At 66.3% G+C, this 47,193-nt stretch carries 43 protein-coding genes (1 of these 43 only partly in view); 15 read left to right on the top strand and 28 right to left on the bottom strand.

From position 1 onward, the window contains the following. Positions 1 to 85: 85 nt before the first annotated feature. From WS95_RS11950 to WS95_RS11920, 7 genes are all read right to left on the bottom strand, one after another. Positions 86 to 754, bottom strand: a complete 669-nt coding sequence (locus tag WS95_RS11950) for a hypothetical protein (RefSeq protein WP_179950191.1) — start codon at positions 752 to 754, stop codon at positions 86 to 88. A 68-nt stretch (positions 755 to 822) separates the two neighbouring features. After that, positions 823 to 2,685: a methyl-accepting chemotaxis protein gene (locus tag WS95_RS11945; protein ID WP_059823991.1), complete on the bottom strand. Its 1,863-nt coding sequence runs from the start codon at positions 2,683 to 2,685 to the stop codon at positions 823 to 825. Between the two features lie 133 nt (positions 2,686 to 2,818). Then, a complete protein-coding gene (locus WS95_RS11940; RefSeq protein ID WP_059823989.1) occupies positions 2,819 to 3,790 on the bottom strand; it encodes a hypothetical protein in 972 nt (323 codons plus the stop codon). Positions 3,791 to 3,838: 48 nt separating this feature from the next. Further along, complete coding sequence (locus tag WS95_RS11935) at positions 3,839 to 4,507, bottom strand: OmpA/MotB family protein (protein ID WP_059823987.1); 669 nt, start codon at positions 4,505 to 4,507, stop codon at positions 3,839 to 3,841. Between the two features lie 68 nt (positions 4,508 to 4,575). Then, positions 4,576 to 5,340, bottom strand: a complete 765-nt coding sequence (locus tag WS95_RS11930) for a flagellar motor protein (protein WP_059823986.1) — start codon at positions 5,338 to 5,340, stop codon at positions 4,576 to 4,578. Positions 5,341 to 5,353: 13 nt separating this feature from the next. Beyond that, the gene (locus WS95_RS11925) at positions 5,354 to 6,604 is read right to left on the bottom strand and encodes a Crp/Fnr family transcriptional regulator (protein WP_059823984.1); all 1,251 of its coding nucleotides are present in this window, start codon (positions 6,602 to 6,604) and stop codon (positions 5,354 to 5,356) included. Positions 6,605 to 6,845: 241 nt separating this feature from the next. Beyond that, the gene (locus tag WS95_RS11920) at positions 6,846 to 7,508 is read right to left on the bottom strand and encodes a glutathione S-transferase family protein (RefSeq protein WP_059823983.1); all 663 of its coding nucleotides are present in this window, start codon (positions 7,506 to 7,508) and stop codon (positions 6,846 to 6,848) included. Between the two features lie 285 nt (positions 7,509 to 7,793). Between WS95_RS11920 and WS95_RS11915 the strand changes: the two genes are divergently transcribed. Further along, positions 7,794 to 9,149: a polyhydroxyalkanoate depolymerase gene (locus WS95_RS11915; RefSeq protein ID WP_059784280.1), complete on the top strand. Its 1,356-nt coding sequence runs from the start codon at positions 7,794 to 7,796 to the stop codon at positions 9,147 to 9,149. 105 nt (positions 9,150 to 9,254) lie between these two features. Here the strand turns inward: WS95_RS11915 and WS95_RS11910 are convergent, their stop codons facing one another. The 8 genes from WS95_RS11910 to WS95_RS11880 form a co-directional block, all read right to left on the bottom strand. Next, positions 9,255 to 9,716 (bottom strand): DUF3761 domain-containing protein, encoded by a 462-nt coding sequence (locus WS95_RS11910; protein ID WP_059784282.1) that lies wholly within the window; start codon positions 9,714 to 9,716, stop codon positions 9,255 to 9,257. Between the two features lie 62 nt (positions 9,717 to 9,778). Then, complete coding sequence (locus WS95_RS35330) at positions 9,779 to 9,916, bottom strand: HHHH-motif protein (protein WP_175883728.1); 138 nt, start codon at positions 9,914 to 9,916, stop codon at positions 9,779 to 9,781. Positions 9,917 to 10,224: 308 nt separating this feature from the next. After that, on the bottom strand, positions 10,225 to 10,659 hold the full coding sequence (locus WS95_RS11905; protein WP_059784284.1) for a cupin domain-containing protein: 435 nt from the start codon (positions 10,657 to 10,659) through the stop codon (positions 10,225 to 10,227). A 79-nt stretch (positions 10,660 to 10,738) separates the two neighbouring features. Then, positions 10,739 to 11,734: an ABC transporter permease gene (locus WS95_RS11900; RefSeq protein WP_059823981.1), complete on the bottom strand. Its 996-nt coding sequence runs from the start codon at positions 11,732 to 11,734 to the stop codon at positions 10,739 to 10,741. Position 11,735: 1 nt separating this feature from the next. After that, positions 11,736 to 12,713, bottom strand: coding sequence for an ABC transporter permease (locus WS95_RS11895; protein ID WP_082746906.1), 978 nt, complete (start codon positions 12,711 to 12,713; stop codon positions 11,736 to 11,738). 33 nt (positions 12,714 to 12,746) lie between these two features. Continuing rightward, complete coding sequence (locus WS95_RS11890) at positions 12,747 to 14,303, bottom strand: sugar ABC transporter ATP-binding protein (protein WP_059823979.1); 1,557 nt, start codon at positions 14,301 to 14,303, stop codon at positions 12,747 to 12,749. 58 nt (positions 14,304 to 14,361) lie between these two features. Further along, on the bottom strand, positions 14,362 to 15,390 hold the full coding sequence (locus WS95_RS11885; RefSeq protein WP_080747718.1) for an ABC transporter substrate-binding protein: 1,029 nt from the start codon (positions 15,388 to 15,390) through the stop codon (positions 14,362 to 14,364). Positions 15,391 to 15,523: 133 nt separating this feature from the next. Continuing rightward, positions 15,524 to 16,441: an aldose 1-epimerase gene (locus WS95_RS11880; protein ID WP_059823977.1), complete on the bottom strand. Its 918-nt coding sequence runs from the start codon at positions 16,439 to 16,441 to the stop codon at positions 15,524 to 15,526. Between the two features lie 314 nt (positions 16,442 to 16,755). Between WS95_RS11880 and WS95_RS11875 the strand changes: the two genes are divergently transcribed. Together WS95_RS11875 and WS95_RS11870 are read left to right on the top strand one after the other, a co-directional pair. Beyond that, entirely contained in the window at positions 16,756 to 17,796 is a 1,041-nt protein-coding gene (locus WS95_RS11875) for a LacI family DNA-binding transcriptional regulator (protein ID WP_059823975.1), read from the top strand. A 380-nt stretch (positions 17,797 to 18,176) separates the two neighbouring features. Beyond that, a complete protein-coding gene (locus tag WS95_RS11870) occupies positions 18,177 to 20,495 on the top strand; it encodes a PA14 domain-containing protein (protein WP_059823974.1) in 2,319 nt (772 codons plus the stop codon). Between the two features lie 149 nt (positions 20,496 to 20,644). On the opposite strand, the gene WS95_RS11865 is transcribed toward WS95_RS11870, so the two are convergent. Together WS95_RS11865 and WS95_RS11860 are read right to left on the bottom strand one after the other, a co-directional pair. Next, complete coding sequence (locus tag WS95_RS11865) at positions 20,645 to 21,478, bottom strand: glycine betaine ABC transporter substrate-binding protein (RefSeq protein ID WP_059823972.1); 834 nt, start codon at positions 21,476 to 21,478, stop codon at positions 20,645 to 20,647. A 316-nt stretch (positions 21,479 to 21,794) separates the two neighbouring features. Further along, positions 21,795 to 22,712, bottom strand: a complete 918-nt coding sequence (locus tag WS95_RS11860; protein WP_059823970.1) for a LysR substrate-binding domain-containing protein — start codon at positions 22,710 to 22,712, stop codon at positions 21,795 to 21,797. 218 nt (positions 22,713 to 22,930) lie between these two features. Between WS95_RS11860 and WS95_RS11855 the strand changes: the two genes are divergently transcribed. Continuing rightward, positions 22,931 to 23,719 (top strand): HalD/BesD family halogenase, encoded by a 789-nt coding sequence (locus WS95_RS11855; protein WP_218921596.1) that lies wholly within the window; start codon positions 22,931 to 22,933, stop codon positions 23,717 to 23,719. Between the two features lie 81 nt (positions 23,720 to 23,800). Continuing rightward, positions 23,801 to 25,021 (top strand): M24 family metallopeptidase, encoded by a 1,221-nt coding sequence (locus WS95_RS11850; RefSeq protein ID WP_218921595.1) that lies wholly within the window; start codon positions 23,801 to 23,803, stop codon positions 25,019 to 25,021. A 45-nt stretch (positions 25,022 to 25,066) separates the two neighbouring features. Here WS95_RS11850 and WS95_RS11845 read toward each other — a convergent pair whose 3' ends face one another. The 4 genes from WS95_RS11845 to WS95_RS11830 all read right to left on the bottom strand — a co-directional run bounded on the left by WS95_RS11845 (position 25,067) and on the right by WS95_RS11830 (position 28,214). Continuing rightward, positions 25,067 to 25,834, bottom strand: coding sequence for an ABC transporter ATP-binding protein (locus WS95_RS11845; protein WP_034205361.1), 768 nt, complete (start codon positions 25,832 to 25,834; stop codon positions 25,067 to 25,069). A gap of 33 nt (positions 25,835 to 25,867) precedes the next feature. Then, a complete protein-coding gene (locus tag WS95_RS11840; RefSeq protein ID WP_059823965.1) occupies positions 25,868 to 26,581 on the bottom strand; it encodes an ABC transporter permease in 714 nt (237 codons plus the stop codon). After that, a complete protein-coding gene (locus WS95_RS11835; RefSeq protein WP_034205363.1) occupies positions 26,578 to 27,267 on the bottom strand; it encodes an ABC transporter permease in 690 nt (229 codons plus the stop codon). The genes WS95_RS11840 and WS95_RS11835 overlap by 4 nt, the downstream gene beginning before the upstream one ends. A 173-nt stretch (positions 27,268 to 27,440) precedes the next feature. Further along, on the bottom strand, positions 27,441 to 28,214 hold the full coding sequence (locus WS95_RS11830; RefSeq protein ID WP_034205364.1) for an ABC transporter substrate-binding protein: 774 nt from the start codon (positions 28,212 to 28,214) through the stop codon (positions 27,441 to 27,443). Between the two features lie 684 nt (positions 28,215 to 28,898). Between WS95_RS11830 and WS95_RS11825 the strand changes: the two genes are divergently transcribed. Together WS95_RS11825 and hutC are read left to right on the top strand one after the other, a co-directional pair. Beyond that, positions 28,899 to 29,309 (top strand): hypothetical protein, encoded by a 411-nt coding sequence (locus tag WS95_RS11825; protein WP_059823963.1) that lies wholly within the window; start codon positions 28,899 to 28,901, stop codon positions 29,307 to 29,309. Continuing rightward, a complete protein-coding gene (gene hutC, locus WS95_RS11820; protein WP_059823961.1) occupies positions 29,306 to 30,001 on the top strand; it encodes a histidine utilization repressor in 696 nt (231 codons plus the stop codon). Before WS95_RS11825 ends, hutC begins: the two co-directional genes overlap by 4 nt. A gap of 15 nt (positions 30,002 to 30,016) precedes the next feature. On the opposite strand, the gene WS95_RS11815 is transcribed toward hutC, so the two are convergent. After that, on the bottom strand, positions 30,017 to 31,258 hold the full coding sequence (locus WS95_RS11815) for a glycosyltransferase (protein ID WP_059823959.1): 1,242 nt from the start codon (positions 31,256 to 31,258) through the stop codon (positions 30,017 to 30,019). A gap of 95 nt (positions 31,259 to 31,353) precedes the next feature. On the opposite strand from WS95_RS11815, the gene WS95_RS11810 reads away from it, so the two are divergent. Continuing rightward, positions 31,354 to 31,974, top strand: a complete 621-nt coding sequence (locus tag WS95_RS11810; RefSeq protein WP_034205368.1) for a TetR/AcrR family transcriptional regulator — start codon at positions 31,354 to 31,356, stop codon at positions 31,972 to 31,974. 114 nt (positions 31,975 to 32,088) lie between these two features. On the opposite strand, the gene WS95_RS11805 is transcribed toward WS95_RS11810, so the two are convergent. Beyond that, positions 32,089 to 32,703 carry a TetR family transcriptional regulator gene (locus tag WS95_RS11805; protein ID WP_059823957.1) on the bottom strand — a complete coding sequence of 205 codons (615 nt, stop codon included), beginning with the start codon at positions 32,701 to 32,703 and terminating at the stop codon, positions 32,089 to 32,091. Between the two features lie 387 nt (positions 32,704 to 33,090). Here WS95_RS11805 and WS95_RS11800 point away from each other — a divergent pair, with 387 nt between their 5' ends. From WS95_RS11800 to WS95_RS11790, 3 genes are all read left to right on the top strand, one after another. Continuing rightward, a complete protein-coding gene (locus tag WS95_RS11800) occupies positions 33,091 to 33,753 on the top strand; it encodes a DUF3313 domain-containing protein (RefSeq protein ID WP_059824001.1) in 663 nt (220 codons plus the stop codon). Beyond that, the gene (locus tag WS95_RS11795) at positions 33,728 to 35,380 is read left to right on the top strand and encodes a PqiB family protein (protein WP_082746905.1); all 1,653 of its coding nucleotides are present in this window, start codon (positions 33,728 to 33,730) and stop codon (positions 35,378 to 35,380) included. Before WS95_RS11800 ends, WS95_RS11795 begins: the two co-directional genes overlap by 26 nt. Before the next feature lie 177 nt (positions 35,381 to 35,557). Next, complete coding sequence (locus tag WS95_RS11790; RefSeq protein ID WP_034205371.1) at positions 35,558 to 35,911, top strand: hypothetical protein; 354 nt, start codon at positions 35,558 to 35,560, stop codon at positions 35,909 to 35,911. Positions 35,912 to 35,951: 40 nt separating this feature from the next. Here WS95_RS11790 and WS95_RS11785 read toward each other — a convergent pair whose 3' ends face one another. The 4 genes from WS95_RS11785 to WS95_RS11770 all read right to left on the bottom strand — a co-directional run bounded on the left by WS95_RS11785 (position 35,952) and on the right by WS95_RS11770 (position 40,046). After that, the gene (locus tag WS95_RS11785; RefSeq protein ID WP_059823955.1) at positions 35,952 to 36,809 is read right to left on the bottom strand and encodes an alpha/beta fold hydrolase; all 858 of its coding nucleotides are present in this window, start codon (positions 36,807 to 36,809) and stop codon (positions 35,952 to 35,954) included. A 109-nt stretch (positions 36,810 to 36,918) separates the two neighbouring features. After that, positions 36,919 to 37,836, bottom strand: a complete 918-nt coding sequence (locus WS95_RS11780) for a LysR family transcriptional regulator (protein ID WP_059823953.1) — start codon at positions 37,834 to 37,836, stop codon at positions 36,919 to 36,921. Positions 37,837 to 38,003: 167 nt separating this feature from the next. Next, positions 38,004 to 38,249, bottom strand: coding sequence for a DUF3717 domain-containing protein (locus WS95_RS11775; protein ID WP_059823951.1), 246 nt, complete (start codon positions 38,247 to 38,249; stop codon positions 38,004 to 38,006). Positions 38,250 to 38,510: 261 nt separating this feature from the next. Next, a complete protein-coding gene (locus tag WS95_RS11770) occupies positions 38,511 to 40,046 on the bottom strand; it encodes an amino acid permease (protein ID WP_059823949.1) in 1,536 nt (511 codons plus the stop codon). Between the two features lie 586 nt (positions 40,047 to 40,632). Here WS95_RS11770 and WS95_RS11765 point away from each other — a divergent pair. The 4 genes from WS95_RS11765 (at position 40,633) to WS95_RS11750 (ending at position 45,824) form a co-directional block, all read left to right on the top strand. Next, positions 40,633 to 42,165, top strand: coding sequence for a sensor domain-containing diguanylate cyclase (locus WS95_RS11765; RefSeq protein ID WP_059823947.1), 1,533 nt, complete (start codon positions 40,633 to 40,635; stop codon positions 42,163 to 42,165). A gap of 193 nt (positions 42,166 to 42,358) precedes the next feature. Next, positions 42,359 to 43,441: an FUSC family protein gene (locus WS95_RS11760; protein ID WP_059823945.1), complete on the top strand. Its 1,083-nt coding sequence runs from the start codon at positions 42,359 to 42,361 to the stop codon at positions 43,439 to 43,441. Positions 43,442 to 43,761: 320 nt separating this feature from the next. Further along, positions 43,762 to 45,099 carry an argininosuccinate synthase gene (argG, locus tag WS95_RS11755; RefSeq protein WP_006496064.1) on the top strand — a complete coding sequence of 446 codons (1,338 nt, stop codon included), beginning with the start codon at positions 43,762 to 43,764 and terminating at the stop codon, positions 45,097 to 45,099. A 227-nt stretch (positions 45,100 to 45,326) separates the two neighbouring features. After that, positions 45,327 to 45,824, top strand: coding sequence for a hypothetical protein (locus WS95_RS11750; RefSeq protein WP_059823943.1), 498 nt, complete (start codon positions 45,327 to 45,329; stop codon positions 45,822 to 45,824). A gap of 162 nt (positions 45,825 to 45,986) precedes the next feature. Here WS95_RS11750 and WS95_RS11745 read toward each other — a convergent pair whose 3' ends face one another. Then, on the bottom strand, positions 45,987 to 47,193 hold the 3' portion of the coding sequence (locus tag WS95_RS11745; protein ID WP_034205378.1) for an MFS transporter. It continues 104 nt past the right edge of the window; the window shows 1,207 of its 1,311 coding nt (coding positions 105-1,311); its start codon lies off the right edge, out of view — the gene reads right to left on this strand; its stop codon occupies positions 45,987 to 45,989.

Here is a 47,193-nt window from a genome sequence, read left to right as displayed (position 1 = left end):
TGCTCTACGACGAGTCGTATCGCTTCTTCTTTGAATTCCTCGGAAAACGCACGCCTGACCATGATTTGGCCCTCCAGACGACACGTTACCTCCTTTTCGAACTGTCCAAGGGCATTGAACCACTACAAGCCAACGTATTCGCCCCTTCCGGCACTCCATCCCGGCTTTCCCCGAGTAGCAACGCCTTCACCACCGCTTCGGCCGACTTCCGCTTCACCAGCAACTCGGCAAACCGGCACGCCGCCGCGTCATCAGCGAACACATCCGTATAAGAAGTCCCGCTATCAAAGATAACGGCAACACCATCCTTTGACTTGAGCCCCTTATTCGCCCTCTTGGCCCAAACCTTCAAAAGGGGAACCGTCGTAACAAGCAGATGGGCCTTCCCGTCCGACTTCAAGAACAACCCATCTGGCCCGGGCGTCATCCCGTCATCGACGAGAACGCTTTGCACGTTACTCCCCGCCTTCGCAGAAACCCCTTTCACCTTGACCATCCCGACAAGCTTAACCGGCCGTGCATTCACCTCGACCGCATATATCTTGTCCAAATCCGCCTGATCTTCCATCGTGGCCGCACCTACCTCCGCCGCAACCTTCTCCCAATAAGCCAGATAAGAATCCGCCAAAGGCCCAACGACCTTAGCCCCATCGCTGCAATGACGGCGACAAGCGCCGCCGTCCTGGCCCGCCCCTTCAATCCGGAAATGCGCTTCATTTCTATAAACACCGCCAAATTCGGTGCCAACAAACAAAAACGGCTGCCGTGACCCCACTGCAGCCGTCCTCACAAACGTCTCAAATCTAAAACCCGAACCAGCCCTTACTCACCCACCTTAAAAGCCGAAACCAACCTAGTCAATTCCGCCGCCTGCTGCCTCAAACTCTCCGCCGCAGCCGCACTTTCCTCGACCAGCGCCGCATTCTGCTGCGTCATCTGATCGAGCGACTGCACTGCGTCCCCGATCTGATCGATCCCGGCACTCTGCTCCAGGCTAGCCTCTGCAATCTCGCTCATCATCGCGCTAACGCCTTGAACCTGCGACACAACATCGCTCATCACCTTCCCCGCCTCACTCACGAGCCGCGACCCGGCGCCCACCGTCCCCGCGCTATGCTCGATCAGCGACTTAATCTCCTTCGCCGCCTGCGCACTGCGCTGCGCCAGATTCCGCACCTCCGAAGCCACAACAGCAAACCCCCGCCCCTGCTCCCCCGCCCGCGCCGCCTCCACCGCAGCATTCAACGCCAGAATATTCGTCTGAAACGAGATACTGTCGATCATCACGATGATCTCGGAAATCCTTTGCGAAGCGTCACTGATCTGCTCCATCGTCGTCACGACCTCGCCCACCACCTGCCCGCCGCGCGCCGCAGTATCCGCCGCGCCGTTGATCATCTTCGCGGCCGTCGTCGCCGTTTCGGTGTTGTTGCGCACCACGGCCGTGATCTCTTCCATCGACGACGCCGTCCGCTCCAGATTGCTCGACTGCCCTTCGGTGCGCTCGCTGAGATCCGCATTCCCCGAAGCAATCTGCGCCGACCCGGTCGCGATCGAAGCCGAAGCCGCCCGAATCCGATGAACGAGCGTCGACAGCGACGACACGAACCGGTTGAACGCATCCGACAACTGCCCGATCTCGTCCTCGCTCTCGACCGTCATCCGGCGCGTCAAATCACCCTGACCGCTGGCGATCTCCGACAGCAGCGTAGCCGCACGCCTGATCGGCGCAGCAATCGCGCGCCCCACCAGCCAGATCACGAGCAGCGCGACCCCGAGGCCCACCACCGCCGCGACCAGCGCAGCACTGCGAATCGCACGCGTCACCGGCCCGAGCAGTTCGGCCTGCGGCACCTGGACGACCACATACGCATTCAGCTCCGGAATGAACGACGTCGCGATGAAGCGCGCGCCGCCATCTCCCTCGTAACTGAGGTACGCATACGGCTTGCCGGCGAGTAGTGTCGACGACGCATCGCCCGGCAGCCCCGGTTCATCTTTGAGGAAATGCTTGCCGTCGATCAGCGACGTATCGCGATGCATCATGATCGCGCCGTCGGGCCGCACGAGATACGCGAACCCGGTCTCGCCGATCCGGTAAGCCGAGATGCCCTTCGCGAGCGCATCGACGGACAGGCTCATGCACGCCGCGCCGATCGGCACGCCGTCGAGCTCTACGCGGCTGTTGATGAACATCATGTAGCCGCCGACGGTCACCTCGCGATCCATGTTCACGTCGTACGCCTTGCCCGACGACAGGAAGCTGGTCAGCCACTGATCCTTGTCGGTCACCTTCCGCTGCAGGCCGGCTTCGTTGTAGTAGTTGCCGCTCTTCACCGACACCCACTGCACGGACGCGGCTTTCTGCTCGTCCTTCACGTTCTTCGCAAGCTGAATCCAGTTGCGCGTGCCGGCATCGGGTTCGCCGTCGGCTTCCCATTGCAGCAAGAACGCGTCGCGCGCCAGAATGCGCGATGCGGCGATCGGGCCGGCCATCTGGCGCTGCACGTCGGCGCGAATGCCGTTGATGGCGGTCGGCAGCTCTTCGCGGACGACGCGATCGCGCACCGCGTTGCCGATCAGGCGGACGCTGAGTCCGCTCGAAATCGCGACGAACACGAGCAGGCAACTCGTCATGCTGAGAATCAGCTTGTTCTGAATGGAAAGCTTGCGCCAGAAATGCATGGGGAACCCTCGATAACCGCTCGGTCTGAGCCAGATTGGGTTATCGGCAGGCGGGCACAGAACCGCATCGCTGATTTCAGATGTTCGTTATGCGAGATTCGATATATCTCCGCCCCAGCGGCATTCGGGCTGTTTATTTTGACGATTCCTGCGATTCGGCAACCCGCGGCACATCCGTACACCGTAAAACATCGGGCGTGACGGTTTGCTTTGCAGCGTCGTCAGTGATCAAAAACGTCAGCCGGTATTCATACACGGCAACAGCAAGCTTGAAACCGACCGCGATGCTCACCGTCAGAACCAGAAACGACGCAATAGCCATCTGAAGTAACGAGAACCCCGCCTCGTCGGGGATTTCAGCATCGACCTTCTCGAGCAGAAGCGTCAGCTCGTCGTGCCCGACATCCTGAATCGTGGCCAGCAACGGACGGACACGCTTCAGCATCTGCATTACCGCAGCCCGCCGATCAATCGGATCGGTTTTCTTCTCGATGATTTCCATCATCTGGCTCACGGAAGGTGGAGTCGAGCATATGTCCGCCGTCACACCCATGCGGCACGTCCGCTCAGTCAACACGCGGATCCGTGCCAGATCCGCTGCAATCGCAGCGTGGCCGGGTCGTAGAAATCGCGCGTCGAACGACGTATAGGAGCCTATCAGTGAAAATGCTGCGCCGAGTACCGACATCGCAGCGAATACTTCACCGATCACTTTGTACAGACTGCGCTTTCTCTCGACCCGGTTCTTGAACTGACTTTTCTTCTCATCCGGCGTGTCCTTGGGCAACTTGCGAAATGCCGCATGCGCCGTCATCAGCGACCGATGCCGTATGCCCCCAATCAACGCCAGATACCCTAATGCCACCGGCAACGGCATCCAACGCCATTGGCTCAACCACGCGTAATCACTATGTGTGGCCAGCCACGGCCCCAGCCAGTAATGGCAGGCTAATGCAATCGCCAAGGACAGCACGATCGTCTCGATGATTAGGTTTCTAAGCGACAAATCAGCTGTCAGCACACGCACCAGCAGCCTGACAACACCGCGAGGGTTTCGCTTGTCCTCCCAATTGGCAACGGCCCCGTCATTATTTTCGGTCGACATCTATACATTCCCTCTAGTTCAGATCTTGGGTAAGCGCAAGCAATCCAATCAGTACGCAACAAAAATCGTCACCCTTCGGTTTCGCGCCCTCGAAGCCGCATCATCCCCCGCAACAAGCGGTTGCGTATCCGCCCGCCCGATCGCCGCCAGCCGATGCGGCGCAACGCCGCGCTCGGTCAGATAGCGCACCACACTCCCCGCGCGCGCCGACGAAAGCTCCCAGTTCGATTCGTATTTCGCGTTCGCGATCGGCACGCTGTCCGTGTGGCCTTCGACGAGAATGTCGCCGGTTTCATGCGCACTCAGTGCCTGCGCGATCTGGTTCAGCACCGGCGACGAATCGGGCAGCAGGCGCGCATCGCCGACGTTGAACAGGATCTTCGCGTCGATACCGATCTCGACGCCGTGCGGCGCCTTCACCAGCGAAATGCGTCCATTCGATTTCAACGAATCGAGCAACGCGAGCCACGGCGGCGCATGAGCGGGCGTAGCAACATCGGTAGCATGAGAAGCACCACCGGCCTGCCGCGCAAGCGTCTGATACCTTGCATCGAGCGCGTTGTATTTCGCGAGCTGCAGCACATACAGCGCGAGAAACAACACCATCAGCGTCGTGATGAGATCCGCGTACGAGATCAGCCAGCGCCCCGACTGCGCGCCTTTGAGTTCGTCATCGTCGCGATCGGCCGCGGATGCGCCATGGGTTCTAGCAGTCATGCTGTCGTGAATCCGGGTTCGTCATACGGTACAGGTGCAGATACACGCAAGCACAAAGCGCACGAACATCACGCGAGCGATTCCGCCGCCCGCCCGCGCACATCGCCGGTCAATCGCGTCTCGATCGTATGCGGCGACTCCTTGCGCGAAATCGCGAGCAAGCCGTCGAGATAGAGCTTGCGGAATCGCATCTCGCTGTCGATCTGCGCGCGCAGCTTGCCGTACAGCGGCAGGAACACGAGGTTCGCGAACGCAAGCCCGTACAGCGTCGCGACGAACGCGACCGCGATGCCCGGCCCGAGCTGAGCCGGTTCGAGAATATGGCTGGTCACCTGCACGAGCCCGAGCACCGAGCCGAGAATGCCGAAGGTCGGCGCATAGCCGCCGGCCTGTTGCCACACGCGCACGGCCGCGAGGCGGCTGCGTTCGTACGCGTCGAGTTCGCGCTGCAACGCATCCTCGAGCACCGCGGTCGACACGCCGTTCGCCAGCAGTTCGAGCCCGCGTCGCGCAAACGGATGAATCCCGCTCACATCCATCGACTCGAACGCGAGCAGCCCGTCGAGCTTCGCGCGGTCGCCCCATTCGAGCAGGTCGGACAGGTTCTTGCGATCGACCTCGCGTGCGCGCACGAACGCGAGCCGCAACTGCTTCACCGCATCGAAGAAGCGCGCCCAGGTGTTCTGGATCATCACCGCGCCGAGCGTGCCGCCGAGCACGATCACGAGCGCCTCGAACTGGAACAGCATCGAGAAATACCCGCCTTCCAGCGCGAACCCGAACACGATCGCCGCGCCGCCCAGCACCGCCCCGACCAGAGTCAACAGATCCATACGCGCCCCCGTATCAAGCGTCCGACGATGACGTCGACGCGACGGACGCCGCACCCGCCGCCGGCGCCTTCGCCGCGCGGACGGCTTCCAGCACGCGCTGCTCGATCTCGTCGATCTCGACCGGATCGAGCTTGAGTTCGCGGCGCATCACCCACGACACCTCGTTGCGTCGTGCCTCGGTCATCACGGAAAACAGCTTGTCGGCCACCGCGCGATCGTCGAGGTTCGCGATCAGCTTCGCGAGATCGTAGGTATCGAACGCGCTGATCACGTCGAACAGCGTGCGCTGGTCGATCCAAACGAGATCCTCGAGCGCGCGCACGTCGCCGCCGCGACGCGCGTTGCGGCGCGAGAAATATGCGACGCCCTTTTGTTCGACGTAGCTGAGCACCTTCGATTTGCGGAACGCGAACACTTCTTCCGCGATCTCGCCGTTCGACAGCTTGTTGAGCAGCAGCGTCTTGTCGACGCCGATCAGCGATTCGAGATCGGCGAGTTCGATGAGTTCGAGTTCGCTGTTGATCGACAGGTCGAGATCGTGATCGGCGACCTGCTGCGCGCGGTCGATCACGCGCGCGGCGTCGAACGTGACGACCTGGCGCGCATCCGACGACGCCGCATAGTCGGTCGCGCCGCCAGCGCCATCGGCTTGCGCGGCTTCGATCGTGACGAGGTTGAGCTTCTCCATGCGTCGCAGCATCGCGAGCACGTGCGGCCGCGAATGGCCGGCGATCGCGCGGCATTTGCGGATCACGTCGGCGAGCGGCACGGACGTCTCGACCGCATGCGCCTGCATCGGCCGGCGCGCCCACGTATCGCCCGGTTCGCGCGCGTCGGCGCCGGCCATCAGCGACAGCACGTGCGCATACGACAGCACGCCCGGCATGAAATCCGCATGGGTGTAGGTCGCAAGCTGGTCGTCCTTGCGCTTCACGCGGCGAATCATCGTGCGTACGATATGGCGCAACAGCGCGGACACGCGCTCGATCTCTTCATCGAGCATGCCGGCCGGCACGACCGTGAGCTGACAGAACGAAAGCGCCTTCGCGGTATGCGCGCGCGGCTCGGCGGCGAGCAGCGCCGATTCGCCGAAGAACTCGCCGCGGCCGAGCGTCGCGACGATCACGCGCTTGTCGTCGCAGCGCGTGGACAGCTCGACCTTGCCGTCGGTAATCAGGAAGATGACGGGCTCGCCCGCGAAGCCCTCCGAGTAAATGATTTCTCCGGGCGCCGCGGTACGCGTCCACGATTGCTGACGATTCAAGTCGATTCCCCTGCTGCGCTGGTTGTTGCGGACTGCGCGTCGCAAGTCTGAAGCGTGCGATCGCGAGTCGTCCCCGTGACTCGTTTACGTCATCGGGCGCAACATCCTTTAGGGGATTCGTCCTCGTTCCGAACCGAAATCAAGGTAAAACGTTTGCGGATCGCGCGGGCGCATCGATCGTTCGTTTCGCCCATTGCGCGTGTAGCGAAATTGAAAGCCCGCCGCGGCCGCCCGCGTCGGGTCAGAACTCCATGTCGAGTTCGTCGATGTCTTCGTGCTCGGCCTTCGCCGCGTCGATCCACTCGGCGACGAACGGATGCGCGAGCACGCGCATGCAGTACTCGGCGACGTCCGGTTCGAGCTTCACGTCGTAGGTCAGGAAGCGCGTGACGACCGGCGCGTACATCGCATCGGCGATGCCGATCTCCGCACCGAACAGCCAGGGGCCGCCGTATTCGGCGAGGCACTCGCGCCAGATCGTCACGATCCGCTCGATGTCGTGCTGCGCACGCGACCAGATCCGGAAGCCGGGGAAATGCCCGCGCAGGTTCATCGGCAGCGCGGATCGCAATGCGCTGAAGCCGGAATGCATCTCGCCGCAGATCGACCGGCAATGCGCGCGTGCATGCCGGTCGCCGGGAAGCAGCCGCGCCTGCGGCCGGATCTCGTTCAGGTATTCGGCGATCGCGAGCGTGTCCCACACCGCATTGCCGTCGTGCGTGAGGCACGGCACGAGGATCGACGGCGACAGCAGCAGCAGCTCCGCGCGCGACGTGGCGTCGATCGGCACGCTGATCGTCTCGAACGCGAGCCCGCTCAGCTTCGCGAGCAGCCAGCCGCGCATCGACCACGACGAGTAATTGCGGCTGCTGATGGTCAGCGTCGTCCGTGCGTTGGATTCCATGTCGCCCCCTGCTGAATGTCGTTCGTACCCCTGCACCGTAAACGGACGCGCCGCATGATCGGCCGCACCACGTCTGTGCGGTCCGTTCGCCGAACCGGCGCAACGTCGCACGGCATCGCCGCACGGGTCGCACGCCCGGCCGGCAAGGCAGCGCGTCACCTTCCCCTCCGTCATCAGGTCCAGCGCGTGCCGCCGCGCTCCCGAACCGCTGCAACGGGCGTGCCAGCGTCACGCTGGCATACGGCTTGCCTCGTTCCCTGTAATGCGGCGTCACGAGCGACGGTCATGAACCTGCTTGCCTATCCGTTTTATCAATGGTCTGCGGAATGCCTGCGCCCGGCGCGTGCATGGGCAGCCGCCACGCGCGCGACGATGTCGCTGTGGCCGCCGGCGACGTCGACACCCACGGGCCGTATGGTCGACGCGCTGTGCGAACTGCTCGAATGCTGCGCGTTTTCGCACCGGCGTCCGCCGTTCGGGATCGCGTCGGTCGTCGTCGACGGCGAAACGGTGCCGATCGTCGAAGAAGCGGCGACAACGACGCCGTTCGCGACGCTGCTGCATTTCCGCAAGGCTCGGCCGGTCGCGCGCCAGCCGCGCGTGCTGATCGTCGCGCCGATGTCCGGGCACTTCGCGACGCTGCTGCGCGGCACGGTGCGCACGATGCTGGCCGATCACGACGTGTACATCACCGACTGGCACAACCCGCGCGACATCCCGCTGGCGGCCGGGCGCTTCGGTTTCGACGAGTACGTCATGCACGTCATCGACTTCATCCGGCACATCGGCCCGGACGCGCACGTGCTGGCGATCTGCCAGCCGACCGTCGCGTCGCTGGCGGCCGTCGCGCTGATGGCGGCCGGCGGCGATCCCGCGCAACCGGCGAGCCTCACGCTGATGGCCGGCCCGATCGACTGCCGCGTGAATCCGACGAAGGTCAACGCGCTCGCCACGAGTCGGCCGATCGAATGGTTCGCGCGCAACCTGATCAGCGTGGTGCCGGCGGGTTTCATCGGCGCGCAGCGGTGCGTGTATCCGGGTTTCGTGCAGGTCGGCGCGTTCATGTCGATGAACCCGGACCGGCATGCGGCGTCGTTCGCCGATCTGTACTACGAACGCGCGAAAGGCGACCCCGCGAAAGCCGACACGTTACGGCACTTCTACGACGAATATTTCGCGACGGCGGACCTCACCGCGGAGTTCTATCTGGAAACGGTCGAGAAGGTATTCCAGCAGTACGCGCTCGCGCGCGGCGAGCTGGCGGTGGGCGACACGCTCGTCGAACCGGCGGCGATTCATCGCACCGCGCTGTTGACGATCGAAGGCGAGAAGGACGATATCTGCGCCGTGGGCCAGACGGTGGCCGCGCAGGAACTGTGTTCGGGGTTGCCGTCGTACCTGAAGACGCACCATGTACAGACGGGCGTGGGGCACTACGGCGTGTTCAACGGCAGCCGGTGGGAAACGCAGATCTATCCGATCGTGCGGGCGACGATCCACGACAACGAGCCGTACGATCGCACCGCGGATGCGCAACGCGACACGAGCGGCGCGCACTACGTCACGCTGCGCGCGCTGCTCGATGCACGGGCATCCGCGGTCGACGCGGCGGCCGAAACGCAATCGGATCACGCGCACTGAACGCGGCTGGCGCCACAGTGAATCGCCCCGCCGGAGAGGCGGGGCGATGTTTGCTTCAGCACGGACGGCGCACGAGCGAAACCGCTCGCGCGCCCGGCCTGCTCGTTACGAGCAAGCCTTGCCGTGCGACGCGTGGTAGCCCTTCGCCTTCGCGTCCGCTTCCGACATGTAGCTGCCGTGCTTCGTCTTGCCGTAGTACTTGTCGGTCGAGCAGTGATAGACCTTCGTGCTGTCGTTCGCCCACACCTTGCCCGCGCCGCCGCCCGGCGCCGCGGCCGTCGTGGCCGCGCTCTTCGCCGGCGCTGCGCCCGATGCCGGCGCAGCGGAAGCCGCCGTTGCCGGCGCCGCGGCCGGTGCGCTCGCCGCGGCAGCGGCCGATGCGCCGTACCACGTCTTCACGCCCTTGTGGCCCGCGCATGCGCCCTTCTTCGATGCGCCCGAGTAGAACGAGCCGTCCTTGCACAGCCCGGTCGTGCCGGCCGGCGCGCTGGCCGGAACCTGCGCGAACGCACCGATCGACACACCCATGCCGGCGACCAGCGCGGCGATCAACATCGTTTTTTTCATGGTCCTCTCCTGATTTGCCTGAATGATGAAAACGTCCGGGGCATCCCCGGGAACAGCGACGGTTACCGCACCCAGCGGCACACGCGATGGTGGTGATGATCGAAATGGCACACGCGGTGCGAATGCGCTTCGGCCAGGGCCGGCGCGAGCACGGCGCAAGCCAGTGCCGTGGCGGTCAGAATCTTCGCGATGCGGTTCATGGTGACACTCTCCCGGATAGGTCAGCCGGTGGTCCGGCCGTACCTCCTTAACGCGGGGCGTCGACACGCCGTGCACCGCAGCTGCGTGCAATTGACGATCTTTGACATCGCATCGCCTGTCGACACGCGAAGCTGACGAACGTCTTTCTTTTCTTTCCGATTCTTCAGCTTCGCGACGCTTTGGAATTCGAATCAATGGACGGAAGCGGAAAGCCGTGCGCGAATATCAGCGGGTAAACAAAAAACCGCCTGAACAAAAAACCGCCTGAATGCAGGCGGTCCATCGAAAACGCACACCCACCGGCAAGCTACGCACCGGCTTCGCCCCACGGCGTCGGCTCCGGCACCGCGCACGGGCCGTCGACGTCGATCGATTTGAAGTCGGCAGGCCCGACGATTTCCAGGTATTCCATGTCCGGCGAGTAGTCGAACAGGTAATGGACGATCCCCGGCGCCTGGTGCACGCAGTCGCCGGCCGCCACCAGCGTTTCCTGTTCGCCGTACATGAAACGCGCCCAGCCCTTCAGCATGATCACGATATGGAATTCGGCCTCGTGACGGTGCCAGCCGGTGCCCGCCGTCGGTGCATGATTGGCCCTGACGAGTTGCGCGACGACCTTGCCGTTCGTCGCGGCGGCGATGCCGAGATCGCGGTACAGGAAGAAGTCGCGCAGGCCTTCGCCTCGATAGGCGGTGTCCTGCGGCTTCACGTGGGAAAAAGCGGTGGGGGTCGGCGTGCTCATCGCGGTGCTCCTTCATCGAAAGGATGACGCGACACAAGCATTTAGCGTTCCAGTTTGCGGCGGCACGACATCGTGCGCGTCACCGCTTGCGCCGCTTGCCGGTCAACAGCGTCTGCGCGATCACCGCGAGCAGCAGGAACGCACCGCTCGCGAGATTCTGATAGTACGGGCTCAACGTGCCGACCTGGTTGATCACGTTCTCGATCACGCCGAGCAGCAGCACGCCCGCGAGCGGACCGAACAGCGTGCCGACGCCGCCCGTCAGCAGCACGCCGCCGATCACCGCGGCCGCGATCGATTGCAGCTCGTAGCTGTTGCCGGCGCCCGGCAGCCCCGAATCGAGCCGCGACGCGAGCAGCGCACCGGCCAGCCCCGCCAGCGCGCCGCTCAACCCGTACGTGACGACCTTGAGCCCTTCGACGTTCACGCCGAGCATGCGCGCCGCCTCCTCGTTGCCGCCGATCGCGAACACGCCCGCGCCGTAGCGCGTGTGATTCAGCACGAACGCGGCGACGAGATACGCGACGAGCACGATCCACACGAGATTGCCGATGCCGAACAGCGAGCCGTTCGCGATCGTCGCGAAAAAGCCGGGGTTCGCGATCAGCATGTCCTGGCTCGCGAGCACGAGCGACAGCCCTTTCAACCCGAGCAGCGCGGCGAGCGTGACGATGAACGGCGCCATCCGCGCGCGGGCGATCAGCCAGCCGTTCACGAGCCCGACGATCAACCCGACGCCAACGGGGGCGGCCAGCGCGGCGCCCCAGCCATACGGCGCCGCATACGCGGCGATCACGGTGCCGAGCCCGACGAGCGAGCCGACCGACAGGTCGAACCCGCCGAGGATGATCACAAAGCTCTGCCCGATCGTGATCAGCGCGACGAACGCGGCGGCCGCGACGATGTCGAGCAGGTTCGGCGCGCTCAGGAAATGCGGAAACACGCGGCCGGCGATCAGGCACACGAGCACGAGGATCGCGATCGCGCCGCGCGCCTGCACGAGCCGGACGAACTGTGCGCGGCGCGCGCGGCCTGCATCGTGCGCGGCGTGCGGGGAGATCGGCGCGGTCGACATGTCAGGCTCCCGAGCGTTGCAGGTACAACGCGCCGAGGATGAACGCGGCCTTCAGGATCTGCGCATACGTGTAGCTGATGTTGTTCATGATGAAGCTGGCATCGAGCAGTTGCAGCAGCAGCACGCCGAACACGGTGCCGACGATCGACACGCGCCCGCCGGACAGCGGCGTGCCGCCGATCACCGACGCGGCGATCGCGTCGAGTTCGAAGTTCACGCCGACGTAGTTCGGATCGCCCGCGCCGAGCCGCGCGGTGGCGAACAGGCCCGCCAGCCCGGCCAATGCACCGCTGGCCGCATAGACCGCCAGCAGCGTGCGCCGCACGGGCACGCCGGCGAGATGCGCGGCATCGCGGCTCGCGCCGACGAGAATCGTGTAGCGCCCGAAGGTCGTGTTGCGCACGACGAAGAACACGATGGCCGCGCACGCGAGCGCGATCAGCATCACGACCGGCAGCCCGAACAACGTGCCGATGCCGACGAAATCGAACGCATCGGACGGCGGCAGGCTCACGCGCGAGCCGCCGAGCAATGCCTGCGCCAGCCCGCGCGCGGCGACCAGCAATGCCAGCCCGGAAATCAGCGGATCGATGCCGAGCCGCGCGACGAGCCCGCCGTTGAACAGGCCGGCCGCGAGGCCGATCGCCATCGCCGCCGCGAACGCCGCGCCGGTGCCGTACGGCAAACATAGGGCGATGATCGCGCTGGAGAGCGCCATCACCGAGCCGACCGACAGGTCGATCCCGCGCGTGGCGATCGCGAGGTTCTGCCCGAGTGCGATCAGCACGATCGGCGCGGCCTGGAACAGCAGGCTGCGCGCGGCGAGCGGATTCGCGAAACCGGGCGTGACGATCAGGTTGAAGACGGCGAGCGCGACGAACGCGAGATACACGCTGTGCTCGCGTGCCTGAGCGAACAGCGAGCGGCGCGACGTGCGGCGGGCCTGGTCCGGTTCGCTCATCAGGTTGGCAAGATTCACGCTTTCCTCATCCTCGGGTCGATGTGCGGCGCGTTACGTCTGGTTCGCGAGCAACGCGGTCACGTCGTCGGGGCTCGCGCCGCGCGTCGGCAGTTCGCCGCTCGTCGCGCCTTCGTGCAGGATCACGAGCCGGTCGGCCAGCTCGAGCAGCTCTTCCATCTCCGACGACGTCGCGACGACCGCGAGCCCTTCGTCGGCGAGCCGTTTGACGAGATCGTGCACTTCCGCCTTCGCGCCGACGTCGATGCCGCGCGTCGGATCGTCGAGCAGCAGCACCGACGGCTCGGTCGACAGGCAACGCGCGATCAGCGCCTTCTGCTGGTTGCCGCCGGACAGCGTCGAGATCGGCGCGCCCGCATGCGACGTCTTGATGCCCAGCTCGCGGATGTAGCGCTCGACGAGCGCCTCCTGCTTGCGCACGGAAATGAAGCCGAAGCGGGCGATGCGCGGCAGCACGCACACGACGATGTTCTCGCGCACCGACAGCTTCGAGAAAATCCCTTCCGAGCGGCGATCCTCGGACAGGAACGCGAGCCCCGCGCGAATCGCCCGCGCCGGATCGGCACCGTCGAGCGCGTGGCCGCCGACGCGCACCGCGCCGCCGTCCGGCTGCTGCGCGCCGAACACGGCCTTGAACGTCTCGGTGCGGCCCGCGCCGAGCAAGCCCGCGAGCCCGACGATCTCCTTCGGCGCGACGCGGAACGACACGTCGCGCAGACGCGTGCCCCAGCGCAGTCCGTCGACGGCGAGCGCCGGCTCGTGCGTCGTGTCGGCGGCGGCCGCCTCCGCCTGTTCGCGCGGGCCGTGCGCGCCGACTTCACGGCCGAGCATCGCCGAAATCAGCGCCATGCGCGGCAGCCGGTCGGGCGTATCGCTGCGTACGACTGCGCCGTCGCGCAGCACGGTCAGCCGGTCGCACATCCGGTAGCACTCGGACAGGCGATGGCTGACGAGCACGATCGCGATGCCGGCCGCGCGCAACTGCTCGACGACGCCGAACAGCACCTCGACTTCCGCGCCGCTCAACGCGGAAGTCGGCTCGTCGAGAATCAGCACGCGCGCGCCGAGCGACACGCCGCGCGCGATCGATACCATCTGCTGCTGGCCGAGCCCGAGCGCGCCGACCTTGTCGGCCGGGTCGACATCGAGCCCGTAACGCTCGACGATCTCGCGGGTGCGCGCCCGCATCTCGCGGCGGTCGATCCACGGGCCAAAGCGGCGCGGCTCGTGGCCGAGGAAGATGTTCTCGGCCACGCTGCGTTCCGGAATCAGGTTGATTTCCTGATAGACCGCGCAGATGCCCGCGCGCTGCGCGGCACGCGGGCTGTCGAACGACACGGGCACGCCGTCGACGCGGATCTCGCCCGCATCGGGCTGGTGAAAGCCGGTGAGGATCTTGATCAGCGTCGACTTGCCGGCGCCGTTCTCGCCCATCAGCCCGTGCACCTCGCCCGCGCGCAGCGACAGCGACACGTCGGTCAGCGCGCGCACGACGCCGAACGTCTTGCCGATGCCGCGCGTCTCGAGCACGACGGGTTTGCCGTCGGCGCCGGTGCCGGCGTCGGGTCCGGCGGGAAGCGTTGCATCCATCGCGCGCCTCGCGTTCGCGGTTGAGCGGTTGAGCCGTCGCCGATCGTTTGCCGGCCGATCAGTAGACGAGGTTCGCTTCGAGCGAATGCTTCGCGTTCGCCTTGTCGTACAGCGCGTCTTCCATGATCTGCTTCTGCGCGACCGGCTTGCCGGCGAACCACGCTTCGAGCGACTTGAACGCGAGCGGGCCGAAGCGCGGATTCGTCTCGACGCTCGCGGCGGCCGAGCCGTTCGCGATCGCGGTGACGAAATCCTTGGTGCCGTCGATCGACACGACCGTCACGCCGCGCTGCTTGCCAGCCTGCCGCAACGCGGTCATCGCGCCGAGCGCCATCGTGTCGGCCTGCGCGTAGACGGCGTTCACGTCCGGATGCGCGAGCAGCACCTGCTCCATCACCTTCTGCGCTTCGGTGGCCGACCAGTTCGCGGTCTGCGACGCGACGATCTTCATGTTCGGGAATTTCTTCAGGCCGTCGGCGAAGCCGTCGGTGCGCTGGCTCTCGACGGTATTGCCGTAGCCGCCCTGGATCTCGGCGATCGTGGCCTTGCCGCCCGTCGCATCGGCGAGCGCCTGCGCGGCGCGCTGCCCTTGCCGGAAGAAGTCGGACCCGAGGAACGTGATGAAATCCTGGCACGGCGTGCCGGCCGTCTGGCGGTCGATCGTCACGACTGGAATGCCCTTCGCGCGCGCCTGCGCGAGCGCGGGCTGCAGGCCGGTCGAATCGTTCGGCGCGACGATCAGCGCCTGCGCGCCCTGGTTGATCATGCTTTCGATATCGGCGACCTGCTTCGCCTGGTTCGCGTTCGCATTCGTATACAGCAGCCGCTTGACGCCCGCCGCCTTCGCAGCGGCGCGCACCGACGCGGTTTCGGTCGCGCGGAACGGGTTCTGTTCGTTCTCCGATTGCGAGAAGCCGACCACGAGATCGCTCAGCTTCACGCTGCCCGGCTTCGGATTCGTGCAGGTCTGCGCGGAGCTAGCGCCGACCTTCTGCGCATTGTCCTGCGCATGCGCGATCGCGACGCATCCGAGCGTCACACCCATCGTCACCACGATACGTTGCAGCTTTGCACGGCTCGGCATCATCGTCTCCAAGTGTTGTGATGTCGTGATCGGGCCGCGCCCCGTGGCACACCGGCGGCAGCGGCATCACGAATTAATATTATTACTCGATATTATCGCCTGCCCGACTCGGGATAATCCCGTACCGCCGGACCCGTCAGGCGGGGCCCGGCGTCCACCGCAACGTCGCCTGCAGCGCCTCGCCCGGCGCCAGCACGCAGCCGCCGACGAGCGACGCGGGTTCCGCCGCATTGAAGCTGTCCGTCGTGTTCGTGACGGGCTCGACGCACAGCGCGTCGGCGCCCGACGGGGCGTACACGACGAGCTGATCGAACGGCCGCTCGGCCTGCAGCACGACCTGCCGGCCGCGCTCCGGCCAGATCACCGCGGCTTCGCGCGACCAGCCGACGAAATTGTTGTCGAGCTCGAACGCATCGACCGGCATCCCGTTGCACAGCGCGGCGACGGCCGGATGATCGCCGACGTGGGTGGGCAGCACGTCGGCGTCGGCGTGCCACATCGCGTCGACGTGCGCCTTCACGACGGTGTGCGGCGTGCGCAGGTAATACGGGTGATGGCCCATGCCGAACGGCATCGGCTGCGCGCCGAGGTTGCGCGCGGACAGCGTGATCGACAGCACGGGGCCGTCCAGCCGGATCGACTGGCGCGCCTCGTAATGGAACGGCCAGTCGCCCGCGCGGCCCGCGTCGGGGCGGTGTTCGAAGCGCAGGTCGACCTGCGTGTCGGCGCGCCGCTCGACCTGCCACGGACGCAGCCAGCCGTGCCCGTGCAGCGCATGACGATACGCGTCGTCCGGGCCGGACAGGTCGATCGTGCGGCCGCCGAATTCGAACTTCGCGTCGCGAATGCGGTTGCAGTAAGGAAACAGTGGAAAGCTCGCGAAGCGCAGCGGATCGCCGCTCGCGAGCGCCGCGTCGGAGGTCGGGCGGAACCAGTGCTGCGGGCCGTCCGGCGCTTCGTCGTAGTATGCGGCGATCGATCCGCCGGCCCGCGGCGCGACGCGTACGCGGGTCGACCCGCTGGCGAGTTCGATCAGGTCGGTGTGGCGGAGCATTCCCATCGGCATCGATCATCCCGGGATGAAGCTGACGATCCCGCCGGCCGACGCGCAGCATCCGGCCGCGGGCATGTGCGGCCAAGGATGGCACGGCGCCGCCCGCGTGGTCAATAATATTTGTTGATATTATTATCCGGACATCCACGCATCCGGCGCAGCCCGCGTAAAGCTTGATTGCCGGCCCGAATGGCCGATGTTACCGTCGTGTCGAATTGATCCGACCCGCTGTTCATCAACGATCTTATTTGCCCATCCTGCCGAGGCCGGACCGCGCTCCTACCGTGAAACGCTCTACTCAACGTCGCCCCACGATGACCGACATCGCCAAGCTTGCCGGCGTGTCGCAATCCACCGTCTCCCTCGTGCTGAACAACGCGGCGGGCACGAAATTCTCGGACGCCACGCGCGAAAAAGTGCTGAAGATCGCGCACGAGCTCGGCTACCGCTTCCTGCCGCGCGAAGTGACGATGACGCACAGCGGCGAGCGCGACCTGATCGTCTATCTCGCCGACGAAATCTCGACGAGCCCGCACCCGGTCGTCAACATCGACGGCGCGCGCGACGCAGCGTACGCGAACGGCAAGCTGCTCGCCGTGTACTCGACCCACGGCAACGTCGACATCGAACGTCAGGTGCTCGAGTCGGTGCTCGCGATGCCGAACCTGCTGGGCGTCGTCTACGCGACCGTCTACACGCGCAAGGTCGCGCTGCCGGCCGAGCTGCTGCGCGTGCCGGCCGTGCTGCTCAACTGCTATACGACGGACAGCGGGCTGTCGTCGATCGTGCCGGCCGAAGTCGCGGGCGGCCATGCGGCGACCGAATACCTGCTGCGCGCGGGCCACCGGCGCATCGGCTACGTCAACGGCGAACCGTGGCAGGACGCCGCGAAGGATCGCCTGAAAGGCTATCGCACCGCGCTCGCCACGGCCGACATCCCGTTCGCGCCCGAACTCGTGCGCGACGGCGACTGGGGCTCCGACACCGGCTTCGAGCAAACGCTGTCGTTGCTGCGGGAGCCGCACCCGCCCACCGCGATCTTCTGCGCGAACGACCTGATGGCGATCGGCGCGATCGAGGCCGTCAAGCATCTCGGGATGCGCGTGCCCGACGACATCTCGGTGCTCGGCTACGACGACCAGGAAATCGCGCGGCACACGCACCCGCCGCTGTCGACGATCGTCTTGCCGAACTACGAACTGGGCCGCTGGGCGGTCGAGATCCTGCTGCAGGAAGAACAGAACCGTGCGGTCGGGATGCCCGTGCGCCGCCGCGCGATCAAGCTCGACGGGCCGCTGGTCGAGCGCGGGTCGGTGCGGACCGTCGAGACGGCCGCGCAATCGGTGAGCGCGTAAGCGCGTCCCAGCCTCCTTCCTTCCGGACACCACGCGACGCGGTGCGGCGCATTCGCCGCCCGCGCGTGTTCGCGCGACCGTCGCCGCCCTGTTCGCCCCCGTTGCCGTACATTCGAGGGTAAACACCATCACTAAATTATTAGTAATATTTTCTCGGCATTTCTATACTTGCACCGGCATCGGGCAGAACCCCGAGCCACGACACGGCAACACGACGAGACGGTAACTGGAAGCGACTGCGCGCGAACCCGCCGCGCAGCCCGCTCCGTGCCGTCCGCACATCACACGCACACCGTGCCGCGACGCTCGCCGTCCGGGCACCGCTTCATCCGCATCGAGTCACCAGTCGTCCGCTTCTCCTCATTGATCCGGAGTCCAGAATGACTATCACGTCTCGTCTCAAGCCCGCCGCACTCGCGGTCGTCGTATTGCTCGCCTCGTGCGGCGGCGATGATTCGTCCGCTCCGTCGGCATCGGCGCTCGCCGCGCGTGCGTCCGTCGATGCCGCAGCCAGCGACGGTGCCGCCACGGCCAACGCCGCCGCATCCGGCGATTTCATGAACACGGGCCACGGCGGCCCGTCGCGTTTCCCGAACCAGCTCGTCACGCTCGGCCTGCCGGGGCCGACGCCCGCGCTGCGCGTGTCGTCGCGCGGCGTGCCGCCGTATGCGCCGCCGGCGCCGCCCGTCGCGACCGACACGCAAACGCTGACGCTCGCCGATTTCGATACGTACGGCCCGGCCTGGACGAGCGGCGGCACGAACACGATCCGGATCGACGGTACGAGCACGGACGGCGCGAAGCTCGTCACCAACGCGCAGCATCCGGCGTACGGCCACGCGTCGTACGAAGCGGACGTGACGATCGGCGCGCCGGCGCCGGGCGCGAATACCGCGAATGCGGGCTTCATCGTGCACGTGACGAACCCGTCGGTCGGCACCGATGCGCTGACGGGCTACTACATCGGGCTCGACGCGGTGCGCCACGTGGTGCAGGTCGGCCGCGAACAGAACAACTGGACCGACTTCATCGATTACCCCGCGCCCGCGGTCGTGCCGGGCAGCACGCACCATCTGAAGGTCGTCACGCGCAACAACGCGATCGACGTGTTCGTCGACGGCACGCAGGTGATCAGCATCAACGACGCGACGAGCGGCCTGACGACCGCGCTGCGCGCGGGCGCGTTCGGGCTGCGCCGCTTCGGCGCGAGCGTCGCGTTCAGCAACGTGACCGTGAGCCGCTATCCGGACGTCGCGCCGAAAACATACGATTTCTCGCGCGTGGTGGGCGCCGTGTACAACCCGTGGAATGCCGTCAATGCGATCGATTTCTGGCAGAACTACGATCCGGCGATCGTCGATCGCGAGCTCGACTACGCGCAGACCTACGGGATGAACACGATCACCGTGTACCTGCACTACCTGAACTGGGTCAACGATCGCGACGCGTTCCTCGCGAAATTCGACAGCCTGCTCGAGATCGCCGCGCGCCACGGGCTGAAGGTCGCGCCAATCTTCTACGACGATTGCTGGCACGTCGATCCCGCGTACGGCCCGCAGTCGGCGCCGATCTTCGGCGTGCACAACAGCCGCTGGGTGCAATCGCCCGGGCAGTCGGTCGAGCAGCAATACCTGCAGCCGATCGCGGCGGACGCCTCGACCACGTACAAGCAGGACCTGCAGCACTACATCGCCGACTTCGTGTCCGCGCACCGCAACGACCCGCGCATCCTGTACTGGGAACCGATGAATGAGCCCGGCTGCAGCGGCAACGGCGCGCTGCAACCGACGCGCGCGTGGATGATGAACGACGCGCGCATCGCGATCCTGAACGCGGGCGCGACGCAGCCGATCAATTCGCCGAACGTGCAGGAGCCCGAAGGCGATTACTTCTCCGACTTCCATGCGTTCCACCCGTACGCGATCAATGCGACGACGCCCGACTACTCGCTGCCGCCGAGCCTGCTCGACAGCCTGAACTCGGAAACGCTGCAGCGCGGCTGGCCGGGCGGCCAGGCAGGCCAGACGATGGCCGGCATCGCGTCCACCTACGGCGGCAAGACGGGCTTCCTGGTATGGGAGCTGATGATCGGCCGCACGAACACCCGCTTCCACTGGGGGCAGACGGCGTCCGCGCCTGCGACCGTCGAGCCGGCGACGCCGTTCCAGGGCACGCTCTACCCCGACGGCCACCCGTGGAGCACGGCCGAGGTGCAGGCGCTCGCCAGCGCGTTCAGCTCGCGGCTGCGCGTGCTGAACGCGACGTACTACAACGACACGACGTTCACCACGCCGGTGTTCTCGTCGATCACGCCGCTGGTCGATTTCGACCTGAACACCGAGCGCGGCACCGATTCGCCCGATGCGTCGAAGGGGATGAATGCGACGAACTATGCGATCCGCTGGACCGGTGCGCTCGACATTCCGAAGGCTGACAACTACACGTTCAGCGTGACGAGCGACAACGTCGCGCGCGTGTGGATCGACGGCCGCCAGGTGATCGACAAGGAACAGCCGGGGCTCGCGACCGCGCAGGGCCGCATCCACCTGTCGCCGAAGCGGAACGTGCCGATCCGCGTCGAATACGTGCATGCGAGCGGGCCGGCCAGCATGCATCTGCAATGGTCGAGCCCGAGTGCGGGTCGCGACAATCTCGTGCGTGTCGCACAGCGGCCGTTGACGGACGCGCTCGCGCAATAGCAGGCGCCGGTTGCATCAGCTCGTGCGTCGCCCGTGACGCCTGTACGGCTTCACGGGCGAGGTGTCGCAACCCGAACGCGCGCTCGGAGAGGGTTTCAAAAGGCCCGAATACCTTTCGGCATACGGAGCAATCTCCATGAAACCGTCTGTCAGCGTAGCCATTCGCTCACCCGGGCGCGATTCGATGCGATCCATCGCGCGACACCCTTCTGCGGATCCGATTCACCGGCGGCACGGATATCGTTCATCAGCGAGCCGAGTGTCTGGTCGTCCATCTTCCATGCGCCGAGCCAGCGCGCGACATCCGGACGCGTATGACCGAAACCGGCCTTCGTGATCGCATAGATCGCATCGGGTTGACCGAACACCTGCTTCGGGTCTTTCAGGTAGTGCATCGGATACTTCGCCCACACCCAGTGCGGATTCCACAGCGTGACGACGATCGGCTGGCGACGCTTTTGCGCGCGCTCCAGCGCGAGTAACATCGCAGCCTCCGACGACGGCAGCACGGTTGCGTCGAGCGCATACGCGCTGCGCGCCTCGCCCGTCAGTTTCATCAAGCCGCTGCCAGGCTCGATGCCGAAAATCGTCGGCTTGCCGTCGTGGCTGAACTCGGCCGCATGTGCGTTCAACTGGTCGATGCTGTCGATCGCGACGTAATCGGGCACCGCGAGGCCCAGCTGGGCGCGGGGAAACCACGGACCGATCTTCTCGACGCGCGATTTGATCGCGTCGTACGGCGGGCCGTCCGCGGACGGCAGCCAGACTTCGAACGTCAGATCGAGCTTGCCCTGCGCGACGCCGTTATAGATGATCGCCTTGTCGCCGGACTGCAGCGTGACGTCGTAGCCTTTTTCCGCAAGCAGCGCCTTCCACAGATTCGCGACCGCGATATTCTCGGCCCAGTTGTTCACTCCGATCGCAATCGTTCCATTGCCGGCGGCGTGCGCCGACGCAGAAATCGATAGCGCGAAGACAAGCATGAGCCGGCCCAGTACCAGGCGTCGCATGGCGACAATAAGCAAGCGGGCAAGCAACGACAGGTTCATGATAAGGGCTCCTATTGGATGGAGAAGGCACTTGGGCGGGGCATCGGGCGGCCGATGGAACCGGCGGGCACGATCGCGCGGGCATCGGCATTCGCGGCAACGGTCATCCGTTCGCTTGCCGATATAGTTATTGCACCAATTTCCTTTTGACAGCGAGGAATTCCGATAGGGACCATCGGAGAGGCCGAATGATCGCGTCGTTGCGTCTGGCCCGGCTCACCGAAGGCTGCCGGACGCGATGCGTGATCGTTCAGGCGGGCGACGATGCGCTCGCCGCGCGGCGACGTTCCTCGACCATCGTCTCGATCAGCAGGGCCAGATCGTCGGCGGCCGGATTGCAAGTGCCGGGGGAGCGGAGCAGCTCGAGATCCGCGGGCGGCAGCGCCGGCAAGCCGTCTTCCATGCCCAGCACGCGCCAGTTCGCGGGCAGCGTGCAGCGGTCGATGATCGTCACCGCCGCACCGTGATTGACGGCGACCTTGATACCGGTCGGGCTCTGGCTCGTGTAGATCACGTGATACGGCCGCCCGAGTGCCGCCAGTGCCGCGAGTCCGCGCTGACGGTAGCAGCAGGTTTCCGGAAACAGCGCGAGCGGCACGGACGCGCCATCCGGTAACACGAAATCGCGATGCGCGGCCCACACCACGTCCTCGCGGCCGAGATGGCGACCGCCGCTTTGGGCGTTGTGCCTGATGACCAGTGCCAGATCGAGTTCGCCCGCCTGCAGGCGCTCGATCAGCTCCAGCGACATTCGGCAATCGATATGCGGGCGCGCATCGGGCCGTAGCCGATAGAACTTTTCGAGCAGATCGGGCAACCAGAGCTCCGCGTAATCCTCGGGCAAGCCGAAGCGGATCACGCCATGACCGCCCGTGCGTTTGAGTGCGGCGATCGCTTCGTTCTGCACCTGAATGATGCGGCGCGCATGAATCAGGAAATTTTCCCCGTCTCTCGACAATGCCAGACGGCGACTGTCGCGCAAAAACAGGTGCGTTTCCAGCCGCTCTTCGAGCGTTCGGATGCGCAGGCTGATCGTCGATTGCGTCCGGTGCATCTGCCGGGCAGCGGCGGTCACGCCGCCGCTGTCGACTACCGTGATGAACGCACGCACGAGTTCTCCGTCGAGCGAGCTGAGTTGAGACCAATCGGGTTCGCTGATATCAGTCATCGAAATTACTCGTTTTGCAAGGGAATTTGTCGATCGAATCATGGGCGCATCGATAGGCCGATTGTTGTCGAAAACAATTCAGGCCACAAACGCCTCATCCCTCGAAACTGGAGCCAACCGTGCAAGCAAGCCCGCCTCTCGCCGACGCAGAATGTACCGATCTGAGCGATATCGTCGATACCGACCGCTATCCGTTGCATGAACCCGGGCACGCCCGCATGCGCGACCTGGTCGCAACTTGCCGGGCGCAGCTGACGCGCAGCGGCAGCGCGGTACTGAGCGGCTTCCTACGCCCCGCCGCACTGGAACAGGCGCGCGTCGAAGGGCTCGGCTTCGCGAAAAAAACCTATTTCTCGAGCCGCAAGGTCAATGCGTATTTCACCGCCGACGATCCGTCGCTGCCCGCCGCGGACCCGCGCCGTATCTTCATGGATCGTACGAGCGGCTTCGTCACGCGCGACGTGATCCCGGCCGATGCAATCGTTCACCGGATCTACGTGGCGCGTGCGATGAAGCAATTCGTCGCCGCGTGCCTCGGCGAGACGCAGATCTGGGAATACGCGGACCCGTACGCCGGGCTGGTTCAGAACGTCATGCCGCCCGGCACCGAACAGCCGTGGCACTACGACACCAACGAATTCATCGTGTCGATGATGACGCAGCAGCCTACGGCAGGCGGCGACTTCGAGTACTGCCCGAACATCCGGTCGCCCGAGGGCGAAAACTACGATGCGGTCGGCGCCGTGGTGCGCGGAGAGACGCGCACGCCGATCAGCGTGATTACGCTGAAGCCGGGCGATCTGCAACTGTTCAAGGGGCGTTTCTCGCTGCACCGCGTGACCCAGGTACGCGGCGACATCGATCGCCACACGACGATCTTCGCCTATTCGAAAAAGCCCGGCGTGATCGGCCGACTCGAGCGAACCCGCCAGCTGTACGGCCGCGTATCGGAAATGCACCTGGAAGCCGAACAGACGCTGGTCCGCGCGGACAACCTGGTCGACTGACGATGTGCGTTCGCGGTGGGCCAACCCATCGCACTATTTCGTTGTACTTACACTCATAACGCTCCCCTTACCATCATGACGATGCTTCGACCGACTCACCGCCCGGAAGATTGCGAGCCGACCGCCGACGAAATCGCCCAGATCCAGCGCGACCGGCTTGCCTCGGTTCGGCGGGAACTGAAGAAACGCGACCTGACCGCCGCGATCCTGTTCGACCCCACTCACATGCGATATGCAACCGGCTCGCGCAACATGCAGGTGTATTCGATGCGTAATCCCGCACGCTATCTATTCGTGCCGGCCGAGGGAAAGGTGGTGCTGTTCGAATACGCGGGATGCGAATTCCTGGCCGACGGACTCGATACCGTGGACGAAGTCCGGCCGGCCACCGCGATTTCATACTATTTTTGTGACGACATGCTGCGTCAGACCACCGAGCGCTGGGCGGACGAGATCGACGATCTGGTTCGCGCATGCGGTGGCGGCAAGCGGATCGCGATCGAAAGTGCGACATCGGCGGCCGCATTTGCGCTGCAAGCGCGCGGCTACGAACTTTCGGACGCCCAGGAGCCGCTCGAACGCGCCCGTGCAATCAAGGTGAAGAACGAGATCAAGATGATCCGTGCGTCGCTGCGTGCGGCGGAAGCGGGTGTGCACAAGCTCGAAGCCGCCCTCGTGCCGGGCATCAGCGAGAACGAGCTGTGGTCGCACCTGCATCAGCACGTGATCGAGACCGACGGCGACTACGTCGAAACCCGCCTGATAAGCTCGGGCCCGCGCACGAATCCATGGTTCCAGGAAAGCAGCCCGCGCAAGATCCAGGCGGGAGAACTGGTCGGGCTCGACACCGACGTGGTGGGACGCTTCGGCTACTACGCGGATTTCTCGCGCACGTTTCTATGCGGCGACGGCCCCGCGTCCGCCGCGCAAAAGACGCTATACCGCCTCGCCTATGAACAGATCCACACGAACATGGAAAACGTAAAGGCCGGCACCACGTTCCAGGAATTCATCGCGAAGGCGTGGCAGATCCCGCAACCGTACCGCGCACGCCGCTATTTCGCGCTGGCCCACGGCGTCGGGATGACGGGCGAATACCCGTACATCTGCCATCGCGAGGACAACGATACAAAGGGCTATGACGGCGTGATCGAACCCGGCATGACGCTGTGCATCGAGAGCTACATCGGCCATGAGGACGGCGGCGAGGGCGTGAAGCTCGAGGAACAGGTGTACGTGCGCGACGACGGTCAGCTCGAACTGCTGTCCGACTACCCGTTCGAGCGCCGTCTGCTCGCCTGAACGCCGCGCAAGGCCGGTCTCACGGGGCGTGTTTGAAACCGTCTCTTACTTCAACCGCCCCGACAGAAACTGCCCGAGCCGCTCGCTTTTCGGGTTCACGAGAATCTGTTGCGGATCGCCCTCTTCCTCGATCTTCCCCTGATGCAGGAAGATCACGTGGTTCGACACGTTGCGCGCGAAGCCCATCTCGTGCGTGACGACGACCATCGTGCGGCCTTCCTCGGCCAGCTTCTGCATCACCTTCAGCACTTCGCCGACCAATTCCGGATCGAGCGCCGACGTCGGCTCGTCGAACAGCATCACTTCCGGCTCCATCGCGAGGGCGCGCGCGATCGCGACGCGCTGCTGCTGGCCGCCCGACAAGTGCGACGGATACATGCCTTCGACGCGCGGCGCGAGGCCGACCTTCTCCAGATACTTGCGCGCCCGCGCGATCGCCTCGTCCTTGCCGACGCCGAGCACGGCCATCGGCGCTTCGATCACGTTCTCGAGCACCGTCATGTGCGCCCACAGGTTGAAGTGCTGGAACACCATCGCGAGCTTCGTGCGCATCCGCTGCAACTGCTTCTGGTCGGCCACGCGCAGCGAGCCGTTGCGGTCGCGCGTGGTCTGGATCGGCTCGCTGCCGATCGTGATCTGCCCCGAGCACGGCTGTTCGAGGAAGTTGATGCAGCGCAGGAACGTGCTCTTGCCGGAGCCGCTCGAGCCGATGATGCTGATCACGTCGCCGGCCTTCGCCTTCATCGACACGCCCTTCAACACCTCGTTGTCGCCGAACTTCTTGTGCAGGTTGTCAACGGTAAGCTTGTACATGCTGGGTCCTTCGTTGCGGATCTTGTGAATGCGTCAATGGCTGCGCGGCGCGAGGTACGCGAGCCAGCGCGCCTCGAGCTTGCGGAACGCCCAGATGAGTGCGAACACGACGACGGCGTACAGCACGGCCGCGATGCCGTAGGCCTGGAACGACATGTAGGTGGCCGAATTGACGTCGCGCGTGACCTTCAGGATGTCGGGCACGGTCGCGGTGAACGCGAGCGTCGTCGCGTGCAGCATCAGGATCACTTCGTTGCTGTAGCTCGGCAGCGAGCGGCGCAGCGCGGACGGCAGGATGACCCGCGTATACAGCTTGAAGCGCGACATCCCGTAGGCCATCCCGGCCTCGATCTCGCCGGCCGACGTCGCCTTGATCGCGCCCGCGAAGATCTCCGTCGCATACGCGCATTCGTTCAGCACGAACGCGAGCACCGTGCAGTTCATCGCATTGCGGAAGAACGTGTCGAGCAGCTCGTGGTTGTGCACCACCTGCAGGCTGTAGATGCCCGTGTAGCACATCAGCAGTTGCACGTAGAGCGGCGTGCCGCGGAACACGTACGTATAGAGCCATACGGGCCCCGAGATCCAGCGGTTCGACGACGCCCGCGCGATCGCGAGCGGCACGGCGAGCGCGAAACCGAACGCGATCGACACGACCAGCAGCCACAGCGTGATCGCGAGGCCGCTGAAGCGGTAGCCGTCGGAATAGAGATAGCTTTGCCAGTACTGGCCAACGAGTTCGATCACAGTGCGAGCCTCCGGACGCCGACGGAATAACGTTTCTCGAGGTGATGCAGCACGACGTTGGACACCGTCGTGATCGCGAGGTAGATCGCGCCGGCGGCCAGCGTGAAGAAGAAGAAATCGAGCGTGCTCTTGCCCGCGTCCTGCGACGCCTTCACGACGTCGGCGAGGCCGATGATCGACACGAGCGCGGTGGCCTTCACGAGCACCTGCCAGTTGTTGCCGATGCCCGGCAGCGCGAAGCGCATCATCTGCGGGAACAGGATCCGGTAAAACACGCGCCAGCCGCTCATCCCGTACGCGAAGCCGGCTTCGAGCTGGCCGCGCGGCACCGCGAGGAACGCGCCGCGGAACGTCTCGGTGAAGTACGCGCCGTAGATGAAGCCGAGCGTCACGACGCCGGCCACGAACGGGTCGATGTCGATCTGGTCCCAGCCGAGCAGGTCGGTCACGTCGTTCAGCAGGATCTGGATCCCGTAGAACAGCAGCAGCATCAGCACGAGATCGGGCACCGCGCGGATCAGCGTCGTATAGAACGTGCCGACCGCCTTGAGCCCGCGGTTGGCCGACAGTTTGGCGGCCGCGCCCGCGAGGCCCAGTATCAGCGACGCGGCGAGCGACAGCACCGCGAGCTTCACGGTCTCGACCGTGCCGGCCCACAGCAGCGGGCCAAATCCTTGGAAGATCATATGAGGGATCCAGAACGATGTGGCTGGATTGTCGATAGCCATTAACCGTGCATCAAACGAGTTCTGCGCACGACGTGATGCGGTCTGCTCATCAAGCCGGACGCCTGCCGCGCAGGGTGGGGCATCCGGCCACGCGTGCGGCGCGCCGCACGCGATGCGCGCCGTACGGGCGGTCAGCCGCCGTAGACGTCGAATGCGAAGTACTTCTTCTCGAGCTTCTTGTACGTGCCGTCCTTGATGATGTCGGCGATCGCGCGATCGATCTTCGCCTTCAGGTCGGCGTCGTCCTTGCGCAGGCCGATGCCCGCGCCGTTGCCGAGCGTCTTCGGATCGTCGATGTCCTTGCCGGCGAAATCGAAGTTCGCGCCGCGCGGCGTCTTCAGGAAGCCGATGTCGGCCTGCACCGCATCCTGCAGCGCCGCGTCGAGGCGGCCCGACATCAGGTCCTGGTACACGCCGTCCTGGTTCTGGTAAGGCACGACCTGCACGCCCTTCGGCGCCCAGTACGCCTTCGCGTAGGTTTCCTGGATAGTGCCCTGCTCGACGCCGACCGACTTGCCCTTCAGCGATTCGGCCGTCGGCTGCAGGTTTGCGCCCTTCTTCGCGACGAGACGCGTCGGCGTGTTGAACAGCTTGTCGGAGAACGCGATCTGTTCGGCACGCGCCGGCGTCATCGACATCGACGACAGCACGCCGTCGAACTTCTTCGCCTTCAGCGCCGGGATCATCCCGTCGAAGTCGTTCTCGATCCACACGCATTTCGCCTTCAGCCGGGCGCAGATCTCGTTGCCGAGATCGACGTCGAAGCCGACGACCTTGCCGCTTGCGTCCTTCGATTCGAACGGCGGATAGCTGGCGTCGACGCCGAAGCGGATCGTCGACCAATCCTTGGCGTGAGCACCGACCGCGAGGCAGACGAGGGCAATACTGAGCGCGAGTTTCTTCATGGCGTTCCTGTCAGAGGCGAACTGGGGCGGATCCGGTCGGCTGCCCGCCGCGAACCCTTGCAACCGGGAATCGCCTGTTCCGGCGACGTTCCAAGTTGTACATACAACTTTGCCTTTTCAGGGATGGGGTCAGCAATCCGTGTTTATCTCTAATTGTCGGCGGAATAGGATCGCCGGCAGAATTTTCCTTAATTTTCAATTAATTATTGATTACGCAAAGCTGAACGACGGCTTTCTCGCCGTGTACGGAGGCCGGCGGACGCGTGCGGAAGTTGTCTAGACCTCGCCGTCAGCATCGACTTTCCCCACCGGCCTGCTGCAGCGCCGGCCGGCGTTTCGCCGTCGCCGCGCGTGACACGCGTCACGCACTCCCCTGTCGTCGATTCGAATACGCGCTTCCGCACGGACACGCGCGGCGGATCGCCGCTCCCGTCGCAACGGGCGTTTGCACGACAACACACGCGATGAAAAAACAGTCGTCGACACCCGGTCGCTCGCATGCTTCGGCGCCATCGCGCATGCGCGAGGCAGCATCACGCTCGACGGGATGCTGAATGCCGGTATCGCCTATACGAACAACCAGTCGGCGAAAGCGCGTGGCGGCAAGGCGGCGGCTCGCATGCACCGATTCGCGTCGAAAGCGATCTCAACCCGAACGATGTCACGCAGTCCTATCGAAACACGATGTTCGACCGCACGCATGTCGGCCTGCTCGGCGACCGGTATGGCACGCCGACGCTCGGCCGCCGGTACGGCGCCGTGGTCGACTCTCTCGGCCCGCACGCGATCGCGAACGACCGCGCATACGGTGCGGGCGCGACGCTCGGGTTCGCGAACGTCACCGGCCTCGCGACTCCGTCGACCCGCACGCAGCGGGCCGCAACGATCGGCATCCGGCATCGATTCCGACCACAAGCAAACCACCGCCGGCCAGCCGCCCTGTGCAATCCCGCATGGACGCGCGCCGGCCGAACAGGGATCATTCGAGGCATCCGGGCCAGCGCGTCCGCGAAACCGGTACACTCGGCGCCGGGCGCGCGCCGGATCGGCATCCGGCGGCGGCCCGCTGCCGACTCTGAAATCGCGATCCCATGACCACACCGATCTATCAGGAAATCAAGGACTTCATCCTCGCGCGCATTCATGCCGGCGAATGGGCCGAAGGCGACCAGGTGCCGTCGGAGAACGAGCTCGCGCGCGAATTCAACGTCGCGCGCATGACCGTCAACCGCGCGCTGCGCGAGCTGACGGCCGAACAGGTGCTCACGCGCACGCGCGGCTCCGGCACCTATGTCGCGTCGCCGAAATACGAATCGACGCTCGTCGCGATCCGCAGCATCTCCGACGAAGTCGCCGCGCGCGGCCACGGCTATCGCGCGCAGGTGCTGCAGGTCGGCGCGGCCGTCGCCGATGCGAAACTCGCCGACGAGCTGCAGCTCGACACCGGCAGCCCGATCTTCCATTCGCGCGTGCTGCATTTCGAGAACGACACGCCCGTGCAGCTCGAGGAACGTTGGGTCAATCCGGCCTGCGCGCCCGAATACGCGCTGCAGGACTTCACGACCACGACGCCGAACCAGTACCTGACGCGCGTCGCGCCGCTGCAGCGCGTCGAATACCGGATCGAGGCCGCGATGCCCGACGCCGAAACGCGCCGCCACCTGACGATGGACGATTGCGAGCCATGCCTGCTGCTGCATCGGCGCACGTGGTCGCAGGGGATGGTCGCGTCGGTCGCGAATCTGTGGCATCCGGGCAGCCGCTACCGGTTCACCGGGCATTTCTGATGCCCGTGCGCGCGCTCACGTCGCGCGCGGTTGCACCCAGCGTTCGATCGCACTGACGGCCCGCTTCAACCCGTCCTCTTGCGCGAGGCGCGCACCGAGTTGCGTCGCACGCGTCTTCGTGTCGCCCCGTTCGGCAAACGCGATCGCGCGCGCCAGCGCGGCGGCGTCCACGCGCCGCCCCGCGACCGGCGCATCCGCGACACCGAGCCGTTGCAGCCGGTCCGCCCAGAAAAACTGATCGCCGGCGAACGGCACGACCACCGACGGAATGCCGGCCCGCGCGGCCGAATGCGTGGTGCCCGACCCGCCGTGATGAATCGCCATCGCGACGCGCGGGAACAGCCAGTCGTGCGGCGTGTCGCCGATCACGCGAACGTGCGCCGGCAGCAGCGCTGCATCGACGCCGCTCCAGCCCGGGTAGAACAGCGCGCGCCGGCCGGCCAGCGCCTGCGTCAGCGCCGCGGCCATCGCCGCAGGATCGAAGCCGGCCATGCTGCCGAATCCGATGTACACGGGCGGTTCGCCCGCGTCGAGAAACGCCGACAGTTCCGGCGGCGGCGCCCACGCCCGCGCATCGATCCGCCATTGGCCGCATGCTTGCACGTTCGCCGGCCAGTCCGCCGGGCCGGACAGCAGTGCCGGCGATACGCCATACAGCATCGGATGATCGGTCCACACGTGCTTGCGCGGCGGCAATCCGCATACGCTCGCGCGCGCCGCATTGGTCGACTTCCTGAACGCGCGCCACAGCAACCCATTCACGAGCCGATGGCTCGCGCGATTCAGCCAGCGCGGCAGCTTCCCCGGCGGCAGGAACGGCGACGCGAATTCGGCGCTCGGCGTGATCGGGATCATGCCCGCGCCGATCGCCGGTATGCGGCGATACTCCGCGACCGACAACCCGACGAACGACGCGAGCCCCGACACGAGGAGCGCGTCGCACCCGGCCGACGCGTTCGCGACTTCGCGCATCCATGCGGCCGTGTTCGCATTCGCGATCGCGGCGAGCGCCTTCGACGTATCGTTGAAGCCGCCGCGGCCGCGCACCGCATCGGCCAGCGCGCCTTGCGGCGCAATCGCGCGACGGATATCGCCGGACAGCGGCGCCGACGGCACGCCGAGCGCGGCGGCCGAGCCGAGCGTCGCCGCATCGGCCAGCAGCCGGACGTCATGACCGGCATCCAGCAGCGCGCGGCCCAGCGCCGCGAGCGGACGCGTGTCGCCTTCGGTGCCGTAGGTGGCGATGACGAGTTTCATGCGGAAGCTCCTCGTGCACGACGGAAAAGGTTGGATTCAAAAAAGTGCACGTCGTATACTAATGCAATCCGCACACTTTCAGTCAATCCCCTGCCATGACGATTCCGACCGACGATCCGGGCCGCCGCGCACGCAAGCGCATCCAGATGCTCGCGCATCTCGCCGCGACCGGCGCGCGCCTGTTCGATGCGCACGGCTACGACGCCGTCACGATGGAGCAGATCGCCGCACAGGCCGATGTAGCGAAACGCACGCTGTACAACCACTTTCCGACGAAGGAAGCCGTGCTCGCGCACTGGCTCGAAGGCGAACTCGCGCGCGATCTCGCGCATCTGCAGCACGACGTCGCGCGGCGCAAGACCTTCGCGTCGCGCATCGGCTGCGTGCTCGACGCGTCGGCCGCGTGGTGCGAGCAACATCCTGCGTACCTGCTCGCGTACCTGCGGCACCGCTTCCTGAGCATCGGCGCCGCCGAACCGGAGCGTGCGGGAGAGCACGGCAGCGACATCGCATCGGTGTGGCAGCAACTGATCGCCGCCGGGCAGCAGGCCGGCGAACTGAACCGCACGCTGCGGGCCGATCAGCTCGCAACCTGGTTCCATCACCTGTATCTCGCGGCGATGCTGCGCTGGCTGACCGTGCCGGGGCTGTCGCTGAAACGGGAGTTTCAGTCGGTCGCGAAGCTGTTCATCGAAGGCGCGGAAGCGAAGAGCTGACGCACGCTCGCATGCGTGCGTACGCGCCACGCACTCACAAGCGCCCGAGCACGACCGCGAGCAGCGAGCGCCCGAAACGGGCGACCGCCACGCCGCATGCGACGAACGCGCGCTTCATTTTTTCCGCGGCGTTTTCGCCGCCCGCGCACCGCGTGGCGCGGCATCGCCGCCGCCCGCCGGCCATTGCGTCTCGTCGAGCAGCCGGTCGAACAGCCGGGCGCGCTCGTCGGCCGACAGCGGACACAGCCCGAACATCGCCGATAGCGCGAGCCCCCACGCCGCTTTCCATCGCAGCAGCGCGAGCTCGGGATCGCCGGATTCGGCCGTCATCCGCTTCACGATCTCGGCATCGGTCTCGCGCACCTTCTGCAGCGGCGCGGGATCCTCGACCAGCGCCGCCATGATCGCGAGCGCCGCGGACGGCTGCTGGTCGATCACTTCGCGCATCGTCGCGATCTGCGCGGCCAGCGTCGGCTGCGCTTCGCCCGGATCGCGCGCGGCCAGATAGTCGCGCTGGAAACGTTGGTAGGTGTCCTGCTGATGTTCCATCAGCGCGTTCAGCACATCGCCTTTCGTGCGGAACTGATGCATCAGCCCGCCCTTGCTGATCCCGCTTTCGCGCGAAATCGCATCGAACGTGAGCTTGCCCGGGCCGTCGCGCTCGAGGATCGCGAGCGCCGCCTGGATCGCGGCAGTGCGCGTTCGCTCGGAACGCGTCGGGTTATCCATGAAATTTCCCCGGTATGGAATGAGGCGATGCGGCCGGGCCAGGCTGGCACGGCCGCATGAAGCGAATGCGCGGAGTCTATCACAAACAAACCGCCTGGTCGGTTTACATCCGGAAATGGCGGTGCTACGATCGGCTCCCGCATCGGCCCCGGCCGGATGACGGGCCGCGCTGTGCATTGCATGGCGCGGCGCGAGGCCCGTGTGGCGCGACTTCCCGGCCGTTCACCGCCGTCAAACGATCTGTCGCTTCCCCGTTTCATCGCCCGTATTGCGCCCCAAAAACAAACCGTCTGGTTGGTTTTTTTCATAAACCCGAGCGGCAATGCCGCTCTGTTGCACCCCGTTCGCACCGGCCCGACCGGCGCGAAACCCGACCCGGAGAGTCAGATGAACCGAACGATCAAGCCCAGCCACCTGCTCAACGCCGCGCTGTGCGTCGCGCTCGCCGGATGCGCCGGCGTTCAGCCCACCCGCTACAGCGGCATCGAATCGTCGCCGTACCTGCGCAGCGATCCGCAGGACAAATCCGGCCGCGTGCCCTACCGCTACGCGCTGCCGGCGGACTGGCACAAGTACCGGAAGCTGATCCTCGACCCGGTGATCGTCTATCGCGGCGCCGATCATCAGTTCGGTGACCTGACCGAACAGGACAAGTCGACGCTCGCCGCGTACATGGGCGACACGTTCGCGAAGAAGCTCGGCAAGCGCTTCGAGCTGACGAGCACGCCAGGCGCCGACACGCTGCGCGTAAAGCTGACGCTGACGGGCGCCGTGACGACGACGACGTTCGCCGGTGCGTTCGCGCATTTCGATCTCGCGGGGAACGTCTACAACGGCGTGCAGGCGATCCGCGGTCGCGAAGGCGCGTTCACGGGCTCCGTGATCTACGCGGTGGAGATCCGCGATGCGTCGACGAACCGGCTGATCAGCGCGTACGTGACGAAGCAGTATCCGAACGCGATGAACATCGGCGCGAGTTTCGGCGCGCTCGGCGCCGCAAAAACCGGCATCGACAAGGGTGCCGATGCGCTCGTCGCGCAATTCGACTGAACGCCGCGGGCGCACGTCGGCGCGGATCGCGCGGTGGCGTGCGCGCTGGCCGCGTGCGGCGATCGTCTGGATCGTGCCGCTCGCGGCCGCCGCGTGCTGTCTCGCATGGGGCGTGTCGTTGCTCGACAGCCGCGGGCCGACGCTCACGATCGCGTTCGCGACCGCCGACGGACTGGAGGCCGGCCGCTCGACGCTGCGGTTGCGCAATGTCGAAGTCGGCCGCGTCACGCGCGTTCGCGCACGACGCGGGCAACCGGGCGTGACGATCGACGTGCGGCTGGACACCGACGCGCGCGCATTGGCCGTGGCGGACACACGTTTCTGGATCGTGCGGCCGCGCGTCGGGCCCGACGGCGTATCTGGCCTCGATTCGCTGCGCTCGGGCGCATACATCGCGGCGGCCGTCGGCCGTTCGCATGCACCGCGCACCGCCTTCGCCGGGCTCGACGCACCGCCGGTCGCCGAAGGCGGCGGCCGTCACTACACGTTGCGCGCCACATCGCTCGGCTCGGTCGCGATCGGCTCGCCGGTCTATCACCGGCGCGCACGTGTCGGCCAGGTCGCCGGTTATGCGCTGGACGCCGACGGGCACGGTGTATCGATCGACGTGTTCGTCGCCGCGCCGTTCGATCGCTACGTCGATGCCGATGCGCGCTGGTGGCAGGCCGGCGGCCTCGGCCTGCAGCTCGATGCGGGCGGCATGAAGCTCGGCACGCCGTCGATTGCCGCGCTGCTCGCCGGCGCACTCGCGTTCGCGTCGCCGCCGGGACGCACGTCGGTCGTCGCGGCGCCCGACGGCGCGCGCTTTCGCGTGGCCGACGACGAAATCGACGCGATGCGCACGCCGAATGCTCCGGCCGCGCCGGTGGTGATGCGTTTCGACCGCTCGCTGCGCGGCCTCGAGGTCGGCGCGCCGGTGGATTTTCGCGGGATCGAACTGGGTAACGTGACGGCCGTCGGCACCGAATACGACGCGGCACGCGGCGACGTCACGATGCGCGTGACGATGGCGCTCTACCCCGACCGCCTCGGGCAACGCTACCGCGCCGTCCTCGGCAACGGCGATTCCGACGCCGGCAAGGCGCTGTTGCACACGCTCGTCGCGCGCGGTTTGCGCGGCCAGTTGCGCATCGGCAACCCGATCGCCAACCGCTCGTATGTCGCGCTCGACATGTTCCCGCACGCGCCGCCCGCGTCGGTTGACACGAACCGCGAGCCGATTGCCTTGCCGACCGTGCCCGGTACGCTCGACGTGCTGCGCGACCAGATTGCCGATATCGCCGGCACATTTTCCCGATTGCCGCTCGACCGGATGGGCACGAACCTGAACGTCGCGCTCGCGAATACCGATGCGCTGTTCGCCCGACTCGATACCGAACTCGCGCCGCAGGCCCACGCCGCGCTGCGCACAGCGCGACAGGCATTCATGGTCGCGCAGGCCATGCTCCGGGAAAAGGGTGCGGATACATCGAACGTCCGCCATACGCTGACGCAATTCGCGCGCACGTCGCGCGCGCTGCGCGCATTGGCCGACGAAATGGAGCAGCATCCCGAATGGTTACGGCCGAGCGCATCGGCCACCACGCAGCCCGATCGCGCACCGCATCCGGCGAGTACGGCGCAGTGAACGCGTCGCGCGATGGACACACCTTTCGACGACGCGCGCACGCATCGCATGCGAAATTTCCCGCGCAGCAGTATGCTGATGCGGTACGGCTGCGCACTGTGCATCGGGCAAACCCGACGTATGCATGCGATCGCGCCGCCGTCGCGACCGCAATCATGCGTTGCAAGGAGGGTTGTGATGGCTACCACGCATCAGCACTTCCACCTCGAACTACGGCACGCCACCGCGCCGACCTACATCGTCAGTTACCTGTTCCCTGCGTTGCTGTTGGTCTACGAACTGCTGCGCGTCGGCCAGTGGATCCGCGATCACGGGATGCAATTCGTCGCGTTCAAGCAGATGGGCTACGAGTATCTGCTGATGCTGCTGTTCGTCGGACTGCAGATCGTCGTCGAGGCGATCTTTCTGCTCGGCGCCGCGATGCGCAAGGATCATCGCGATTTCGAGCACCGCTTGCCGAACGTGATCCTCGGCATCGGCTGCTCGATCGCGCTGCTGGCGATCGATCTCGCGATCCAGCTTTCGTTCTGACGGCCGGCGGGCGCCCGCCCGCTGGCGATGGCGAGCGCGCTCAGGCGGGCGCGTCGCGCAGGAACGTCGCGACGGCGGCCAGCACGTCGTCGGTTCGCTCGCGGTGCGGCATGTGTCCGCAGCGGGCGAGCAACAGGAACGACGACGGCCCCGCAACGCGCGCGGCGATCCGCTTCGGATGCACGTCGGACCCGTATTCGTCGTCTTCGCCGTGAATCGCGAGCGTCGCGCACTGCACGCGCTGCAAGTCGTCGTCGAGCGTCCAGTCGCGAAACGCCGGCGACAGCCACGTGTCGACCCACGCGCGCAGCACCCATTCGGCCTTGTCGCCGTGATAGCGCGCGAGCCGGTCGAGTTGCCCCGGCTCGTCGAACTGCCGCCCCGCGTCGCGAATGCCGGCCAGCGTGCGATCCTCGACGAATGCCTGCGCGGCGACCGTCACGAGCGCGCGGCAACGTGCCGGATACGCGGCCGCACACCCGACCGCCATCCCGCCGCCGACGCTGTGGCCGACGGCGACGAACGCATCGACGCCGAGCCGTTCCAGTACCGCGGCGAACGCACGGTCGGCCTCGTCGCGGACGAACGCCGAGTCCAGCTTGCCCGGATGGCGATCCGAACGGCCGAAACCGAGGCGGTCGTAGGCGATCACGTCGCGCTGCGTGACGCGCGCGAGCTGGGCGGGAAAGTCGCGCCACAAGTCGACGCAGCCGAGCGAATCGTGCAGCAGCACGATCGGCGCAGCCGCGTGCCGCGCCGGACCCGGACCCGGACCCGGACCCGGACCCGGACCCGGAGCCGGAGCCGGAGCCGGAGCCGGAGCCGCCCGCCAGCGTTTCGCAAAGAGCCGCCCTTGCGGCGTCTCGACGGTTGTCTCCTCGGTCACGATATCGGTCATGGGTCGGTCGTCTGCATGAAAGCGGCCGCCCATCGGCGGCCGCATCGAATCGGGGCATGGTGACCTGCCGGCGCGCACCGCGTCAAGCAAGCCCCTGCCACCCGCGCGCTCATTCGGGCTGCGGCGGCAAATACTCCATCTGCGCTTCGTCGTACAACCGGTAGATCAGCGCCTGCATCGCGCGGATGTCCTCGGATTCGTCGAGCGCGCGCGTGCTCATGATGATCGGCGACACGAGGTTCGGATCGTCGAGCGGCTTGTAGCTGATGTCGTCGCGCTTCAGCCCGTACACGCTCTGCGGCACGACCGACACGCCCTCGCCCATCGCGACGAGGCCGAGCGCGATCTGCAATTCGCGCGTCTCGTAGATCCTGCGCGGTTGCAGCGCGCGATCGTGGAAGGCCGCGAGCACCTGGTCCGCATAGCTCGGGCGCGGCGCCTTCGGAAAGATGATCAGCGTGTCGTTCACGAGATCGTGCAGCGACAGCACGGGCTTCGCGCGGTCGAGCACGTGGCCGACCGGCAGCGCGACGATCATCCGCTCCTCGCGCAGCACGACGCGCCGCACGCTCGGATCCTCGTGGCGGATGCGCCCGAACCCGACGTCGATGCGCCCTTCCTTCAGCGCCTTGATCTGGTCCATCGTCGACATCTCGTGCAGGCTCAGCTCGACGGCCGGATATTCGCTGCGATAACGCCGGATGATTTTCGGCAGCATCCCGTACAGCGTCGAGCCGACGAACCCGACCGACATGCTGCGCTCGATCTTGCCGACCCGCTTCGTCATCGATTCGAGTTCGGTGGTCTGCGCGAGCAGTTGCACCGCGTGCGAATAGAAGAAGCGCCCCGCGTCGGTCAGCTTCAGCGGCCGCGCGTTGCGCTCGAACAGCGACACGCCGAGCGCTTCCTCGAGCTGCTGGATCTGCCGGCTCAGCGGCGGTTGCGCGATATGCAGTCGTTCCGCCGCCCGCGTGAAATTCCGCTCTTCGGCCACCGCGACGAAGTAGCGGAGGTGTCTCAACTCCATGTTCAATGCCTCCCGGCGAGCGATCCGGCGCCCAACCCCGGCCGGATGATGTCGCCACGATACCGCAGCCAGGGCCGATCGCCACGCTCGCCGCCCAAAGCAAAACGGGAAGCCTGCGCGCTTCCCGTCGTTTCATCGCCGCCTTGCGGCGGCGGCGCGACCGCGCATCACACCTCGGTCGCGTACAGCGCGTCGCGCTGCTCGTGGCTCAGCGAGTCGAGCGGCACGTCGGGCAATCGATAGCAGATCATCGTGCCGTACAGCTCGGCCAGGCAGTTGCTGCCGGCGTCGAGCGCGTAGCCGTCCTCGCCGTCCGGCGCCGGCGGGTACACTTCGCGCCACGCGTTGATCGCGGCTTCGATTCGCACGATGGAAACGGATCCGGCCTTCCGCTCGGCGGGTGATGCACTCATGAATTCCTCTGGGTTGCGCGCTCCGCGGGCCGTGCCGGCCCGGACGGAGTGATGAAAACGCCGGGCCGCCCGCCGGCCGCCGCGCCGCGCGCGCCGGATGCCGATCCGCGCCGCGCCTGTCGCGCCGGCCGGGCCGTGGCCCGGTAGGGTCGGGCAATATAACCGGCTTTGACCCCGTGCAGGCAAAAGTCGGGCAAAAAAAACGGGAAGCGCATGGCTTCCCGTTTCGTCGTCCGTCGCACGGCCGCTGCCGCGCCGGTGTCAGCTTGCGGTTTCGCGGTTCGCCACCGGCTGCCGCTGCGCGCCGCGATTCGCGGCGACCCACGGCGCGATCTCCATGTCTTCGTAGCGCACGAAACGGCTCGTCTTCAGGAACCGGTAGCCGAGCCACACGACGACGAACAGCGGAATGCCGACGTAGGTCGCGGCCACGCCGGCCCAGTCGATCCGATTCGCGAGGAACGCCTGATAGTCCTGGCCGAGCGCGATCACGAGGCACAGCACGAACGCGAACAGCGGACCGAACGGAAACCACTTCGACTGGTACGGCAACTGGTCGAGCGCATAACCCTGCTTCACGTAGCCCTTGCGGAACCGGTAGTGGCTGACCGCGATGCCGAGCCACGCGATGAAGCCCGTCATCCCCGACGTGTTCAGCAGCCACAGGTAGACGGTCTTGTCGCCGTACAGCGACGTGAAGAAGCACAGCGCGCCGACGGCGGTGGTCGCATACAGCGCATTGCGCGGCACGCCGCCCGGCGACAGCTTCGCGAACACTTTCGGCGCACGGCCTTCGGTGGCGAGGTTGTAGAGCATCCGCGTCGACGCGTACATGCCCGAGTTGCCGGCCGACAGCACGGCCGTCAGGATCACCGCGTTCATCACGCCGGCCGCGAACGCGAGGCCCGCGTGGCGGAACACCAGCGTGAACGGGCTCACGCCGATGTCGGTCACGTCCGTCTTCAGCAGGTTCGGGTCGGTATACGGAATCAGCACGCCGATCACGAAGATCGCGAACACGTAGAACAGCAGGATCCGCCAGAACACCTGGCGCACCGCGCGCGGAATCGTCGTGCGCGGGTTTTCCGATTCGCCGGCCGCGACGCCGATCAGTTCGGTGCCCTGGAACGAGAAGCCCGCGATCATCGCGACGCCCATCAGCGCCGGCAGGCCGCCCGCGAACGGCGCATCGCCGATCGTCAGGTTGCTCCAGCCGTTGGCCGGCGCGCCCTTCAGAATGCCGAAGATCATCAGCAGGCCGACGCCGATGAACGCGACCACGGTGACGACCTTGATCAGCGCGAACCAGTACTCGGCTTCGCCGAAACCGCGCACGGTGAGCGCATTGAGCAGGAACATCACGGCGAGGAACGCCGCGCTCCACCACACGCCCGGCACGTCCGGAAACCAGTAGTGCATCACGAGCTGCGCGGCGACGAGCTCCACCGCGATCGTCACCGCCCAGTTGTACCAGTAGTTCCAGCCGAGCGCGAAGCCGAAGCCTTCGTCCACGTATTTCGCGCCGTAGGTCGCGAACGAACCCGACACCGGCATGAACGCGGCCATCTCGCCGAGGCTCGTCATCAGGAAGTAGACCATCAGGCCGATCAGCATGTACGCGACCATCGCGCCGCCGGGGCCGGCCTGCGAGATCGACGCGCCGGACGCGACGAACAGGCCCGTGCCGATCGAGCCGCCGATGGCGATCATCGTCAGGTGGCGCGCCTTCAGCGCGCGATGAAGCTTGGGTGGGTTCGCGGACGAACCGGATGGGTCGGATTTCGGAATGACGGACATAAACGAGACGAACGTTGAGCGGGCCGGCATCCGTGGCCGGCGCATGCGGAATCGGAGCGCGGTGCGCGTCCTGCGATGCATTCGATGCGGCCCCGATACGCGTTGCGCGGCGGGCGCCTGCGGCGAAGCGCGGATTCTACCTGATTCGACAGGCGGACAGCCAAGGTCGCCCCGAGCGCCGCCACGCCGGAGATTTCGCGGAATCGACGGGTTGGCCGCTTCGGCCGCCGCGACTGCCGCATGCCGCCGCCAAAACGCCGACTGCGTCCGGGTCATTCGATTTTCATTTCTCCGGTCGGCATCCAATCCTGTCCCGATCCGCCAAATACCGCGTCAATACGCAAAATCGACCGATCAACGCGCCATTAATCAGACGAAAAAGTCGATACTGGTCGTTGATTCAAATCAAATCGCCCGCACGCCATGCGGTAATGATGCGTAACCGTTTCCAATCGCCGTCTTCGCATGCATGTTTTGCATGTGCCCACGAAATTCAGGAATTCGCGGGATAATGACGATTAATTCGAAATAATCCGCGCACGGAACCGCCAACCACGCGAGTACCCGCCGCCCGCCGCCCCCGAGGATGAAGTCATTCCCGCTGCCCGCCACGCTGCGCCGCCATACCGCGTCGATCGTGGCACGGATTCTGTCGCCCCGCGGCGTACTCGTGGCGGGCATCGTCCTGCTGATGTTCAGTTGGGGACTTTCCACGTCGCTCTTGATCGAGGCACGGCGCGACGCGTATGACCATGCGGTCGAAAATGCGCGCAACCTGATGCTGCTGATCGAACGCGATATCGCGCGCAATATCGAACTCTACGATTTGTCGCTGCAAAACGTCGTCGACGGCGTGGCCGATCCGGAATTGATGACATTGCCGCCGCGCCAACGCCACCGGCTGCTGTTCGACCGCGCGGCGACCGGTGCCTATCTCGGCTCGATTTTCGTGATGGATGCGCACGGCAATATCGCGATCGATTCCAGCGCATCGCCCGCACGGCAAGGCAATTTCGCCGACCGCGACTATTTCACCGTGCATCGCGACCGGCTCGTCACCGGCCTCTACATCAGCCGGCCGTACGCGTCGCGGCTGCGCGGCGGCGCGCTGACGATCGCGCTGAGCCGCCGGATCACCCGGCCCGACGGCATGTTCGGCGGCATCGTCGTCGGCACGCTCAGCATCGATTACTTCCGCGCGCTGCTCGACGGCCTCGCGGTCGGCCGGCACGGCAGCGCGGCGATCGTCGAGGACAACGGCACGCTCGTGTCGCGCCTGCCGTACGACACGCGGGTGGTCGGCCTCGATCTGCACGACTCGCCGCTGTTCATCGACGCGCAGCGCAGCCGCAACGGCGAGCTGGCCGGCGTCGGCGCCATCGACGGCGTGCGGCGCATCTATGTTTACAAGCATCTCGCCGGGCTGCCGCTGATCGTCGACGTCGCGCCCGCCGAGATCGACATCTACGCGTCGTGGCACCACCGCGCGGTCTGGACCGTCGTGCTGATGGGCCTGTTCACGGCGTTCATCGCGTGGGGCTCGCTCGCGCTGTCGCGCGAGCTGAAGCGCCGGCAGGAGGCCGAATCGAAGCTGTACCGGCTCGCGCACACCGATTCGCTGACGGGCCTCGACAACCGCGGCACCTTCGATACGGTGCTCGCGAAGGAGACGCAGCGCGCGTCGCGCAGCGGCCGCCCGTTGTCCGTGCTGTTCGTCGACGTCGATCACTTCAAGGCGTTCAACGACTACTACGGCCACCCGGCCGGCGACGACGTGCTGCGTCAGGTCGCGCAGTCGCTGTCGCGCTGCCTGCGCCGCGACGGCGATCACGTCGCGCGCTACGGCGGCGAGGAATTCGTCGTTACGCTGCCCGACACCGACGCGCCGGGCGCGGCGACCGTCGCCGAAGGCATCCGGCGCGCGATCGCGGGGCTCGACATCGAACACGTGAAAAGTCCGTACGGGCGCGTCACGGCCAGCATCGGCACGGCCACCGCCGCCGACGGCCGGATGAACGCCGCGACGCTGCTGCGGCGCGCCGACGAAGCGCTGTACCGCGCGAAGTCCGGCGGCCGCAACCGCGTGCTGGACGCGCAGTCGAGCGCGGCCGACGCGTGACGCGCCGCGATGTGCCTCGATTCGCCTCGATACGACCAGCCGCGTGATCCGATGCGGCCGCCTGTCGCCCCGCCCTGCGGCCGCGCCGTGGACAGCCCGCGCGCGTTCGGCTAGCGTTACGTCAGCTGCGCATGCGGCGCGGCGCCGGCCCGCGCGGGCCGCCGTGCGCGTTCCTGCCACCCTCAGCTCCGCCATGACCGCCCCGCTCCCCACCCGCCTGCCCCCGCTCGTGCGCCACGCGCTTCGCCCGCTGCTCGACCCGTATCGCCGCTACCGGCATGCGAAGCTGATCCATGCGGCGCGCGTCGCGCTTGCGATTCTCGTGTCGATCGCGCTGTCCACGGGGTTGAACGTGCCGCATGGCGAATGGTCGACGATCACCGTGCTGATCGTCGTCGGCGGGCTTCAGCACCACGGCAACATCCGCAAGAAGGCGGCCGAGCGCGCGCTCGGCACATCGATCGGCGCACTGGCGGGGCTCGGGCTGATCCTCCTCTACTCGTTCCTGCACGCGCCGTTCGCGATCTACCTGCTGATGGCAGTCGGGTGCGGCGTCTGCGCGTATCACGCGATCGGCAAGGCCGGCTACATCGCGCTGCTGTCGGCGATCACGATGGTGATCGTCGCCGGGCACGGCGACAACGAGATCGTCGACGGCCTGTGGCGCGCGGTGAACGTGCTGGCCGGCATCGCGATCGCGCTGGCGTTCTCGTTCGCGCTGCCGCTCTATGCGACCTATTCGTGGCGCTACAAGCTCGCCGACGCGCTGCGCGCGTGCGCGGCCGTGCATGCGCGGCTCGCGGGCGACCGCGAGGTGGGCGACGACGCGCACCTGAAGGAAATGGCCGCGCTGAGCGCGCTGCTCGTGCAGTTGCGCTCGCTGATGCCGTCGGTGGCGAAGGAATGCGAGACGTCGATGGCGCAACTCGAGGCGATTCAGCGCAGCCTGCGCCTGTGCATCGGTTATCTGGAGATCCTGTCGAGCGCGCTGCCGGCCCGCGACGACGTGGCGGCCCGCGAATACATGCGCGTCGAGATGAAGACGGTGAACCGGCGCATCCGCGACACGCTGGTCGGGGCGAGCCGCGCGCTCAAGTTCGGCACGCCGAGCCGGCTCGCGCCGCGCCGCCGGCCGGCCGACGCGCCGCACGACGTACCGAACGACGCGCCGCCGCCGCAATTGTCCGGCTACGTGTCGATCACGGCCAAGCTGGCCGGCGAAGTCGACCAGCTGCGCGAGCGGCTGCTCGATACCGCGCGGTCGTGGAATATCTGAGGCGCCAGCTTCACGCGCCTTTCTTTCATATGCCTTTCGGCACATCGAGGCGGCGCGCCGGCGACGCTGGGCACGGCCGGCCACCGATCCGGCCCCCGAAATCCGGCCCGGGGCCCGGTTCGTCCGCGCGGGTTTTCGGCGTCGATGCAACGCCGCCCCGCCCGGCGTTCTCCAGCCGGTTAACCGCCTGTCAGGCCCGCCGCGACGGGCGCGACGACGGTTCCGCACCAAAATCAACCCTTGCCCCATCTTCCCGGACAGCCGATACTCGCATATTCCGCGAAATACGATCCCACCGGCTTCAATCCACGGTAATTCCTATGAGCACGATTCTCGAAAGCCTCCCGACCGGCCAGAAGGTCGGTATCGCCTTCTCCGGCGGCCTGGACACCAGCGCCGCGCTGCACTGGATGAAACTGAAGGGCGCCGTCCCGTACGCATACACGGCGAACCTCGGCCAGCCCGACGAAGACGATTACGACGCGATCCCGAAACGCGCGATCGAATACGGCGCAGCCGGCGCCCGCCTGATCGACTGCCGTGCGCAGCTCGTCGCCGAAGGCATCGCGGCGCTGCAAAGCGGCGCGTTCCACATCACGACCGCCGGCGTCACGTACTTCAACACGACGCCGATCGGCCGCGCCGTGACGGGCACGATGCTCGTCGCCGCGATGAAGGAAGACGGCGTCAACATCTGGGGCGACGGCAGCACGTACAAGGGCAACGACATCGAGCGCTTCTACCGCTACGGCCTGCTCGTGAACCCGGATCTGAAGATCTACAAGCCGTGGCTCGACCAGACGTTCATCGACGAGCTCGGCGGCCGCGCCGAAATGTCCGAATTCATGAACCAGGCCGGCTTCGCGTACAAGATGTCGGCCGAGAAGGCGTATTCGACCGATTCGAACCTGCTCGGCGCGACGCACGAGGCGAAGGATCTGGAAAGCCTCGAAAGCGGCATCAAGATCGTGAACCCGATCATGGGCGTCGCGTTCTGGCGCGACGACGTGAAGATCGCCGCCGAGGAAGTGACGGTGCGCTTCGAAGCCGGCCAGCCGGTCGCGCTGAACGGCGTCGAGTTCAAGGATCAGGTCGAGCTGCTGCTGGAAGCGAACCGTATCGGCGGCCGCCACGGCCTCGGCATGAGCGACCAGATCGAGAACCGCATCATCGAGGCGAAGAGCCGCGGCATCTACGAAGCCCCGGGCCTCGCGCTGCTGTACATCGCGTACGAGCGTCTCGTCACCGGCATCCACAACGAAGACACGATCGAGCAGTACCGCGAGAACGGCCGCCGCCTCGGCCGCCTGCTGTACCAGGGCCGCTGGTTCGACCCGCAGGCGATCATGCTGCGCGAAACCGCGCAACGCTGGGTCGCACGCGCGATCACCGGCGAAGTGAAGATCGAACTGCGCCGCGGCAACGACTACTCGATCCTGAGCACGAAGTCGCCGAACCTCACGTATCAGCCGGAACGCCTGTCGATGGAGAAGGTCGCGTCGACGTTCTCGCCGCGCGACCGGATCGGCCAGCTGACGATGCGCAACCTCGACATCACCGATACGCGCGACAAGCTGCGCGTGTATTCGCAAGTCGGGCTGCTGACGCCGGGCGAAGCGTCGGCGCTGCCGCAAATCAAGGGCGACGGCGACAAGTAAGTCGCGTCGTTCGACGCCGTGCCGCATCGCCTGCATGCGGCACGGTCGGGCAGGCTGCACGTGTGGCGCCTCATTACGCACGCAGCCTGCCGCTTCCCCTGTCCCCCGCCTTTCCGCTTCCTTCCCCTTCCTCCCGCATTCGCATCCCGCCGCGTGACGCGTCGACGGCACTGCGTCGCCGCGCCGGTCATGGCAAGCTGCGGGTCGTCCGATTCCTGCGTCGACTCATGACCACCCTTACCGTCATCCACCTGAACGGCCCGATCAACAGCGGCAAGACGACGATCGGCCTCGCGCTCGCACGCGTGTTGCCCGACGCGCGCTTCATCGACGGCGACGATCACGATGCGCCCGAAGATGCGCCGTTCGACGTGCAATGGGCGATCGCGCTCGAACGCCTCGTCACGCAGATCGCGAACGCACGAGAACGCCATCTGGTCATCGCCTATCCGATCGGCGACGCGGAATTCGAACGGCTGCGCGCGGCCTGCGATGCGCGCGATGCGCGATTGTTCGTCGTCACGCTCGCGCCGCCGGAAGCGGTCGCGGCGTCGAATCGCGGCGCGCGCGCGTTGACGGAATGGGAGCGCAGCCGGATCGCGGAAATGTATCGGGAAGGGTATGCGGCGCGGCCATTCAGCGAGATGGTGGTGGATACTTCCGATGCGACGCCCGACGCGTGTGCGGCACGTATCGCGCGGCAGGTCGCGGCGACGGCCTCGTAGCAGCCTCGTCGCGGCTGCGCCGGCACGCGCCGTCCGGGCCGTGCGTGAACCTGCGCTGACGCCGACGCTCGCGCCCGGCCGATCGCGCGCCGCCGCGCACGAAGCCGGACAGGTACGCCACGCCCCCGTCCGGCTGCCCTGCAGCCGCGCACATTGCCACGCTTACGAGTGATGCCGCACGCCCGGCACCGCCGCTTCCCGCGCGCCCTTGCGGCTCAGCATCAGCGTGACGATCGCCGACACCGCGAGCGTGCCGGCCACCACGTAGAGCCCGGCCGCATACCCGCCCGTCGCGTGCTTCAGCCAGCCGATCGCGAACGGCCCGACGAACCCGCCGAGATTGCCGATCGAGTTGATCATCGCGATGCCCGCCGCCGCGCCGGCCCCCGACAGGAACGCGCTCGGCATCGCCCACAGCGGCGCCTTCGCGGCGCTGATGCCGATGTTGACGACGACCAGCGCGAGCACGGTCAGCAGCGCGGTGCTCGCCTGCCCAGCGAACACGAAGCCGATGCACGCGAGCACGCACGGAATCACGACATGCCACGTGCGCTCGCCGGTGCGATCCGAATGCCGCGCCCACGCGATCATCGCGACCACGGCGGCGATGCTCGGAATGCCGGTCAGCAAGCCCGTCTGCAATGCGGTGAAGCCGAACTGCTCGACCATCAGCGGCGCCCACAGGCCCAGCGTGTACAGCCCCGCCGACGTGCCGAAGTAGATCAGCGCGAGCGCCAGCACGCGCGGGTCGCGCAGCGCCTGCCACGCGCCGGCCGTATGCCCGGCGTGCGTGTGGCGCGCGTCCGCTTCCGCTTTCAGCTTCGCGATCAGCCAGTCGCGCTCGTCGGCCCGCAGCCACGCGGCCTGCGACGGCGCCTCGGTCAGGCACTTCAGCACGACGAAGCCGAGCGCGACCGCCGGCAGCGCTTCGACGATGTACAGCATCTGCCAGTCGGCCAAGCCGAACATCGGCGGCATCTGCATGATCGCGCCCGACAGCGGCGAGCCGATCGCGGTCGAGATCGGCGCAGCCGCCATGAACCACGCGGCGGCCACCGCGCGCTGCTTCACGGGAAACCACAAGCTCAGGTACAGGATGATGCCGGGGAAGAAACCCGCTTCGGCCATGCCGAGCAGGAAGCGCAACACGTAGAAGCTGGTCGGCCCGGCCGCGAACGCGGATACGGCCGACACGATCCCCCACGTAATCATCACGCGCGCGATCCAGATGCGCGCGCCGACGCGGTGCAGTATCAGGTTGGACGGCACTTCGAACAGGAAGTAGCCGATGAAGAACAGGCCGCCGCCGAACCCGAACGCGGTCGGCGACAGGCCGATCGCCTTGTTCATCGTCATCGCGGCAAAGCCG

The organism is Burkholderia sp. MSMB1826, assembly GCF_001526325.1.
Lineage (GTDB): Bacteria > Pseudomonadota > Gammaproteobacteria > Burkholderiales > Burkholderiaceae > Burkholderia.
The sequence above is the reverse complement of the archived record's forward strand: the minus strand, read 5'-3'. Positions and strand labels throughout refer to the sequence as shown.

Excerpts from the sequence above, each read along its gene's own strand:
- WS95_RS11945 (WP_059823991.1), bottom strand. The coding sequence starts at position 2,685 with ATGCATTTCTGGCGCAAGCTTTCCATTCAGAACAAGCTGATTCTCAGC.
- WS95_RS11940 (WP_059823989.1), bottom strand. The coding sequence starts at position 3,790 with ATGTCGACCGAAAATAATGACGGGGCCGTTGCCAATTGGGAGGACAAG.
- WS95_RS11935 (WP_059823987.1), bottom strand. The coding sequence starts at position 4,507 with ATGACTGCTAGAACCCATGGCGCATCCGCGGCCGATCGCGACGATGAC.
- WS95_RS11930 (WP_059823986.1), bottom strand. The coding sequence starts at position 5,340 with ATGGATCTGTTGACTCTGGTCGGGGCGGTGCTGGGCGGCGCGGCGATC.
- WS95_RS11920 (WP_059823983.1), bottom strand. The coding sequence starts at position 7,508 with ATGGAATCCAACGCACGGACGACGCTGACCATCAGCAGCCGCAATTAC.
- WS95_RS11915 (WP_059784280.1), top strand. The coding sequence starts at position 7,794 with ATGAACCTGCTTGCCTATCCGTTTTATCAATGGTCTGCGGAATGCCTG.
- WS95_RS11910 (WP_059784282.1), bottom strand. The coding sequence starts at position 9,716 with ATGAAAAAAACGATGTTGATCGCCGCGCTGGTCGCCGGCATGGGTGTG.
- WS95_RS35330 (WP_175883728.1), bottom strand. The coding sequence starts at position 9,916 with ATGAACCGCATCGCGAAGATTCTGACCGCCACGGCACTGGCTTGCGCC.
- WS95_RS11905 (WP_059784284.1), bottom strand. The coding sequence starts at position 10,659 with ATGAGCACGCCGACCCCCACCGCTTTTTCCCACGTGAAGCCGCAGGAC.
- WS95_RS11900 (WP_059823981.1), bottom strand. The coding sequence starts at position 11,734 with ATGTCGACCGCGCCGATCTCCCCGCACGCCGCGCACGATGCAGGCCGC.
- WS95_RS11890 (WP_059823979.1), bottom strand. The coding sequence starts at position 14,303 with ATGGATGCAACGCTTCCCGCCGGACCCGACGCCGGCACCGGCGCCGAC.
- WS95_RS11885 (WP_080747718.1), bottom strand. The coding sequence starts at position 15,390 with ATGATGCCGAGCCGTGCAAAGCTGCAACGTATCGTGGTGACGATGGGT.
- WS95_RS11880 (WP_059823977.1), bottom strand. The coding sequence starts at position 16,441 with ATGCTCCGCCACACCGACCTGATCGAACTCGCCAGCGGGTCGACCCGC.
- WS95_RS11875 (WP_059823975.1), top strand. The coding sequence starts at position 16,756 with ATGACCGACATCGCCAAGCTTGCCGGCGTGTCGCAATCCACCGTCTCC.
- WS95_RS11870 (WP_059823974.1), top strand. The coding sequence starts at position 18,177 with ATGACTATCACGTCTCGTCTCAAGCCCGCCGCACTCGCGGTCGTCGTA.
- WS95_RS11865 (WP_059823972.1), bottom strand. The coding sequence starts at position 21,478 with ATGCTTGTCTTCGCGCTATCGATTTCTGCGTCGGCGCACGCCGCCGGC.
- WS95_RS11860 (WP_059823970.1), bottom strand. The coding sequence starts at position 22,712 with ATGACTGATATCAGCGAACCCGATTGGTCTCAACTCAGCTCGCTCGAC.
- WS95_RS11855 (WP_218921596.1), top strand. The coding sequence starts at position 22,931 with ATGCGCGACCTGGTCGCAACTTGCCGGGCGCAGCTGACGCGCAGCGGC.
- WS95_RS11850 (WP_218921595.1), top strand. The coding sequence starts at position 23,801 with ATGCTTCGACCGACTCACCGCCCGGAAGATTGCGAGCCGACCGCCGAC.
- WS95_RS11845 (WP_034205361.1), bottom strand. The coding sequence starts at position 25,834 with ATGTACAAGCTTACCGTTGACAACCTGCACAAGAAGTTCGGCGACAAC.
- WS95_RS11835 (WP_034205363.1), bottom strand. The coding sequence starts at position 27,267 with ATGATCTTCCAAGGATTTGGCCCGCTGCTGTGGGCCGGCACGGTCGAG.
- WS95_RS11830 (WP_034205364.1), bottom strand. The coding sequence starts at position 28,214 with ATGAAGAAACTCGCGCTCAGTATTGCCCTCGTCTGCCTCGCGGTCGGT.
- WS95_RS11825 (WP_059823963.1), top strand. The coding sequence starts at position 28,899 with ATGTTCGACCGCACGCATGTCGGCCTGCTCGGCGACCGGTATGGCACG.
- hutC (WP_059823961.1), top strand. The coding sequence starts at position 29,306 with ATGACCACACCGATCTATCAGGAAATCAAGGACTTCATCCTCGCGCGC.
- WS95_RS11815 (WP_059823959.1), bottom strand. The coding sequence starts at position 31,258 with ATGAAACTCGTCATCGCCACCTACGGCACCGAAGGCGACACGCGTCCG.
- WS95_RS11810 (WP_034205368.1), top strand. The coding sequence starts at position 31,354 with ATGACGATTCCGACCGACGATCCGGGCCGCCGCGCACGCAAGCGCATC.
- WS95_RS11805 (WP_059823957.1), bottom strand. The coding sequence starts at position 32,703 with ATGGATAACCCGACGCGTTCCGAGCGAACGCGCACTGCCGCGATCCAG.
- WS95_RS11800 (WP_059824001.1), top strand. The coding sequence starts at position 33,091 with ATGAACCGAACGATCAAGCCCAGCCACCTGCTCAACGCCGCGCTGTGC.
- WS95_RS11795 (WP_082746905.1), top strand. The coding sequence starts at position 33,728 with ATGCGCTCGTCGCGCAATTCGACTGAACGCCGCGGGCGCACGTCGGCG.
- WS95_RS11790 (WP_034205371.1), top strand. The coding sequence starts at position 35,558 with ATGGCTACCACGCATCAGCACTTCCACCTCGAACTACGGCACGCCACC.
- WS95_RS11785 (WP_059823955.1), bottom strand. The coding sequence starts at position 36,809 with ATGACCGATATCGTGACCGAGGAGACAACCGTCGAGACGCCGCAAGGG.
- WS95_RS11780 (WP_059823953.1), bottom strand. The coding sequence starts at position 37,836 with ATGGAGTTGAGACACCTCCGCTACTTCGTCGCGGTGGCCGAAGAGCGG.
- WS95_RS11775 (WP_059823951.1), bottom strand. The coding sequence starts at position 38,249 with ATGAGTGCATCACCCGCCGAGCGGAAGGCCGGATCCGTTTCCATCGTG.
- WS95_RS11770 (WP_059823949.1), bottom strand. The coding sequence starts at position 40,046 with ATGTCCGTCATTCCGAAATCCGACCCATCCGGTTCGTCCGCGAACCCA.
- WS95_RS11765 (WP_059823947.1), top strand. The coding sequence starts at position 40,633 with ATGAAGTCATTCCCGCTGCCCGCCACGCTGCGCCGCCATACCGCGTCG.
- WS95_RS11760 (WP_059823945.1), top strand. The coding sequence starts at position 42,359 with ATGACCGCCCCGCTCCCCACCCGCCTGCCCCCGCTCGTGCGCCACGCG.
- argG (WP_006496064.1), top strand. The coding sequence starts at position 43,762 with ATGAGCACGATTCTCGAAAGCCTCCCGACCGGCCAGAAGGTCGGTATC.
- WS95_RS11750 (WP_059823943.1), top strand. The coding sequence starts at position 45,327 with ATGACCACCCTTACCGTCATCCACCTGAACGGCCCGATCAACAGCGGC.